The following is a 57,671-nucleotide window of genomic DNA, read 5'->3' on the forward strand; positions in this document are numbered from 1 at the left end:
ACGGTTGAAGTATCGGTTACCGATACAGCAGGTAATGAAACTACCGCAACAACAACAGGCGAAGTTGATACTGCCGCGCCAACAGTTATTATTGATCCAGTAGGTGATACTAACAACACCACCCCAACTATTTCAGGCACCGCGACGGGTGAGCCAGAGGGCACGGTTGTTACTATTACAGTTACGGATGAAGCAGGTAACCCACAAATCATTACCACTGAAGTACAAGCTGACGGCACTTTTAGTATTGATGTACCAAATGAATTAAGTGAAGGTGAATTTACTGTTGAAGTATCGGTTACCGATACTGCAGGTAATGAAACCACAGCAACTACGACTGGCGAAGTCGATATTGCCGCGCCAACAGTTATTATTGACCCAGTAGGTGATACTAACGACACCACCCCAACTATTTCAGGCACCGCCACGGGTGAGCCAGAGGGTACGGTTGTTACTATTACCGTAACTGATGAAGCTGGTAATCCACAAACTATTACCACAGAAGTACAAGCCGATGGCAGCTTTAGTGTGGATGTACCAAATGAATTAAGTGAAGGTGAGTTTACGGTTGAAGTATCGGTTACCGATACAGCAGGTAATGAAACTACCGCAACAACAACAGGCGAAGTTGATACTGCCGCTCCAACGGTTATTATTGACCCAGTAGGTGATACTAACAACACCACCCCAACTATTTCGGGCACCGCAGCGGGTGAGCCAGAGGGCACGGTTGTTACTATTACGGTAACTGATGAAGCAGGTAATCCACAAACTATTACCACTGAAGTACAAGCTGATGGCACCTTTAGTGTTGATGTACCTAACGAATTAAGTGAGGGTGAATTTACTGTTGAAGTATCGGTTACCGATACCGCAGGTAATGAAACCACAGCCACAACAACGGGAGAAGTTGATACTACAGCGCCAATAGTTACTATTAATGCACTAGGCGATACGAGTGATACAACACCGACCATTTCAGGCACGGTTAGCGGGGAGCCTGCTGGTTCAACCATAACTTTAACAGTGACCGATGCTAATGGTGCAGTACAAACAATTTCAGCAGAAGTAATTGCAGACGGAAGTTGGACAGTAGAAGTACCTGCGGCTTTAGCTGAAGGGACCTACTCTGTAGATGCAAGTATTAGTGATAGCGCTGGTAATGAAGGCACAGCAAGTGCTTCAGGCACAATTGATACAAGCGCATTGACTATTACCATTGATGTTATTGGCGAAACTAACGATCAAACACCTCAAATAAATGGTGATACTTTTAATGCACAAGTTGGCTCTCAAGTTGAAGTTCAGATCACTGACTCAGCGGGTGGAATAATTACTTTAACCACGGTTGTTGATGAAAACGGACTTTGGAGTGTTACTCCGCCAGCCGATTTGGCTGAAGGCACCATTTTAATTAGTGCGACAGTAACAGACATAGGTGGTGGAAGCGCAAATGCAGAGCTTGATGCTGTAATTGATATTACGCCTCCAACCATACAAGTAAATGAACTAGAAACAAGTAATGATACAACACCGGTTATTTCTGGTAACACAACTGACGTAGTTGCAGGCACAGTTATAAATTTAACGGTTACTGATTCTCAAGGGGTTGTTCGCACATTTAGCACAACAACAGATGCCGATGGTAATTGGAGTGTTGAACTTTCTCAAGAGTTGGCCTCGGGCGATTATTCTGTAGAAGCTGAAGTATCTGATGCTGCAGGAAATAGCGCTTCAGATACTGCTACAGGCATCATAGATACATCAGGGCCTAGCTTAACCGTTAACTTTGATACTGTAACTAACGACTCAACACCTACTATTTCAGGCACTAGTGATGCAGACGTTGGTACCAGCATCACGGTTGTTATTACAGATGAAAATGGAGTTGAACAAACACTTACCACCACAGTAGATACAAATGGTAACTGGGAAGTAACTCCACAAACAGATTTAAATGAAGGTGATAACACCATCGAAGTGAGTGTATCTGACGAAGCAGGAAATACGACAACAGTTACAGATACAATTACGTTAGACACGCAAGCGCCAACACTCACGATTCAAAACGTAGGCGATGTTAGTGATTTAACACCAGAGCTGCAGGGCACCAGTAATGAAATTGGTGGCACCGTTACACTCACCATCACCGACAGCACAGGCGCTGTGCAAACCATTGAGACCCTAGTTGGCAGCGATGGCCACTGGAACATTGAAGTGTCAACAGCCCTTGCACAAGGTGATTTTACTGTAAGCGCGAGTATTACCGATGCGGCAGGCAACGAGAGCACAGCAAACAGCAGTGGTAATGTGGATACTATTACGCCAATCGTCACCGTTGATGCACTGGGCTTGGGTAACGATAGCACCCCAGTTGTTAGTGGTACCTCAACAGAGCCTGAAGGCACGGTTGTAAACATTGTTATTACTGACAGCAACGGTGATGAACACCCAATCACCGCCACCGTGGATGCAAACGGTGACTGGCAAGCAACCAGCCCTGAATTACCGGATGGAAGCTACACCGTGCAAGCCAGTATCACCGATGATGCAGGCAACACCGGTGGTGCGACACAAACGGGCAACCTAGATACCTTAGCGCCAACACTGACGTTAGACACAGTCGGCGCAACCAACGACAGCACGCCGACAATCAGCGGAAGCAGCAATGCGCCAGCGGGCACAGTGATAAACATCAGTGTAAGCGACGGCACCACAACAGAAACGTTTACTGCAACAGTACAAGCCGATGGCAGCTGGTCAGCAGATGTACCGAACGCGTTAACTGATGGTCCACTCACTATTGAAGCAAGCGTTAGTGATAACGCCGGTAATACCACTACATTAAGTGAAACCGCAACACTCAACACCACGGCCCCAAGCATCAGTATTAATGCACTGGTTGACACCAACGACACCACCCCAACCATTAATGGTACAAGCGATGCGGCAGATAACACCACCATTAGCTTAACGTTTGAAGACAGTGCAGGGAATATTACGACTGTTGATACGACCGTAACGGGTGGAGTATGGAGTGTCGATGCACCAACTGACTTAGCCGAAGGCGAATATACTGTCACCGCACAGGTAGATGATGGTCTAGGTAATATCGGCAGCGCCACCGAGACAGGTCAGATAGACCTTACTGGCCCGAGCCTTGTTATTACAGACAACGGTGTAAGCAACGACACCACGCCAACGATTGCAGGTACCAGCGATGCACCGCAAGGCAGTGAAGTAACCATTGTTGTCACCGACAGCAGCGGCGCAGCGCAAACAATGAGCGCCACCGTACTAGCCAATGGCACGTGGTCAATCCCTGTACCGGTAGCACTTGCAGAAGGTACATACACTATTAGCGCGAGTGTTGAAGATACCGCAGGCAACGACACCACCGCCACAGGCGCAGGTGAAATAGATACCACTGCACCGACACTTGTACTTACCAGCCCAGGTTCAAGTAATGACATCACCCCGACACTCAGTGGCACAAGTGATGCCGTTGAAGGCACCGTTATTAACTTCACGGTAGTGGACGATCAAGGCAATACACAAACGTTTACCACCACTGTGGATGCCGATGGTAACTTCTCTGTAGAAGTACCGACTGCACTGGCAGAAGGGCCGTATAGCATCGAAGCAAGTATTAGCGATGTGGCAGGAAACAGCACCGATATTACCGGCAACGGCACCATTGATACCACAGCACCAAGTGTGAGTGTAGATGCGCCATTATTAACAAATGACAGCACGCCAACTATGACAGGCACCAGTGATGCACCTAACAGCACCATCACGGTGACGTTTACAGATGCAGCAAATGCTACTCAAAGCATTGATGTACAAACCGATGCCAATGGTAACTGGAGTGCGACACCAACGACTGATTTAGCTGAAGGTAATTACAGTGTTAGCGCCAGCATCACCGATGCAGCGGGCAACACAGGTACAGGTACAGACAGTGGCGAAGTGGATGTAACTCCACCGGCACTTGCCTTTACACCAACGTTTGAACTTGGTTTATTGGTTACCTTAAGTGGTACCTCTGACTTGCCAGCAGGCAGTGAAATTACCATTACCGAGCAACTGGTTGGCGGTGGCATTGGTGCCACCTACACCACCACAACTGATGCCGATGGTAATTGGTCATTAGTCGGATTAGATGTATCGTTACTTGATGTTGGCTCAGTGATCGCCACAGCGACCGATGCAGCAGGTAATACCCGTACAATTAGCTCAGATGACTTTGATAATACACCGCCGACACTCACTGTTGATGTTGCAGCACAAAGCGACAGCAACACGCCAATCATAAGCGGCACAAGTGATGCGGGCGAAGGTGCACAAGTGACGATAGTCATTACCGACAGCAACGGCAACCCACAAACCATCACCGCCCTTGTTGATGCGGATGGTAATTGGAGTGCCACTCCAACCACACCATTAAGTGAAGGTCAAAGCACCATCGAAGTAAGTGTACGCGACAGTGTTGGCAACGAAACTACAGTGAGTGATACCACCACTATCGACACGCAAGCGCCAATACTCACCATTCAAAACGTAGGCGATGTTAGCGACTTAACACCAGAGCTGCAGGGCACCAGTAATGAAATTGGTGGCACTGTTACACTCACCATCACCGACAGCGCAGGCGCTGTGCAAACCATTGAGACCCTAGTTGGCAGCGATGGCCACTGGAACATTGAGATTCCAGGTGCCCTTGCACAAGGTGACTTTACTGTAAGCGCGAGTATTACTGATGCGGCAGGCAACGAGAGCACCGCAAACAGCAGTGGTAATGTGGATACTATTACGCCAATCGTCACCGTTGATGCACTGGGCCTTGGCAACGATAGCACCCCAGTTGTTAGTGGTACTTCAACAGAGCCTGAAGGCACCGTTGTAAACATTGTTATTACTGACAGTAACGGTGATGAACACCCAATCACCGCCACCGTGGATGCAAACGGTGACTGGCAAGCAACCAGCCCTGAATTACCGGATGGAAGCTACACCGTGCAAGCCAGTATCACCGATGATGCAGGCAACACCGGTGGTGCAACACAAACAGGCAACTTAGATACCTTAGCGCCGACACTGACGTTAGACACAGTCGGTGCCACGAATAACAGCACGCCAACAATTAGCGGGACATCGAACGCGCCAGCAGGCACGGTTATAACGATTAACGTCACGGATGCAGATAATACAGAAACGTTTACTGCAACAGTACAAGCCGATGGCAGTTGGTCAGCAGATGTACCGAACGCGTTAACTGATGGTCCACTCACTATCGAAGCAAGCGTCAGTGACAGTGCAGGCAACACCACCACGTTAAGTGAAGGCGCAACATTGGATACCAATGCACCGAGTATTAATATTGATGCATTAATGGATACAAATGATACAACGCCGAATGTGAGCGGTACCAGCAGTGCAGCAAATGGCACTATTATCACCGTCAGTTTCACGGACAGTAATGACATAACAAACACGGTACAAACAACTGTTGCAGACGGTATCTGGAGTGTTGAAGCTCCTGTTGAATTGGCTGAAGGCAGTTATGAAGTTGAAGCGAGTGTTACAGATGGAAGCGGCAATACAAGTACAGCAACAGAAAATGGCGTAGTGGATACGACCATTCCTAATATTGCCGTAAATGATGTAACAGTGACTGATGACACAACACCTACGATCACCGGCACAGCGAATGCGCCACAAGGCAGCACCGTGAGCGTTGAAATCACCGACAGTAATAATATTACTCATACCGTAACGACCACATTAGGGGTTAATGGCACATGGAGCGTAGCTGCCACGCAAGTGCTGGCTGAAGGCACCTTTACAGTGAGCGCCAGTGTGAGCGATGCCGCAGGCAACGAAGCCACTGCCACAGGCACTGGTGAAGTAGACACGACTGCACCGACACTGCTCCTAACGAATCCTGGTTCAAGTAATGACATCACCCCGACACTCAGCGGCACAAGCGATGCCGTTGAGGGCACGGTTATTAACTTCACCGTAGTGGACGATCAAGGCAATACACAAACCTTTACGACCACGGTGGATGCCGATGGCAACTTCTCAGTGGAAGTACCGACTGCCTTGGCAGAAGGACCATATAGCATCGAAGCAAGTATTAGCGATGTGGCAGGCAACAGCACCGCTATTACCGGCAACGGCACCATTGATACCACAGCACCAAGTGTGAGTGTAGATGCGCCAGTACTCACCAACGACAGCACGCCCACAGTTACAGGCACTAGTGATGCACCTAACAGCACCATCACGGTGACGTTTACAGATGCAGCAAATGCCACTCAAAGCATTGATGTACAAACCGATGCCAATGGTAACTGGAGTGCGGCACCAACGACTGATTTAGCCGAAGGTAATTATAGCGTCAGCGCCAGCATCACCGATGCGGCAGGTAACACCGGCACAGGCACAGACAGTGGTGAAGTGGATATTACTCCACCGGCACTTGCCTTTACGCCGACCTTTGAGCTTGGCTTATTAGTCACATTAAGTGGTACGTCTGACTTGCCAGCAGGCAGTGAAATTACCATTACCGAGCAACTGGTAGGCGGTGGTATTGGTGCAACATACACCACTACAACAGATGCGGATGGCAACTGGTCATTAGTCGGATTAGATGTATCGTTACTTGATGTTGGCTCAGTGATCGCCACAGCGACCGATGCCGCAGGTAATACCCGTACAATTAGCTCAGATGACTTTGATAATACACCGCCAACACTCACGGTTGATGTTGCAGCACAAAGTAATAGCAACACGCCAATCATAAGCGGCACAAGTGATGCGGGCGAGGGTGCACAAGTGACCATAGTCGTTACCGACAGCAACGGCAACCCACAAACCATCACCGCCCTTGTTGATGCGGATGGTAATTGGAGTGCCACTCCAACCACACCATTAAGTGAAGGTCAAAGCACCATTGAAGTGAGTGTACGCGACAGTGTCGGCAATGAAACTACAGTGAGTGATACCAGTACCATCGACACGCAAGCGCCAACGCTCACCATTCAAAACGTAGGCGATGTTAGCGACTTAACACCAGAGCTTCAGGGCACCAGTAATGAAATTGGTGGCACTGTTACACTCACCATCACCGACAGCGCAGGCGCTGTGCAAACCATTGAGACCCTAGTTGGCAGCGATGGCCACTGGAACATTGAGATTCCAGGCGCCCTTGCACAAGGTGACTTTACTGTAAGCGCGAGTATTACTGATGCGGCAGGCAACGAGAGCACAGCAAACAGCAGTGGTAATGTGGATACTATTACGCCAACCGTCACCGTTGATGTACTGGGCCTTGGCAACGATAGCACCCCAGTTGTTAGTGGTACCTCAACAGAGCCTGAAGGCACGGTTGTAAACATTGTTATTACCGACAGTAACGGTGATGAACACCCCATCACCGCCACCGTGGATGCAAACGGTGACTGGCAAGCGACCAGCCCTGAATTACCTGATGGAAGCTACACCGTGCAAGCCAGTATCACCGATGATGCAGGCAACACCGGTGGTGCAACACAAACGGGCAACCTAGATACCTTAGCGCCAACACTGACGTTAGACACAGTCGGTGCCACGAATAACAGCACGCCAACAATTAGCGGGACATCGAACGCGCCAGCAGGCACGGTTATAACGATTAACGTCACGGATGCAGATAATACAGAAACGTTTACTGCAACAGTACAAGCCGATGGCAGCTGGTCAGCAGATGTACCGAACGCGTTAACTGATGGTCCACTCATTATTGAAGCAAGCGTTAGTGATAACGCCGGTAATACCACTACATTAAGTGAAACCGCAACACTCAACACCACGGCCCCAAGCATTAGTATTAATGCACTGGTTGACACCAACGACACCACCCCAACCATTAATGGTACAAGCGATGCGGCAGATAACACCACCATTAGCTTAACGTTTGAAGACAGTGCAGGGAATATTACGACTGTTGATACGACCGTAACGGGTGGGGTATGGAGTGTCGATGCACCAACTGATTTAGCCGAAGGCGAATATACTGTTACCGCACAGGTAGATGATGGACTGGGTAATATCGGCAGCGCCACCGAGACAGGTCAGATAGACCTTACTGGCCCGAGCCTTGTTATTACCGACAACGGTGTAGGCAACGACACCACGCCAACGATTGCAGGTACCAGCGATGCACCGCAAGGCAGTGAAGTAACCATTGTTGTCACCGACAGCAGCGGCGCAGCGCAAACAATGAGCGCCACTGTACTAGCCAATGGCACGTGGTCAATCCCTGTACCGATAGCACTCGCAGAAGGTGCATACACCATTAGCGCGAGTGTTGAAGATGTGGCAGGCAACGACACCATCGCCACAGGCGCGGGTGAAATAGATACCACTGCACCGACACTTGTACTTACCAGCCCAGGCTCAAGTAATGACATCACCCCGACACTCAGTGGCACAAGTGATGCGGTTGAAGGCACGGTTATTAACTTCACCGTAGTGGACGATCAAGGCAATACACAAACGTTCACCACCACTGTGGATGCTGATGGCAACTTCTCAGTTGAAGTACCGACTGCACTGGCTGAAGGACCATATAGCATCGAAGCAAGTATTAGCGATGTGGCAGGTAACAGCACCGATATTACCGGCAACGGCACCATTGATACCACAGCACCAAGTGTGAGTGTAGATGCGCCAGTACTCACCAACGACAGCACGCCAACTGTGACAGGCACCAGTGATGCACCTAACAGCACCATCACGGTGACGTTTACAGATGCAGCAAATGCAGTGCAAAGCATTGATGTACAAACCGATGCCAATGGTAACTGGAGTGCGACACCAACGACTGATTTAGCCGAAGGTAATTACAGCGTCAGCGCCAGCATCACTGATGCAGCGGGCAACACCGGCACAGGTACAGACACTGGCGAAGTGGATATAACCGCTCCGGATCTTGAAATTATTCCATCGTTTTTATTAGGTAATTTAGTTTCTCTTTCGGGGGATTCTGATTTACCGGGAGGCTCTGTAATCACTATTACAGAGTACCTAGTTGGGGGATTAGTTGGTGCAACTTATACAGCGACAACAAATCCTGATGGTACGTGGGGGCTTGCAAACATAACAGTACCATTACTAAACCTTGCCTATGTGACTGCCAGTGCAACGGATGCCGCCGGTAATGTAAGAACAATCAATACACTTGATTTTGATAACGTAGCGCCAGAACTAACCGTTAGTGTTGATGCTTTATCTAATGACAGTACGCCAGTAATTAGCGGAACCACCGATATGGGGCAAGGCACTGTAATTGATGTGACTGTCACCGATAGTGCAGGGCAAAGCCAAGAGTTTACTGCGATTGTTCAAGCCGATGGCAGTTGGTCAGCAGATGTACCAGCAGAGCTAGCGCAAGGTCAATACACTGTTGTTGCAGAGGTTAGAGACAGTGTTGGTAATTTAACAACGCAGCAGGCTCAAGGTGAAATAGATAGCGTTGCTCCTTCATTAATTGTGAACGAAGTTAACGCGACAATAGATACAACCCCTACAATTTCAGGCACGAGTAATGAGATTGGTGCTGATGTAACCATCCTTATCGGCGGTCAAACACTAACAGCAACAGTGGGTACTGATGGCAATTGGCAAGTAGATGTCCCCGTAGCACTTGTTGATGGTGATTATACGGCGCAAGTAAGTATTACCGATGACGCTAATAATACCAGCAGCACGACTATTGATTTAACAATTGATACCCAAGTACCTGTTATTGTACTTAATGACATAACTGTATTTAACACTGAGACACCAGTTATAAATGGTACTTCAACTGAACCACAGGATACGGTGGTCGATATAGTCATTACAGATAGCAACGGTGATATACATACTTTAACCGCAATAGTTGATGCTAACGGCGATTGGCAAGTTACAGCGCCAAGTTTGCCTGATGGTAATTATGATGTAGAGGTAAGTATTACCGATGATGCTGGCAATCAAGGAGTGGATACAGGCTCGAGCTTTATTGATACTCAAGCACCAAGTATTACTATAAACGCATTAGGTACAATTAATGACAGCACGCCAACTGTTTCAGGCACATCCAATGAACCTGAAAACACGAGTATTACAGTAACTGTGACCGATGGAGATAGTACCGAGACTTACACAACTGTTGTTGGTGCAGGTGGTGCTTGGACTGTAGATATTACAGATGCACTGACTGATGGTGAAGTTACAGTTTCTGCAAGTGTTACTGATGCCGCAGGGAATGAATCAGTTGCAAATAGTACCGCAATGTTAAATACCAATGCGCCTACAATTAATATTAATACAATTGTTGATACAAACGATCAAACACCAGCAATATCAGGTACAAGTAGTGCGGCAGATAATACAGAAATCACGGTTGTCATAACTGACGTTAATAACGTTTCACATACTGTAACTACAACTGTGGTAGGTGGGATCTGGAGTGTTGATGCGACAGATATTCTACCTGAAGGTGAATTTACTGTTTCGGCAAGTGTAACTGAAGGAGGCTTAACGAGTAATACAACAGGTAGCGGTGTTATCGATTTAACTCCACCAGCCCTTAATATTACACCGCTTACAATTTCAAATGATACAACGCCAACAATTTCAGGCACAACTACAGCTCCACAAGGCGCCATAGTCGCTATTTTAATTACAGATAGCTTAGGTGTCGAGCAAACGGTTAATGCTACTGTTGGTGCAAATGGCACATGGTCAGTCGCTGCAAGTACAGAGTTGAGCGAGGGCACTTACACGGTTTCAGCTTCAACAACAGATACTGCAGGTAATCCTGTAAACACAACTATTACAGGGGAAGTTGATATAACAGCACCTGTTGTGACTATTAACGATATTGTTGGAAGTACCGATCTAACTCCAAGTATTTCAGGGAGCGTGACAGGTGCCATGGTAGGTGATGCAGTTGCTGTGATATTTACCGATGCACTCGGGAATAAGCATACTGTAAATACAACAGTTCAAACGGGTGGTGTATGGTCTGTAGAGGCAACTAGCTCTCTATCACAAGGAGATTATTCAGTTGAAGTATTTGTTACTGACAGCGCGGGTAATACCGGGGATGCAACAAATACAGCAACCATTGATACAATTGCTCCCGAAATTAGTATTGATCAAAGTTCATTAATACTAACTCAAGATAGCACTCCATTGATTACAGGTACGTCTAACGAGGCAAATACAAACGTTATTGTTACCTTTACTGATTCTGCTGGAGTTTCTCATCAAATTACCGTGCAAACGGATGCTAATGGAGACTGGCAAGCCGCTGCAGACAACGAATTAGCAGAAGGTGTTTACAGTGTTTCGGCAACGATTACTGATAGCGCAGGAAATACCTCTGTTGATAGTAAAACGGGTGGCGAAGTAGATACAGTAGGGCCAGAGCTTACTATTGTGCCTTCGTTCCTATTAGGTCAGTTGGTTTCTTTATCTGGCACATCTGATTTGGGCGAAGGTAAAACCGTTACGGTTACTCTAGAGCTTGCAGGTGATTTACTCGATTTAACATACGATGTAACAACTGATGCCAATGGCGATTGGGTGTTATTAGGCCTAGCGGTTAATATTATTGGCTTATCGGTTGTTGAAGCCTCTGCAACTGATGAAGCGGGTAACACCACCACTATTACAACGGCTGATGTAGATGCTTCAACGCCATTACTTAATGCGGTAGTTGACTTTACTACTGGCCAGGGAGATTTGCCGATAATTAGCGGTACGACCGACCAAGCACCAGGCACTGAAGTGCTAGTTAGAGTGGTAGATAGCGATAACATAGCACAAGATTTGGTTGCCATAGTGCAGGCAGATAATTCATGGCTTGTACAAGTTCCTCAATCACTTGCTGAGGGCGTGTTTACTGTAACTGTAAATGTATTAAGTGAAGTAGGGATCACAGCTACAGAGCTGCTAAGCAGTGTAGTAGATACCATCTCGCCAACGCTTAATTTGCAAGTAATTGGTACAACGTCAGATTCTACTCCAATTATTCAAGGGACCAGTGATTTAATTAACGGTGTGGTAGAGATTCAGCTGGACGGAGGCTCAGTACTAACAACAACAGTGAATGCAGCAGGTCTATTTTCACTGGAAGTTGATGCGCTGACTGAAGGGCAGCATGTTGCCAACGTGAGTATCACTGATGATGCTGGTAATGTAGTAACACAAACGCTTGAGTTTGTTGTTGATACGTTAGTGCCTGTGGTAGATATTTTACCGTTGAGCATCAGCAATACTGACATTCTAACTATTTCTGGTACTTCTGAAGAAGCTCAAGGCACAGACATTGATGTAACTGTGATAGATAGTAACGGCAACGCAACAGTATTTGATGCCCTTGTTGGTAGCGATGGCACGTGGTCATTAGTAACCACTAGCCTACCTGATGGTATATATAGTGTATTCGCAAGTATTACTGATGCTGCGGGTAATGTAGGCCAGTCTGTTACTGAGCAAGTGACGATTGATACCATACCGCCATCGTTAGAAATAGACGCCTTTGGTGTACTTAATACATTAACGCCTACTATTACTGGCACCAGTGACGAAGAAACCGGTAGCTTAATCACAGTTAATATTACCGACTCTACAAACACACTTTATGAAGTTACTACAACAGTATTAGGAGATGGCACGTGGTTTGTTGTTACCCCTTTACTTGCTGAGGGCGATTTAACCATAGAAGCTATTAGTATTGATGATGCTGGAAATATAGCCACAGTAACGCAAACTGGCACTGTTAGTACCACTTTACCGAGCCTACTAATCAATCCAATAATAGATACAAGCGATACAACCCCTACTATTAGTGGTACTACCGACGTAATAAACGGTAATGTAGAAGTTGTTATTACAGATAGCAGTGGTAATGCAACAACCTATAACACTCAAGCACTTGGTGTTGTATGGACATTAATACCGAGCACGCCACTAGCTGAAGGTGCTTTTACAGTTGATGCGACAGTCGAAAACTTTGGCCTTACAAGCTCTACAAGCCTTGATGGCATAGTTGATTTAACACCGCCCACAATTGAAGTTAATGAACTTGCAGTTACGAATAACTCACTGCCAACAATTACAGGTACAAGTGATGCTCCAGCAGGTACAACCATAAGCGTAGTACTTACTGATGCTAATAGTGATTCGCAAACATTAACTGCGCAAGTGGCAGGTAACGGAACTTGGTCAGTCACAGCTGTTACGCCGCTTAGTGAAGGCGGTTTTACTGCTACTGCAACAGTTAGTGATGCTGCAGGAAACTCATCAAGCGATACCATGGTTTCAAGTACTGATTACACAGCACCTATTGTATTTATAGACTCTATTGCAGTAGGCCAAGATACCACACCGACTATTACAGGCTCGGTAACCGGAAGTTTTGCGGGAGCTGCAGTTATGGTGATGTTTACTGACGCACTAGGTGAAACACACAATGTTTCAACAACAGTAAACACAGACGGGTCGTGGATTGTTACAGCTTCGCAGCCTCTTAGTGAAGGGAATTACAGCGTTGATGTAAGCGTACTTGATAATGCAGGTAATATTGGCGAGCAATCAATAAGCAGCATAGTTGATTCAGGCATAGTAATTAACTCTGGTTTAGAATTAACAGCCGATAGCACACCTAAGATCACCGGTACCGCAGGAGCAAATGAAGATATTACCGTAAGCTTTATAGATGAAAGCGGTACTGTGGTAACCAAGGATACAACAGCAGGTGAGACAGGTGTATGGAGCGTATCACCAGACAATGACTTACTTGATGGAGTATACACTGTAACGGCTACCGCTACTGATGAATCTGGAAATGTTACTTCAAGTGGAAGCTTATCTGGGTTAGTGATTGACTCAACGCCGGTAGACTTCGAAGTGTCTAACTATTACTGGGGCTTACTAGGAATAGGTTTAACTGCAGAAGGCACAGTAGAAGAAGGAAATAGTGTATATGTTGTAGGAGCAAACCTACTTGGCCTTGAGGTGTTAAACCTAAACTTAAATGTGCTAGAAAGCGCTAGAGAAATTCAACCTGATGAGAATGGAAATTGGAGTTCATTATTATCAGTTCTTGATTTAGGTTCTTGGTCTGATTATCGCTTTATCACAGTTGATGAAGCCGGTAATTATTTAATTAAGGATATTAATGACAATATTATTGACCAAGGAAACGACCCACAACTTGCTAGCGCAGGAAGCAGTGCAAGCGCTGCTTCCGGCGACACAATCCCTGAATCATTTAGTGAGGAGTCGGCTTTAGGCGATACAACCCCTAATGAAGTTTCAAGCAATAACGTATTAAGCACTGAAACGATTGATTTAGGTAACTTGAGTGGTCTATCAGCACCTGAGCAAACTGTGCAAGTGAGTTCGGCTGAACCGCTTAATATTAATGACGTAATCATTGATGAAGATGCAGAGCAGCTTATAGCGCTAAATACACTGGTTGAGGATGAAGGCTCTGCAATTGCTTATACTCCAGCTCAAAGTGGAGGAAGCATTGATGCAGCAGCACCTGCGGTTGATGTACAAAATCAATCGGAAGAGATGATTAAACACTTAATTGAAAGTAGTAATAATCAAACGGATATTTAATATCAATAAAGCCCTCTTAATTATTTTTTAAGGGGGCTTACATTATTAAGCAAATTAATATTATTTATAACGAAATTTAAGAACAAAGGACATTAAAAAAGCCTTATTGATAAATCAATAAGGCTTTTTTAATGTAAAATTTTGGGCTTACGCTTTTAAATTACGAACCAGTTTACTCTCGGTATTTACAGATTTACCGGCTTGGTCGTAGGTCATTGACGTTGGTGCGCCAATTAATATCTCTTTTAATTGTTTAACACTAAGCTGCGCTTGACGGGCAGCATGAGCATTAACATTATTTTGTTTTTGGCATTGCGCAAGTTGAGTTTTAACTTGGCTTATTAGCTCAGATATTTCAGGATTTTGTGTATCGTTACTGGCAATTAGCTTACTTAGCTCTTTATCTAGAGTGCTTAGCTTAGTTAAAAAAGACATTTTTTGTTGGGCAATTTCTTTTAGACCAGCACCACGTCGTGAGGCAATAGCAGTAAGCTCATCGTTTAATAGCGTGTGTAAAGAGTCTAAACAACTTACTTGTTGGTTTAGCTTTACGCTAATTAAACTATTATGATCAGCCATACACGTTAAACTCAAAATCAGCTAAGTTTTTAGCAAGCTTTTCACTGTCCACTTGGTATTTACCTTCAGTTATTGCTTTTTTTAGCTCAGCAACTTTATCGCTGTCAAAGCCAGGCGATTGCTGTGCTTTATCTTGAAGCGTTTTTAATTGCTGCGCTTGCGGCGTTAAACTTACAGAATCACTTGCAGCTTTAGGCGAAGGGGCCTGAGCAGCTTGTGTATTTGCGTTATCTTTTTTTAAATCAACTTGTTGCTGCTTTGCATTTGTTAACGCATTAGCTTGTTGATTACTGCCATTAACTTGATTAACCATAATAATAAACCCGTATATTACCCAACTTATGCCATGTTATCGGCATATACGTAGGATACTTTAGTATAAATCTAAATTAAATATTCACCTGAACAGACTCTACACCATCTACTCGCGCATTTAAAACTTTACCTGATTTTTTGTTTTTTATTTGTATCTGTTCGCCCAAAGTACCGTCTTCTAAAGCAATACCTGTGGTTTTAATTCTAAGACCCCTCAGGTTTGCGTAAATATTAACAGAGTCACCTTTACACACCATGCAAATTTGGTTTAGTAATACTGGCATACCACTTCTAATATTTCGTTTACTTCTACTACCTATTAGCATTGTGGGATCATCTAAGTACTGTATTCGTACAAAGTGAGTTGGTTTCATTTCAATACTTAAATGCGATTTAGTTATTACTTCACCGCGGGTTAAATTAGCAGTGGCAACAACAACTGGAGCCATTTCAACAACTCTTACATGAACGTATTGAGCCCACGTTTGCGCATCATTGCACTTAGCTTGTAAGGTTACTTGGCGGTTAAATGGTGGCTCATCGGATGTTGATAATTCAAGCTCTGTATTACAGACACGATCAGGAATGCGACTGTCTAAAGGCAGAGCACTTAATTCAGTATTAGTATTTTGTAATGTACCAATTTGCTTAGCTATGTAAGCAACGGCCATGTCTTGTAATAAATCTTTACTAAACACTTTAGCTTGCAAAGGGAATACAAAGCACAAGCTAGTAACAAAATAAAAAACACTGTATCTTCTGATTTTTTTTAACAAACTCATAATGTTTCGACTATGCTTATGGTTTCAAACAGGGTATAAATATTTTGCGTCAAAAAGTAGACGCACCCGCGATGTTATGTAGCTTTATAAATAGAAAGCAATTATCGTTCCGTATTATTTGTTTTCTTTAGGAGATTTGAATGGCAGGCATTTTAGACTCAGTAAACCAACGCACACAGTTGGTTGGGCAGAACCGCCTAGAATTACTTTTATTTAAGCTCAGAGGGCGTCAGCGTTTTGGTATTAATGTATTTAAAGTGAGAGAAGTGCTGCAATGCCCTCCACTAACAAGCATGCCAAAATCTAATCCGTATATTCGTGGTGTTGCACATATTCGTGGTCAAACCATTTCGGTTATTGATTTATCAATGGCTGTAGGTGGGCGCCCAATCGACAACATTAAAGACAGCTTTATAATCATTGCTGAATACAATCGCTCTGTGCAAGGGTTTTTAGTGGGCGGAGTTGAACGTATTGTAAATATGAATTGGGAAAAAATAATGCCACCGCCATCAGGCGCCGGACGTTATTCATATTTAACAGCAGTGACCGAAATCGAAAATGAATTAGTCGAGATTCTCGATGTAGAAAAAATTCTCAACGAAATTTGCCCAGTAAACACAGAAGTAAGTGCTGAAGTTGCACAAAGTGGCGATATTCAAAGAGATTTAGGCGAACGTATCGTATTTATTGCAGATGACTCTGCTGTTGCGCGTAATCAAGTTAAACGTGCCTTAGAGCCGCTAGGTGTTCAAACAGAGCTTGCTAAAAATGGTAAGGAAGCTTTAATTAGGCTTAAAGAAATAGCAGAGCTTGATTGTAAAAATGATATTACAGAGCGAGTAGCATTACTTATCTCAGACGTTGAAATGCCAGAAATGGACGGCTATACCTTAACAGCTGAAATAAAAGCAGATCCCAAACTTGCACCTTTGCATGTTATTTTGCATACCTCTTTGAGTGGTGTTTTTAACCAAGCGATGATTGAAAAAGTAGGGGCAGATGACTTTATTGCTAAATTTAACCCAGATGAATTAGCAACAGCGGTTAAAAAGTGGGTTCATTGTGATTAACAAAAATAGGTGCTACTAACTTGAATAATAAAGATTTGCAGCAAAGTGAATACGACCAGTTTCGTTCGTTTTTAGAGCAGCAATGCGGCATTGTTTTAGGTGAAAATAAACAGTATTTAGTTAAAAGCCGACTTGCTCCGTTAATGACTCGATTTAATGTGGGATCTTTATCGGAATTGGTTAGTAAAACTCTCGGGCCTCATGAGCGGCAATTAAGAGCCGCTGTGGTTGATGCAATGACCACCAACGAAACTTTGTGGTTTAGAGATCAATACCCATTTGAGTTACTCCAAAACAAGCTTTTCCCTGAATTTAAAGATTTAAGAAGACCTTTAAAAATTTGGTCTGCTGCCAGCTCGTCAGGCCAAGAACCTTACTCAATAGCTATGTCGGTTGCTGAATTTAATGCTAAGCAACCAGGTGTGCTTCGTATGGGGGCACAAATTATCGGTACCGACATATCTAATACCATGCTTGATATGTGTAAAAATGCAGAGTATGACGCGCTGGCACTCGCCAGAGGGTTATCTGCAGAGCGTCGTAAAAAGTTTTTTAAAGACAGCGGCAACGGTATGGCACAAGTAAACGATACAATAAAAAAACAAGTTAGTTTTAGGCATTTAAATCTGCTTGATTCTTACGCGTTAATGGGCAAGTTTGATATTATTTTTTGCCGAAATGTACTAATTTATTTTGCGCCTGAAATAAAAGCTAAAATTATTAACCAGTTTGCACAAGCGTTAAATCCAAACGGTTACCTATTTTTAGGCGCGTCAGAGTCCCTAACTGGCCTAAGTACTGAATTTGATATGGTTAGGTGCAACCCTGGTATTATTTACCAAAAGAAGTAATTAAGCTAACTCCCTTCCCTAAAACGACGCACCTAGCGTCGTTTTTCTATTTAGATACATAGCCTTATAAAAATATAGCATGCCCTAATATTAATGGCTTATTTTTTGCTTTATTAATGGGTAAGTCAATTTTTTGGAGAAGGTTATGGCTATCAGTTTTGATAAAGCATTAGGTGTGCATCCGCAAGCCATGTTGATCCGTTCACAGCGAGCAGAATTAATTGCAACTAATATAGCTAACGCTGATACGCCTGGCTATAAAGCAAAAGATATTGATTTTGCCTCTGCTTTAAAAGCGGCAAGGTCAACCCAGCAAAGCGGCAATACTATGGTAAGAACTAATGATAAACACATTGGTGGAGGTACTCATAGTATGGGCAGTTCAGAATCATTTCGTTTGCCAAATCAATCAGATACTGGTGATGGTAACTCGGTTGATATACAAGTGGAACGAAACTTGTATACACAGAATGCTATGGAGTATCAGGCCAGCTTGCAATTTTTAAGCGGCAAATTTAAAGGCCTGAATAAAGCTCTCGGTAGTCAAGGATAAAAATTATGAGTTTATATAATGTTTTCGATATTGCAGGTTCGGGTATGAGCGCACAAAACGTTCGCTTAAATACTACAGCTAGTAATATTTCTAATGCTAACACCATTAGTTCATCTCAAGACAAAACGTACCGAGCGCGCCAACCTGTATTTGCGGCTGAGCTAACAAAGGCTTCAGCATCAGTAAGTAACCAGCAGGGCTCCGCAGTTGGTGTTAAAGTTTTGGGCATTGTTGAAAGCGATGCACCATTACAAATTGAATATAACCCAAACCATCCAAGTGCGGATGAAAATGGCTATATCTATAAACCCAACGTTAATGTTGTAGAGGAGATGGCAAATATGATTTCTGCCTCTCGTTCTTACCAAACAAACGTGCAAGTTGCTGATGCAGCTAAGCAAATGCTAAGTAAAACACTGTTGCTAGGGCAGCGGTAACCGAGGGTAGGTTATGAGTAACGATATTAGTACATCTTCATCCTATTTAGACTCTATACGCTGGCAAGAGCAACAAGTTGCTACCAGTGATAATGAGAGTGATGCGTTAACACAAGAAGACTTTTTCTCTTTGTTAACTCAGCAATTATCGTATCAGGATCCCAGTAACCCTGCGGATAATGACCAAATGATTGCTCAAATGACGAGCTTTACGATGGCGCAAGGGATTACAGATTTAAATACTAACTTTGAATCTTTAGCCTCTTCAATGACATCTAATTCAGCACTGCAAGCATCTACACTTGTAGGCAAACAAGCTTTACTAGAGTCAAACACCCTGGATTTAAATGAAACAGGTGATGCCAGAGGCTCTGCAGTGGCAGAAGAAGCCGTTGATAACTTAAAAATTAAAGTTACTGATGCATCAGGTCAGCTAGTAAGAACTATTGATATGGGTTCTCAGCCAGCAGGTGCGGTACGTTTTGCGTGGGATGGCAAAAATGAAGCTGGTGAGCGTTTACCTGAAGGTGAATACTCAGTAACCGCCGAAGGAAGTACTGACGGTGAATTTTCAAGCTTACCCATTGCTACGTTCAAGAACATTGAAAGCGTTAATATTAATGGCTCAAGTGGCATTATTATTAACACTAAAGAAGGTGCGGTTAGGCTGACAGACGTCGCAGAAATCGCGTAATAAATTTTAATTATACTTCGCCTGTCAGCAGGCTAAATATTAACAGGTTAGAGGTGAATTATGAGCTTCAATATTGCATTAACTGGCTTAGCTGCCGCACAAAAAGATTTAGACGTAACTGCAAATAATATTGCAAACGTTAATACTACAGGTTTTAAAGAGTCACGCGCTGAGTTTGCCGATGTTTACGCATCGTCAGTATTTAGCTCTGGTAAGACTAAAAATGGTGACGGTGTGCAAACAACCATGGTTGCGCAGCAGTTTCATCAAGGCTCACTACAATTTACAAATAACTCACTTGATTTAGCAATCACTGGTGAAGGTTATTTTGCGATGACAGACGATTTATCTTCGCAAGATTTAACATATACACGTGCGGGTGCATTTAAGCTTAACCAAGATAACTTTATGGTTGACGCAAAAGGTAACTTTTTACAAGCATTCCCTGTTGACTCATCTACAGGTGATACAACGTCGGTAAGTTTGAGCACAACTGATCCAATTCAAATCCCTGATTCGTCTGGTTCACCTCGCGCAACAGAAAATGTATTTTTGTCGTTTAACTTAGATGCAACAGCAGATGCTCCGGGTATTGCTTTTGACCCAACATCTAGTGGTACTTATAACTCATCTACGTCAACAACGGTATATGATTCACTAGGTGAACCACACATTTTACAATACTTTTTTGCTAAAGAAGATGATGCCGCAGCAGGTGGTACAGATAACAGTTGGGAAGTATACGCAACACTCGATGGCAAAGTAGTTGATGCCACAACTGGTGGAGAACAAACAACGACACCTTATACACCACTGACCACCCTAGGTTTTAACTCAAGTGGTTTACCATCAACAACAGGCGGTGTAGCAAATACAAATACAACTACTTTTGATGAAATACTACTACCAGCGGGTTCTGGTACTGGCTTATCAACATTACTAGACAATGGTGCAACTTTCCCAGGTACTGGTATTGAGCTTAACTGGCGCGATGAAAACAACACAGCTGGACGTATCCCAACTCAGTATTCAAGTGGTTTTGAAGTAAAAGCACTCGATCAAGATGGCTCAACAGTAGGTCGTTTAGCCGGAATTGATATAGGAACAGACGGTAAAATTGTCGCTTCTTACAGTAATGGTGACTCAACATTCCTAGGCCAAGTGGCTATGGTACGTTTTCCAAATTCACAAGGGTTATCACAAGTGGGTGATACAAGCTGGAAGCAAAGTATTGATTCAGGTGAACCTGTAGCGGGTGAAGCCGGTTCGGGTACGTTTGGTGGAATTAACTCATCAGCGCTTGAGCAATCAAATACTAATCTTACAAACGAGCTTGTAGACTTAATTACTGCACAGCGTAATTACCAAGCAAACTCACGTGCGCTTGAAGTTAACTCAACTATTCAGCAAAGTATTTTGCAGATTCGATAAGCTAAACCCCATTAAATATATTAGGCTGCATTTTTGCAGCCTTTTTTATAAGTCCTCTTTGTAAGCCCTTCTAAATACCTCTCAATGTTGCGTCAAATTTAATCTGGCACCTATTTTGCATTTATAAGTTCAGAGATTTTTTATGTGAGTCGATACTATGGACAAAATGGTCTACATTGCGGCCTCTGGCGCTAAGCAAAGCCTACAAGGGCTTGCGCTTAAAGCCAATAATTTGGCGAATGCAAATACAACAGGATTTAAAGCTGACTTTGCCCAGGCGCGTTCTATGCAAGCGTTTGGCGAAGGTTTGCCTACACGTGTATTTTCAATGCAAGAGCGTCCGGGTTCAAACATGGTATCGGGTGGCATTGTTCAAACCGGGCGAGACTTAGATATCGCAATGAGCGATAACGCATGGCTTGCTGTGCAAGATGCCTCCGGTAATGAAGCTTACACAAAAGTGGGTACGTTAAACATTACAGCTCAAGGTATGCTCGTAACCAGCCATGGTCGTCAAGTTATTGGCGAAGGGGGACCTGTTATTTTACCCGTCCCAGTCGAAAAAATAGGGTTTAGCCAAGATGGCGCTATTCAAGTTCGACCACAAGGCGCTCCTGCTAACTTTTTAGAAGAAATCGACACGCTTAGAGTTGTTGAAGCAAATAGCTCACAGCTCGAAAAAGGTAACGACGGTTTATTTAGACCAAAAGCAAATGTAACAGTAGATACCTCTGCCAATGTAAAAGTTTTAAGTGGTTCGCTTGAAATGTCGAATGTGAATCCGGTTCACGAAATGGTCGACATGATAAGCCACCAGCGCCAATTTGAATTACAAGTGAAATTAATGAAAACAGCTGAAGAAATTGACGAGCGTCAAGATCAGTTATTACGCATAGTTTAACTTTAAAGTGAGGACACGATTATGAATCCAGCATTGTGGATCAGTAAAACGGGGCTAGACGCTCAACAAACCGATATATCGGTTATCTCAAATAATTTAGCGAATGCCAGTACCGTAGGTTACAAAAAAAGCCGCGCTATATTTGAAGATTTACTTTATCAAAATATTAATCAACCGGGTGGTCGTTCATCGCAAGATACCGAAATGCCGTCGGGCTTAATGTTAGGTGCGGGTGCTAAAGTTGTAGCTAACCAAAAAGAGTTTACGCAAGGCAACATGTTGACCACCGAAAACTCACTAGATTGGATGATTTCTGGCGAAGGTTTTTTTGAAGTACTGCAACCAGATGGCAATATTGCTTACTCGCGCAATGGTCAGTTTACTACTGATGGCGATGGACGAATTGTAACATCGGGCGCAGGTTACGTTATTCAGCCAGAAATGAATGTACCAGATGACGCGCAATCAATTACGGTTTCCCAAGACGGCGAAGTATCTGTACGTGTTGCAGGCCAAGCAGATAACGTTGTAATTGGTCAGCTGACTATTAGTGACTTTATTAATCCATCGGGTCTTGAGCCAATTGGTCAAAACCTTTATACCGAAACGGCTGTAAGTGGTGCGCCTGTACAAGGTAATCCTGGTGTTGAAGGGTTAGGTAGTATTATTCAAGGCTCACTCGAAACTTCAAACGTAAATGTGACTGAAGAGCTGGTAAACCTAATCGAAACTCAGCGTATTTACGAAATGAACTCAAAAGTAATTTCGGCCGTTGACGAAATGATGAGTTATATCAATCAACAGCTTTAATAGAATAGGGGGAATTATGCGTAATATTATTTTATTTGCAGCGGGCACATTATTTTTAAGTGGCTGTATGTCTACGCAAAATAGTGAGGTAGTGCAGGACGACCCTTACTACGCACCTATGTACCCCGAGCCCATTTTAGAGCCGCTGGTAGCCACAGGTTCATTGTTTAATACTCATACATCAAACGACTTATATTCCGATAAAAAAGCGCTACGTACTGGCGATATAATTACGGTTAAATTGCAAGAGTCTACTCAAGCAACAAAGGCCGCTAAAACAGAAACAGACAAAGAAACTGACGCAAGCTTAGACCCAGTGATTGGCTTAGGTGGTCTACCTGTAAATATAGGTGGCGATAGTATCCAGTTTGGTATTGGTAGTGATTCGTCGTTTACGGGTGATTCAAAATCAAACCAGTCAAACAGCTTAGTGGGCGATATTTCGGTTAATGTAATGCGCGTTTTACCTAACGGTAATTTAGTTATACGCGGCGAAAAATGGCTAACGCTTAATACCGGCGAAGAGTTTATTCGTTTAGAAGGGCTAGTACGCCCTCAAGACGTAAGCGCCGATAATACGGTTGAATCAAATCGTATTGCTAATGCACGTATTCAATACTCAGGTAAAGGGCAAACGCAAGAGGCGCAAAGTCCTGGTTGGCTTACACGTTTCTTTAGCAGTTCGCTGTTTCCATTTTAGAGGGTAACAACATGAATAGCCTTAAAGCTTTATGTTTAGTTGTGTTATTAGGTTGGCAGTTTACTGCCAGTGCTGAGCGCATAAAAGATGTGTCTATGGTTGAAGGCGTACGCTCTAACCAATTAGTCGGTTATGGCTTAGTAGTTGGTTTGCCAGGCACTGGCGAGCAAAACTCATATACACAACAAAGTTTTAGAGGCATGTTGAACAGCTTTGGTATTACGCTACCTTCAACTCAAAGTCCTAAAATTAAAAATGTTGCCGCTGTGGCGGTGCATGCAGAATTACCCGCATTTAGAAAACCCGGACAAACAATAGATATTACGGTTTCTTCTATTGGTAGTGCAGGCAGCTTGCGTGGTGGTACTTTACTACAAACTTTTTTAAAAGGTGTAGACGGTAACGTGTACGCAATTGCACAAGGTAGTTTAATTGTCGGTGGCTTAGGTGCACAAGGTCTTGATGGCAGTAAGGTTGTAATTAACACGCCTACAGTTGGTCGTATACCAAATGGCGCAACAGTTGAACGCACCGTAGAAAGCCCATTTATGCAAGGCGATTACATTACCTTCAACCTAAACCGCCCAGACTTTACGACGGCAAAACGCCTAGAAAAAACAATTAATGACTTAGTTGGCCCAAATAGCGCACAAGCAATAGATTCTGTTTCTATTCGTGTTATAGCACCACGCGATGCATCCCAGCGTGTATCGTACTTATCAACACTCGAAAACTTAGAATTTAAACCAGCTGACATGGCCGCTAAAATTATAGTTAACTCGCGCACCGGTACAATTGTCATTGGCAAAAACGTTAAGCTTCAGCCTGCGGCTATAACTCATGGTGGCTTAACAGTAACAATTGCAGAACAACAAAACGTGTCACAACCAAATCCGCTAGCAAACGGTGATACAGTTGTCACGCAGCAGAGCATTATTGATGTAAACCAAGACGACTCGCGCGCCTTTGTATTTAATCCAGGTGTAAGCCTTGACGATTTAGTTCGCGCAATTAACGAAGTAGGCGCAGCGCCTGGTGATCTAATGGCTATTTTAGAAGCACTAAAAGAAGCCGGCGCAATTAACGGACAGTTAGTTGTTATATAAATAACTCAAGCCAATAAATAACGTATTACTTAAGCCCTATAGTTTTGAAACAAGATATAGGGCTTTTTATTTACAGCAACTTAAGTTTATTATTTTTATCTTCCTTGTTTTATCTGTAGTGGCTCAATTTTTGCATTTTTAACTGCATTATTCATTTTGTGTCAAAAAGCCGATGGAAACTAATCACCTCGATAAACAAAACTTTTTTGATTTAGGCAACTTAGATTCACTTCGTAAAGAAGCCTTAACCAGTGGCGATGCATCAACTGATGCCTCTAAAGCTGCGCTCAAAAAAGCGGCCGCACAATTTGAAGCTATTTTTACGCAAATGTTGCTCAAAGGAATGCGCAAAGCTAACGAAGCATTTGAAGACAAAGACAGCCCATTTAATTCAAGTGGCGTAAAGTTTTTTGAAGAAATGCACGATCAGCAACTTTCAACAGAGCTTTCATCAAATGGCTCGTTAGGCCTTGCCGATCTAATAGTTCAGCAGTTATCGCCTGAGTCTAAAAACTTTATGCCAGGCTCGGTGCTTAGAACAACCAACGATATTTTTAGCGATACGCAAGTCGGTTCCGCTCTTCCTCATGAGCAAAAAAATAAGCAACCCGATCTTATCGTTAAGAGTACTAAAGCCGATATTGCTGAGCCTAAAGTCGATACTGCAGAGTCTAAAACCGATAGCCCAACATTTAAAAATGCAGAAGAGTTTGTAAGTTCAGTGTGGGAACACGCTAAAACGGCAGCGCAAAAAATTGGTTTAAATCCTGCGGTAATGGTTGCACAAGCGGCACTTGAAACCGGTTGGGGTAAACACATTATTAATAAAAGTGACGGTGGCAGCTCAAATAACTTGTTTAATATTAAGTCAGATAAAAGCTGGGAAGGTGATAAAGCAAGCAAAATAACGCTTGAGTTTGAGCAAGGTACACCCGTTAAAAAACAAGCCAGCTTTAGAGCCTACGATTCAATTAAAGACAGCGTGAACGACTTCGTTGATTTTTTAACGCAAAACCCACGCTACAAAGAAGCATTACAAAATACAGCTAAACCAAACGACTTTTTAGATTCATTACAAAAAGCAGGTTATGCAACCGATCCAAATTATGCCAGCAAAATAAAAAAAGTGCTCAATAGCAGTCAGCTAAAAGACATTGCGGCAAACGTGATCCGCCAAGGAGTAGAGTAACATGTCGTTTAATTTATTGAACATTGCCAGTTCTGGGGTTAGAGCAAGCTCGGAGCTACTGCAAACGACAAGTAAAAATATCGCCAATGTAAATACCGAAGGCTATGTGCGTGAGCGTACAGAGTTTACTACTATGGTTGACAACCAAGTAGGGCGAGGCGAAACATACCGATTACTAAATGAGTTTGCTCAGTCACAGCTAAATCGTGACACCTCTAATAAATCGTTTTTCGATCAGTTTATTACTGAGGCTAATCGAGTTGATACTATTTTTTCTGAAGAGTCGAATAATCTTTCGACTGGTATTAACTCTTTATTTAATAACGTGCAAGAAGCGCTAAATCAGCCCTCGTCTACTGTTGCTCGCTCATTAGTGATGACAGATGCGCAAAGCTTAATTGATCAAATGGATAGGCTTTCGGGCATCGTGCTTGATCAAAAAAGTATAGTAAACGAGCAACTCGAAATATTTTCAGATGAAGCAAACTCACTCATTCAAAGTATTAGCACGCTAAATCAAAATATTGCAGCAGTTAATGGCACTAATAACGCCGCAGATGCCAGCTCTACCTACAACGAACGCGATAAAGCAATACGCGACTTATCAGAGCTAATAGACATAGAAACGCTTGATGGTCCAAATGGCGAAAAACTCGTTTTTATGGGCACAGGCGAAGCGGTTGTTATGCAAAATGGCGCATTTAACTTATTTTCGATGACAGGGGATCCTGATCCTAACTTTAAAGAATTCACGCTTGACGTTAATGGTGGCAAAGCTGTGCCGCTTGAAGTTGATGTAAGCAAGCTTAAAGGCAAAATTGGCGGTTTACTTGCTTTTAGAGATGACATATTAGTCCCTGCGCAAAACCAAATTGGTCAAATGGGCTTAGCTATTGCTGATGCATTTAACGAACAAAACAAATTGGGTATGGATGCAACAGGTCAGCTAGGGGGTAATATTTTTAATATACCTACCGTTGGCGCTTATGCGTATCAAGCTAACACAGGTACTGCCGGTATGACTGCAACAGTAGAGCCAGGTAAGGGCAGTGAACTTCCTGCCAGTGACTTTATTATTACTTATACAGCTAATGCTAATGAAGTAAGTATTCAGCCTATAGATAACAAAGGCGATCCGTTAGGGCAGCCTTCACTTGCTGATATATCGACAGGTGTTATTGATTCATCGACTATTACCTCAGGCGAATCATTTGGTCTTCAAGTAAATGTATCTGGGGCTGGTGTTGAGGGGGATCAATTTCAAATAAAGCTTAATTCAGATGCCGCTTCAAGTATTACACTTGCAACAGGGCGCGCAGAAGATTTAGCACTAGCATCGCCAATCCGTACTGCTAACGATTTAAATAATATAGGTACCGCTACTATTTCAGCGGGAGAAGTAACAAGTGTTACCTCCGGTGGTTTTACTACAGCACCAGGCTTAACAAACGGTGAAATAACGCTTGTTAAAACAGGTAATGCTAACGAATATCAAATTACTGATAATAGCGGAACGAGTACTTTTACTATTACGCCTCCTGCAAAAGGAATGTTATCGCAAGCGGGCGCTCCATTTGATACCTACGGATTCGATTTTGATATAGAAGGTACACCAGCAACAGGCGACACCTTTACACTTGAGTTTAACGAAGGCGGCTTTGATGATAACCGTAATGGCTTAAAATTAGCTGATTTACAAAATGGTGAGTTAGTACGCTTAAACGTAGAAACAACAGCAACGGCCGACAACCATAAAACGTTCAACCAAGCTTATTCAGGATTAGTGAGTGATATAGGTGTTATAACCGGCCAAGCAATCACAAGTGGGGCTGCATTTGATGCTCTAGCACAGCAATCTGAGGCATGGTACGAGTCGTTATCTGGAGTAAACCTAGATGAAGAGGCCGCAAATTTACTGCGTTTTCAACAATCATATTCAGCATCAGCACAAGTTTTAGCAGCAGCTCAAGAAATTTTTGACACCTTATTAAATGCGGCGAGGTAATTATGCGTTTATCAAATAATTTAATGTACCAAAACAACATAAATAAAATACTCGACAACCAACAAGGTGTTGCAAATGCTCAAGAGCGAGTAACAACAGGTGAAAAGTATTTAACCACCTCAGAAGCGCCAGCTGCTATTTCGCAAGCTATGCTGTATTCAAATAAAATACAAACGAATGAGCAATACACTAAAAATATCGATCAGCTAAATGGCCGCCTAGAAACAGAAGAAAGCGTATTACAAAGTATAAATAGTAATATTCAACAAGCGCAAGAGCTCACTATTCAGGCTGGTAATGGTGTTTATACTAAGGACGATTTAAAGACGTTTGCATCAGAACTTAGTGGCATTCAACAAACGCTAGTTAACTTAATGAACACCCGATCAGAAGACGGAAAATTCATATTTTCAGGATACCAAGACAGTACGCAGCCGTATCAGTTTGATTCTGCGGCGGGTATGTACACCTATAATGGCGACCAAGGCCAGCACCAAATAACTATAGCTGAAGGTGTATCAATTAAGGCAAGTGATAACGGCTTTGATACGTTTGAAAAAACTAACGCGCGATTAAATGTAGAATCTAACACGGCAAGTGTTTCAGGCTCTATTACAGCGGCAAGTGTATATGTTGACGGCCAAGCTGAGTTTGATAAGTTTCATCAAGCAAATTACAACGCAGACCCAACAGCTCTAGCAACTGCAAATACATATAGTGTATTAGTAAGCCCTGGTGCTACAGCAACAGATCCACAAACCTACGAAATATACCGAGACGGCGCAGCATTAACCCCCGCAGTAACAGGTGAAGTTACTGATGAGCCTATCGATTTTGCAGGTATGAAAATTGAATTTGAAGGCACAGCACCAGGTCAACTCGATTTTAGCCTTGAAAAACCAGGCAAAGAAAACGTACTTAATACGTTGCAAGCACTTATTACCGGCCTTAACGATGGCACACTTGAAGGTGATGACTTTCAGCAAGTACTTGCTGATGGCTTAGTGCAATTACAAAACGCCAGTGAGCAAGTCGTGTTTACCCAAGCAAGTTTAGGCGGGCGTATGAACGCGCTTGAAAGAGTAAGTGATTCAAACTTAGCACTCGATATTCAAAATAAAAGTAATCGCTCTAACTTAGTTGAAGTTGATATGGCAGAAGCTATTAGCGAACTGACTAAGCAAGAAACGGCACTGCAAGCATCGCAAGCAACTTTTGGCCGTTTAACTAACCTTTCATTATTCGATTACTTATAAGCAAGTTATAAGCAGATTATAAGCAGAATTACCTTGCCGCTTTACCTACTTTAAAGCGGCAATACTTTGCGGCAAAAAAATGTCACGCCCTTCTAAATAACTTCACTAATTATTTACAATCCCCAAGAATTTATTAATTTGCATTTAAAAACAGGTACTTAAAAACAAATTAAAGTTGGCACAGTAAATGCTTTTCTTATTATAAGAAATTATCGAACAGTGGTTCCTGTTAAATCGTGTTGAACCACACTCTGTTTAAACCTAGGAGATGGTAAAATGGCATTAACAGTAAATACTAATGTGTCGTCACTAAACGCACAACGTAACTTAACTAAATCTGGCGAAGGCTTAGCAACCTCAATGGAGCGCCTAGCTTCTGGTATGCGTATCAATAGCGCAAAAGATGATGCCGCAGGCCTACAAATTTCAAATAGATTAACGTCCCAAATAAATGGCCTAGCTGTTGCTCAACGAAATGCTAATGATGGTATTTCAATGGCGCAAACAGCCGAAGGTGCTATGCAGGCATCTACTAATATTTTACAAAGAATGCGAGAGCTTTCCTTGCAGTCTGCAAATGGTTCAAACTCAGATAAAGATCGTGATGCTCTTCAAAAAGAAGTCGTTCAACTCAAGTCAGAACTTACAAGGATCGCAGAAACAACCCAATTTGGTGGTCAGCAATTATTAAATGGCGATTTCGGCACGAAATCTTTTCAAGTCGGAGCTAATGCAAACGAAATTATAGGGCTAACACTTAAAAATGTTTCTGCAGATAGTATAGGATCATTTGATAAAGTGTTAGTTGGTACAGCTGGTTTGGGTAGGGCTAGTGCGGCGGCTAACGATGGTGCAGCATCTAACAATGGATTTGTTGGTACTGGTGCTTTAACAGTCAATGGAACTCAATTAGCAGCGAACCCTGCTGCTGGTAGTGAAGCAAGCGCAATTGCAGAAACAATAAACGAGTTATCAGGGACCACAGGTGTTACAGCCGATGCTAGGACACAAGCTGAAATTAAGCTAACAGCTGGCGACTCTGTCAGCTTTACGCTCAACTCTGTTCAAATATCAGCTTCTGTTTCGGGTACCGATGATTTAACTGATTTAGCAACAGCAATTAATGAAGAGACAAGTAATACAGGTGTAACCGCAGAAAGTAAAGATGGCAGATTAATACTGACAGACGAAAGCGGTAAAGATATCGAAATTGCAGACTTTACAGCAGCTACGGCTGACATGACTGTCGCTGGAATAGCCCAAGATGGAACAACGCAGGCCGCTCCAATTTCACTTGACGGTCAGGGGACTGCAGCAGATAGTACAACTATAGCTGGTAGTATTAAACTTTCATCTGATAATAGCTTTAGTGTTGTTGCTGCCACAGCGGCGGACTTTGGCGCTGGTGGTGTTTCTGCTTTAACAAAAGTTTCTGATATTGATATTAAAACCCAAGACGGCTCGCAAAGCGCTTTAGCTGTTATAGATGGCGCGCTATCACAAATAGATTCGCAACGAGCAAATTTAGGTGCGGTACAAAATCGCTTCAGCCAGACAATTAGTAATTTAGCCAATGTTCAAGAAAATGTGTCGGCATCGCGTAGTCGTATTCAAGATACAGATTTTGCAACTGAAACCGCACAAATGACTAAAAACCAAATATTACAACAAGCGGGCACTTCAATACTCTCGCAAGCAAACCAAATACCGCAAGCGGCAATTAGCTTATTAGGCGGTTAATTATTAGTTCAACTAGTGACTAAATATATAAACGCACTTTATTAAGTGCGTTTTTTATTTTTGGGTTGTTAAAATCAACTAAAAGCATAATATGTAAATTGTATTTTAAACTCATTTAAAATAACTAACCTTTTAAAACAGTCGGTTAGCTTTTTTTTAACGAATAAACCAGTTTATTTCTAAAATACTTCTAAAGATAATTTACCTCCTGCCGTTAACTTAATCAGTACGGAGCTGAACATGTATTTATGGCAGCTCTTGGTTAAATCAAAACAGCAATATTACGAAAGTAATCAGGAGTCTTATCATGGCTATATCAGTAAATACAAATGTATCTTCATTAAACGCTCAACGTAACCTTTCAGCTTCAGGTTCAAATTTAGCTACCTCAATGGAGCGTTTATCATCGGGTATGCGTATTAATAGCGCAAAAGATGATGCAGCAGGCCTGCAAATATCAAACCGTTTAACATCTCAAATTAATGGTTTGGGTGTTGCACAGCGTAACGCTAATGATGGTATTTCAATGGCGCAAACTGCAGAAGGTGCTATGCAAGCTTCTACCGACATCTTACAAAGAATGCGTGAATTAGCACTGCAATCTGCTAATGGCTCTAACTCAGACAAAGACCGCGATGCTTTACAAAAAGAAGTAGTGCAGCTAAATACAGAACTAACACGTATTGCAGAAACAACGTCTTTCGGTGGTCAGCAGTTACTAGATGGTTCATTCGGGACTAAGTCTTTCCAAGTTGGTTCTAATGCAAATGAAACAATCGGTGTTACTTTAAAAGATATCTCAGCTAATAGTATAGGCTCTTTCGATAAAGTACTAGCAGGTGCCGCTGGTAGTGCCTTAGGTCTTGGTAGAGCGAGCACTGCAGCAGATACAGCAACGGCATCAACTAATGGGGTAGCCGGTGGAGCTTTAAGTATCGATGGCACAGCGCTTACTACAGCACCTAGTGCTGGTAATTCAGCGGAAACAATTGCTGCAGGTATTAATGAGCTGTCAGGTACAACAGGCGTTACAGCTGACGCTAGAACGCAAGCTGAAATTAAGTTAACAGCAGGCGACTCAGTAAGTTTTAGCCTTAACTCTGTTCAAATATCAGCTTCTGTTTCGGGCACCGATGATTTAACTGATTTAGCAACAGCTATCAATGAAGAGACAAGTAACACAGGTGTAACCGCAGAGAGTAAAGATGGTCGATTAATACTGACAGACGAAAGCGGTAAAGATATTGAAATTGCAGACTTTACAGCAGCGACTGCGGATATGACCGTAGCAGGTATTGCTCAAGACGGAACGACGCAGGGTACTCCAATTTCACTTGATGGTCAGTTAGCTGCTGCGGATAGCACAACTGTTGCGGGAAGCATTAAACTTTCATCTGATAGTAACTTTAATGTTGTTGCGGCTACGCCTGCTGATGCTGGTGCTGGTGGTGTAGCAGCACTATCTAAAGTTTCAGATGTAGATATTAAAACTCAAGATGGTTCGCAAAATGCTTTAGCTGTAATTGATGGTGCACTATCGCAAATAGATTCACAACGAGCTAACTTAGGTGCGGTACAAAACCGCTTTAGCCAAACAATTAGTAATTTAGCAAATGTTCAAGAAAATGTATCTGCATCACGTGGTCGCATTCAAGATACTGATTTTGCGGCAGAAACAGCGCAAATGACGAAAAATCAAATATTGCAACAGGCTGGAACATCAATCCTGGCGCAAGCAAACCAGTTACCACAAGCAGCACTTAGCTTAATAGGTTAAAGGCAATAGCTTAATGGTTAGCTAACTAATGCATAAAGTCAGTATTAGTATTAAAAAAGGAGGTGGCTTTAGCTACCTCCTTTTGTGGTTTAAGAATATAAACTAAGCTATTGTTGGTTTAATTAAGTACAAATAGGAATCTGTTATGAATACAATTACTTCAAACGCAGAAATTACAACATTACCGACTCCCATTGCTGGTGATGATAAGCAAACAGGACAAGCTGCTCGTTCTTTAACTGAGCGAGCAGTTGATGATGTAAAGCAAACGGAAGTGCTCAATCAACAAAAGCTACAGCAAAACCAATACAAAAATAACAATCAAGATGAAAAAGATCAGCCCTTAGAGCGCGAACAGCTAGAACAAATGGCGCAACAATTGCAGGACTTTATGGGTGAAATGAATCGCAGCTTACAATTTAAAGTTGATGAAGATTCAGGCCGCGATGTCATTAAAGTGCTCGATAAAAACAGTGGTGAAGTAATTAAGCAATATCCTTCTGAGGAAGTATTAAGTTTGGTGTCTAAATTGTCTGAATCTGCTGGTATTTTAATCGACCAAACAGTTTAGTCGGTAGTTTGCATTACCAATATCAAGTTAGTGTATTTTTAAGTATTTAAAGAGGTGAAGTATGTCTATATCGTTCAATGGCTTAGGCTCTGGTTTAGCTGTGTCAGATATTGTTGATGCACTCGTTAATGCTGAAAAAGCTCCTGCGGAATCTCGTTTAAATACTCGAGAAGGTAATTTAACTACAGATATTTCAGCTGTTGGTGCACTCAAGTCAGCGCTTGAAAAAGTACAAACTTCAATGCAAATATTAGGTGATAGCGATAAGTTCCAACAGCGGAGCACATCAGGCAGCGATGATTTTATATCGATAAGTGCTGATGGAGAAGCCCAACCTGGAGGATACTCAGTAAAGGTAAATAACTTAGCTTCGGAACATAAAATTTTATCAAAAGCTTTTGATTCTGAAGCTGCTGTAGGTGAGGGAACTATTACCTTGGCCTCTGGCGATAACAGCTTTGAGATACTTGTGTCTGACACAGCAACTCTTAGCGAAATTCGTGATGCGATAAATGATAGCAACGATAACGACAGTATTAACGCAACTATTATTACTGACGATGATGGACAGCATTTGGTTTTTTCAGCTAAAAATAGTGGTGTTGATAACATCATTAATATTGAAGTTGCTGATATTGACGGAGACAACACCGATTTAAATGGACTTTCGCGATTAGCTTTTGATTTAAATGGTGTTAAGAATATTGATGAAATAATAGAGGCAACAGATGCATCTATTACCATTGATGGTTCACTTACAGTGAGTAGCTCATCTAATGAATTTGCCGGAGTAATTGACGGTATTACAATAACAGCTAAAAAGTCACACGACACAGATGACGATTTGAGTGATATATCGGTTAAAGAGAATAATAATAATATCAAAGCTGGTTTAAATAGCTTTATCGAAAGTTATAATGAGCTATTAGAACTAAGCAAGAACCTAGGTGCATCAAGCGAAGATGGCGTTGGGGTTATGGCTGGGGATTCATTACTTCGAGGCGTTATGTCAAAGCTTCGTAGCGAAATAACAAATCCTATTGATTTAGGTGACGGGAACTCGTTATCACTTTCGCAGTTAGGTGTTGAAACAGACCGCTACGGTGTTTTAACACTAAATAGTGAAACATTGGATGACAAAATAGATGCAGATGTTGATTTAGTACAGCAGTTTTTCGTGGGTAATGAAGGCGATGATAATGGTGGGTTTGCAAAGTCCTTTGATGAAAAGTTGAGCTTTTATACGGATTCCGATGGTATTATCCAAAACCGAATAGACAGTAAAACGAACCAACTTGATGATTTAGATGATCAGCGCGTGAGCCTTGCTAGTAAAATGGAGTCGTTATCTTCTCGGTTATACGCTCAATATAATGCGATGGATTTATTAGTAGCGAGCCTTAATAACACCAGCAGTTATGTTCAAGCTCAATTAGAGAATATGCCAGGCGTAGTACGAGATAACTCTTAGTAGATAAATATAATATTAAATTAATAACTAAATTAAGAAAGCACAAAAAAACCGTTATTTAAAACGGTTTTTTTGTGCTTTCTATTTAAGTAGATTTTAGCGACTTGCTTTATAAGCTTTAATCGCCTTACCTGATTTTTTATGTTTAATAATAGCTTTTGATGATTCGTTTTTTGCACTATTCGCTTTTACTAAAATAGTATTTATACGAAGCTGAATTAATTCTAATTGTTTTGCGCTTGGGCCGTCGCTGCTTTCGCACCATTGCTTTAGTTTAACATTTAAAGTGTCTAAAAGAGGCCGAGCTTCGTCTGCGTTATCATCATTTACTAACACTTCAATATTACTAAGCAACGTTTGTATGAGCTCAGAGTAGTTAGTTAATGGCTCTGAAAATGTTGGCGAGTCCATAATTGAAATTAAACCGCAGGGCTTCGTTGATCTAGCGGAATATTATCCCAGCCTTCTTTAATTTCTTTAACAATACTTGATACTTCCACAATTGCTTCAATATCGTTGTTTATGTTCGCTTGCGTTAAACGGCGCTGGCAGTAATCGTAAAGCGCCAATAAATTATTAGAAATACTAGGGTCTTGTTCTACTTCTAAATTAAGTGCATCTTGCAGTGCACCAAATAGCAAAATACATGCTGAAATGTTTTCCCCTTTTTTTGCTATTTCTTTGCGCTCAATAAACCCTTTTGTTGCTGCTAAGCGACCGATGATATTACTGAATATAAGGTTTATTTGTTCGTAAGGGGCCATTTCGGCAATACTACTGGCACGAACTTGACTGTATTTTTTTACTGAGACATGAGCCATGGGAAAATCCTAAAATTTAAAACGATAAAATTATGTGAAAGCTAATACAAAAAATTAATTAAGCTTTTATAAGAACAAAGCAATATTAATGCCAAGCATTTTCACTTATTTATGTATCGGCATTTGTAACTTCAACTTAAATTTATAATTGAGTTTATTTACTAACAATAGCATTTTTATTGCAGAGTAAATTAATTTTTAGGGCTAAGTTATAGTTAGGTAATAGTTAGGTAATAGTTAAGTAATGGCTAAGTTAAAACTATAACCCATACTTAATGATTAACTATTAAGTATGATTGACTTAACTAGCCCGCCTGTTTTTTGGCGTTTATGTCAAAAAACTGCCGCTATCACTTGCATCCATGCTGAACTGGCTTACAATTTAACTAATTATACAAATTAGTGAAAGTACGGCTCGCTAAATATGATCTTGATTTTAGATAATAATAACAACCGCGCAATAGGATTAAATGCTTCACTTGGCTTTATTGGTGAAGCTGTTCAACTATTAAGCGAAGACTGCTTTGAACAAGAATGCAAAAAATATCAGCAGCAAGAATGCATGATCATTTTAGGAGCGTTGCAATCACTTGACCACGAAAGCTTAATTAAACGCTATCCAACATTACCCTTTTTGTTAATTGGCGAAACGCTAAAACCACTATTAAGTATAGCTAATGTAGTGGGGCTTATTTGCGAGCCGTTTAATCACGAAGTAACAACTCAGTTACTTCACGACTGCCAGCAGTATCAGCGTATGCTGCCTAATGAGCATAAGCATTCTAAACCACATAAAACTTTTGATGGGTTAGTTGGTGAAACAGAGGCCGTAAAAGATGTTCGCTTTTTAATTGAACAAGTGGCAAAAACTGATGCTAATGTTTTAATTTTAGGCGAATCAGGCACAGGTAAAGAAGTGGTTGCCCGTAATGTACACTTGCTTTCAAAGCGTATTAATGGACCATTTGTACCAGTTAACTGTGGTGCTATACCGGCTGAGCTGCTCGAAAGTGAACTATTTGGCCACGAAAAAGGCGCGTTCACTGGTGCTATATCGGCTCGTAAAGGGCGCTTTGAACTAGCTCAAGGTGGAACGCTATTTTTAGATGAAATAGGCGATATGCCACTGCAAATGCAAGTTAAGTTGCTGCGAGTATTGCAAGAGCGAAGTTACGAACGTGTTGGTGGTACAAAGGCTATCCAAGCTGATGTACGCGTTATTGCGGCCACGCATCGTAATCTTGAAACAATGATTGAAGAGGGAAGTTTTAGGGAGGATTTATATTACCGATTAAATGTATTCCCTATCGAAAACCCATCGCTGAGTGAGCGAGCTGATGATATTCCGCTGCTTTTAAAAGAGTTAATGCGCCGAGTTAACGACCAGACTGGTTCTACCGCTAAGTTTACAGAGCGCGCAGTTGAGAGCTTAAAAGAACATGCTTGGCCTGGTAATATTCGTGAGCTTGCTAATTTGGTGGAGCGTATGGTTATTATGTTCCCTGACAAAGTGGTTGATATTCCTGATTTACCTAACAAATATCGTTACATTGAAGTTGAAGCCTACGAGCCAGAATACCCTGAAGAGTTAATGGAAAAAGACGCCTTTAACGACATATTTAGCACAGGCTTTAGTGATTACGAAAGTGAGCCAGACGCTGAGTTTAGCCAAACGGGTAGTGGGCTATTACCTGATGATGGTATTGAACTTAAAGATTATTTAGCCGAACTTGAAATAAGCTTAATTACCCAAGCGTTAGAGCGCTATGATTACGTTGTAGCTCGCGCTGCAGAGATATTAGGGGTTCGCAGAACAACACTCGTTGAGAAAATGAAAAAGTATAATCTTTCACGAGATTAGAAGTACGAAAATGGTGAAATACTTTTCGTTATTTATTATTCATTTGTGATCAATCACTTTACGGGCTTTGCCCGTCACGCAAGCAAGCTTGGCGTCTACAAGATAACCCAAACTTAAACCTTGGCGGTAGACGCTGAGCTTGCTCGCGTGAAAAGCGTAGCTTTTAATCATTTAAATAAAACGTTATTTCACAAAGAGAAAAACGAAGGTAAATGAGAAACCATAGTCAACTTACGCTTTACTTCTCTAAAGCGCAGCGTCTCTTAACCTCTTTGTGAACTAATCACTTTTATGGTTATAAATCACTTACTCACTAAAAGTCTTAATAATTTCTTCTTTCCTAAAACAATCATTACTGTGATCGTTAACCATACCGCAGGCCTGCATATGCGCATATACCGTTGTTGGGCCTAAAAACTTAAAACCCCGTTTTTTTAAATCTTTAGCAAATGCAGTTGATGCCTCTGTAATTGCTGGGTAGTCCTCAGCGTTATTTAAATTACTTATAATCGGTTTATTATCGACAAACTGCCATTGGTAGTTACTAAAACTTCCAAATTCTTTTTGTATTTCTATAAAGCACTTTGCGTTGTTAACAGTTGCCGCAATTTTTAAGCGATTGCGCACAATACCCTCATCAAGCATTAATCTCTCAATGTCATCTTGTGTGAATTGTGCCACTTTATCTACATCAAAATTAGCAAATGCTTTTTTATAACCGCTGCGCTTTTTTAAAATTGTGTACCAGCTTAAGCCGGCTTGCGCTGATTCAAGAGTGATAAATTCAAACAGCTTTGTATCATCATAAAGAGGGACGCCCCATTCTTCATCATGGTAAATAACGTAGTCGGGTTTAGTGGTGTCGAGCCACGGGCAACGGCACTTTTTTTGCTCACTCATTATTATTCCTTTTTGTGTGCGTCATTTTTATGTCGCTCAAATTATTGATGTAACTTAATGATAAGTATGTAAATAAATTTTGGTATAAATCGTGCATTTAGACATATATCTACATCAATTCGAGATTTGATTATGGCCCTTGCTAGCGTGCTAAAACCACAGTTTTTTTCTGCAAATCAGTATAACCCATGTTTACTTCAAGAGGAGTACATTGGTGAATTAAGCGATCTGCGCAAGCAAGCAAGTTGGCTTTCGCATTTGGTTGATACCATGCCAGCAGGCGTGGTTGTACTTGATGGCAAAGGGTTGATTGCAAAAGCGAATCAAATAGCGATTGATATGCTTGGCGAGCCACTTGAAGGCGAACGCTGGTTTAATGTTATTCAGCGCTCTTTTAGGCCACATCAAGATGATGGCCATGAAGTGTCTTTAAAAGACGGACGCCTAATAAAGCTTGATATTACTGCTTTAGCACCAGAGCCTGGGCAACTTATTTTAATGACGGATTTAACCGAAACTCGCCGCTTACAAAAACGTGTTGCACATATGCAGCGATTAAGCGCGCTGGGGAAAATGGTTGCATCGTTAGCGCATCAAGTCCGTACGCCGCTCTCAGCCGCTATGCTGTACGCTGCTAATTTAGGATCAAAGCGCTTACCCGAAGCATCTCGCGATAACTTTCAAACAAAGTTAATGTCGCGTTTAAAAGATTTAGAAACTCAAGTAAACGACATGCTGTTATTTGCTAAAAGTGGCGATCAGCAAGTTGTTGAGCAAGTTTCAATGCAGCAGCTTTTAACCGAAGTTAAAGCAGGTGCCGATGCGATGGTCGCACTTAATGAAAGTGAACTGGATGTAAGCTTACCAGAACCCGATATACAAATAGTTGGTAATAAAACGGCATTGGCCAGTGCTATTCAAAATCTAGTGCACAATAGTATTCAAGTTATTGGCGGCGGCGCAAAAGTAAAAATTAGCGCACAAAGAGATTTAAAAGATTTAGATATGGTTCGTATTAGTGTGAGCGACAATGGCCCAGGTGTTGATTTAAGCCAAAGCGATAAAATTTTTGAACCATTTTTTACTACAAAAAGTCAGGGCACAGGTTTAGGGCTTGCTGTAGTGAGTTCGGTGGCTAGTGCGCACCAAGGCCGTGTTGATGTGACTAATAATACGCAGGGTGGTGCCTGCTTTAGCTTGTTACTGCCTATTAAGGCAACATCTAAATTAGAGGGGTCATTATGAGTAACACTATTTTAGTTGTCGAAGATGACGCAGGGCTTCGTGAAGCCTTAATAGATACCCTTGAAATGTCGGGTATTGAATGTGTTGCAGCGAGCAGTGCTGAGCAAGCAATGTTACTGCTTAAAAAAGATCAATTTTCGCTTGTTGTAAGCGACGTGCAAATGGGCGCAATGAGTGGACTTGATTTACTACGCAGTATTAAATTAAACCACCCTGATTTACCTGTATTGATGATGACGGCGTATGCCACAATTGACGATGCGGTAGAGGCCATGCGCCTAGGTGCAATTGACTACATGGCAAAACCATTTGCACCTGAAGTGCTGTTAAATATGGTGAGCCGTTATTTGCCTGAAAAAGCAAAAGAAACCGACGGCCCCGTTGTTGCTGATCCAACTAGTATTCAATTATTGGAGCTTGCAAGTAAAGTAGCACGCTCTGATGCAAGTGTAATGGTACTTGGCCCAAGTGGTTCGGGTAAGGAAGTACTTGCGCGTTATATTCATGATAAGTCGAGCCGATGTAATGAGCCATTTGTAGCGATTAACTGCGCGGCTATTCCTGAAAATATGCTCGAAGCCACGTTATTTGGTTACGAAAAAGGGGCTTTTACGGGGGCGATTCAAGCATGTCCGGGTAAGTTTGAGCAAGCACAAGGCGGTACTATTTTACTTGATGAAATTACTGAAATGGACTTAGGACTACAAGCTAAACTTTTACGCGTACTGCAAGAACGTGAAGTAGAGCGTTTAGGGGGGCGTAAAACAATTCAGCTCGATGTACGTATTTTGGCAACCAGTAATCGTGATTTAAAAGAAGCCGTGTCTGAAAATCAGTTTAGAGAAGATTTATATTACAGGCTTAATGTTTTTCCACTTATGTGGCGTCCATTGTGCCAACGCCCTGGCGATATTATTGTATTGGCTAAGCATTTAATTGAGCGCCATATAAGTAAAAGCAAGGAGCCTATGGCGTATTTAGATAAAGCTGCCGAGCAAAAGTTACTGGCTCACGCGTGGCCTGGTAATGTGCGCGAGCTTGATAATGTTATACAGCGTGCGCTTATACTGCGCACGGGTAACACAATAAACGAGCATGCTATTTTTATCGAAAACTTAGTATCTAATAACTTTGTTATGGAGCCTTCATTGGCACCGGCGCAAACTGTATCGCCAACAGAATTAGCTCACGCAGATAAAGGTGTTGATAAAAGCACGTTAAGCTCTGCATATTATGATGAAAAATCGCATGCAGAGGATGAGCCTAAACAAGGTTTGCTAGCGGCAGATACCGGTAGCTATAAAGATGAGCTTAAAGACAAAGAGCATCGCATTATTTTAGAAACCCTTGCACGTTGCCAAGGTAAGCGTAAAGACGTTGCCGAAACGTTGGGCATAAGCCCACGAACTTTACGTTATAAACTAGCGCAAATGCGCGATTTAGGTATTTCACTTCCTGCATAACCTCCTATAAACCCTAAGTTTGCGCTGCGAGCTTAGGGTTGTCAAAACTCTGACTAATACAAATTAAAGGTAACCCATTGTATTTTAATGCTTAATTATTTGGCATGCTTTGTGCTTTATTACTTGTAAGAGTTCACTGCGTGTCAGAGATAAATTATGAAAATTCAAAACAGTGCTGTATTTCAAGAAATGCAATCAATGGCTTTAGAAGCCGGCCGTAATAATCAAACTAATAAACTGCCAACTCAGGTGCAGTCTACTTCTACAGCACAATTTGGCGACATGCTAAGTGATGCAATAAATTCAGTGCACGGATTACAACAAGATGCCGCGCAAAAAGTAACAGCGGTTGAGATGGGGGATCGAAGTGTATCCCTTGCTGAGGCGATGATTGCTTCTCAAAAATCGTCAGTTGCTTTTGAGGCTACAGTACAGGTTCGTAATAAACTTGTTGAAGCTTATAAAGAAATCATGAACATGCCTGTTTAATTAGGTAGTGGAGAATTATTGTGGCGCAATCTAACCAATCTACAGACCTAGCACTTGCTGGTGGCGGTATTGACCAAAGTGGTGGTGATGATCAACAAGAACAAAAGTCAGGCTACTTAAGTGCTTTAAATGGTGTTGATGTATTGCGCCAAGTAACATTGGTTATAGCATTGGCTATTTGTTTAGCTATCGCGATTTTTATTATTATTTGGGCTCGTCAGCCAGATATGCGCCCGTTAGGCAAAATGCAAACAGAAGAACTTATTCAAACATTAGACTTTTTAGATGCGCAAAAAATTGAATACCAACTAGATGGCAATGTTGTATCGGTTGATGAAAGCGAATACCAAAACATTAAATTGCTAATGACCCGCGAAGGGTTAGAGCAAGGCCCTGCATCTGGCTCTGACATAATTATGCAAGATATGGGCTTTGGTGTAAGCCAACGCTTGGAGCGTGAACGTTTAAAACATGGTCGTGAACAGCAATTAGCACGCACCATTGAAGAGCTAAATAACATTACTCGCGCCAAAGTATTGTTAGCCATCCCTAAAGAAAACGTATTTGCCCGCAGAGAGAAAAAACCATCCGCTACTGTTGTATTAACACTTAAGCGTGGCCGCTCACTTGACCGTGAAGAAGTAGACTCTGTTGTTGATATGATTGCTTCTGCAGTACAAGGCTTAGAGCCTGCACGTGTTACAGTCACTGACCAAAATGGTCGATTATTAAATTCAGGTTCGCAAAGCTCATTAGCAGCACGCTCTCGTAAAGAATACGATTTAGAACGTAAGCGCGAACAAGAGTATCTTGAAAAAATAGACAGTATTTTAATACCGGTTGTTGGGCTTGCAAACTATACAGCTCAAGTTGATTTGAGCATGGACTTTAGCTCAGTTGAGGAAACTCAAAAGCGTTATAACCCAGACCTACCAGCGGTTAGAAGCGAAACCACATTTGAAGAAAATAACATTGGTGGTTTAGCTGTTGGTATTCCTGGTGCGCTTACAAATCAACCACCGCTAAACTCAAACATCCCTGAAGTTGCAGGACAAGGCGGCGCAGGCACAGCTACGTCACCAACACGTAGCCACAAAGAAGCAACACGTAATTATGAACTCGATACAACTATTTCTCACAAGCGCCAGCAAAGTGGTGTAATACGCAGAATAAGTGTGTCAGTTGCTGTTGACTACGTCCCTAAAGTGGGAGAAAACGGCGAAACAACTATGGCCCCGCGCTCGGTAGAGGCATTGTCAAATATTCGTCGCTTATTACAAGGTGGTGTAGGTTTTGATATGCAACGTGGTGATGCACTTGAAGTAGTAACAGTGCCGTTTGTACGTGAAGCAACAAATTTAGCAATAGAAGTGCCACTGTGGGAACAAGACTGGTTTATGAAAATAGCCCGCCTTGTACTAGGCGCCTTAGTTATCATTGTATTGATAATGGCAGTAGTAAAACCAATGCTTAAGCGCTTAATTTACCCAGACGATACACTAGAAGAATACGACGAAGATGCATTAAGTTCAGGCGTAGATATTGGCGACAATACACTTGATATGCTAAATAAAGACTTTGATTCTGCTTCGGTTGGTTTCTCAAGTGATGGTACACTGCAGTTACCGGATTTACATGGCGACGAAGATTTACTTAAAGCAATTCGTGCCCTTGTAGCTAACGAACCAGAACTATCATCACAAGTAGTGAAAGCGTGGTTAACAGAAGATGACTGATCAAGAACAAAAACAACTCCCGCCAGCCTTTGATGTTGATAAGCTAGATGGGGTAGATAAAGCCGCTATATTACTTTTGAGTTTATCAGAAGAAGATGCCGCGCAAATCCTTAAACACTTAGAACCTAAACAGGTGCAAAAAGTGGGTATGGCGATGGCTGGGCTACAGGATTTATCTCAAGCTAAAATTAGCGCTGTACACAACTTGTTTATAGAACAAATTCAAAGCTTTAGTACCATTGGTTTTCAGTCAGAAGACTTTATTAAAAAAGCGCTTACAGCAGCACTTGGTGAAGACAAAGCCGCTAGCCTTATTGACCAAATTGTTATGGGCTCAGGCGCTAAAGGCTTGGATTCATTAAAATGGATGGACTCTAAGCAGGTAGCAAACATTATTCGTAATGAGCATCCGCAAATTCAAACCATTGTATTATCGTATTTAGAGCCAGAACAGTCAGCTGAGATTATTGCTCAGTTCCCTGAAAAAGTGCGTTTAGATTTAACAATGCGTATTGCAAACCTTGAAGAAGTTCAGCCAGCAGCACTGCAAGAGCTAAACGAAATTATGGAAAAACAATTTGCCGGCCAAGCAGGTGCACAAGCCGCTAAAATGGGTGGCTTAAAAGCAGCTGCAGATATAATGAACTACCTAGATACCAATGTAGAAGGGCAGTTAATGGACTCTATTCGTGAGCATGACGAAGAGATGTCGCAGCAAATTCAAGACTTAATGTTTGTGTTTGAAAACTTAATGGATGTTGAAGACCGTGGTATTCAAGCAATCCTTCGAGAAGTACAACAAGACGTATTAATGAAAGCAATTAAAGGCACCGACGATGCCCTTAAAGATAAAATACTGGGCAATATGTCTAAGCGTGCAGCCGAAATGCTTGCTGATGATTTAGAAGCTATGGCACCTGTTCGTATAAGTGAAGTAGAAGCGGCGCAAAAAGAGATTTTATCAACAGCGCGTCGTTTATCTGACTCAGGTGAAATTCAGCTGGGCGGCGGCGGTGGCGAGGAGTTCTTGTAAACCATGAGCAAACTCAAAGGGCGCACACTTCGGGCTGATGAAGCAGATGAATTATTAAAAAACTGGGCTATTCCAGATGTAGCACCAGATGAGAGCAGCTTTGGCAATCGCTCTACAGCTTACGGTACACCGCTTAGTGAACTGTATAAAAAAGAATTAGCTGAAGAAATGCCAATTGATGAGCCACAAGAACCAGAATTGCCTGCGCTTACTATGGTTGAGCTTGAACGCATTAGGCAAGACGCCTACGAAGAAGGCCTCAAGCAAGGTCATGAGCAAGGCTACATAGACGGTTTTGAAAAAGGCGTTGGCGAAGGCAAAGAGGCTGGCTACAAAGAAGGCTTAGAGCAAGGTAAAACCAAAGGCCTTGATGACGTAAAACCATTAATTGAAGAGCAGTTAACAAGTTTAAAAACTATTTTAGAGGGACTTACTGCACCGCTAGATAAAGTCGATGAACAAGCTGAAAAGCAATTAGTACAACTTGCTAGTATGTTAGCGGAAGCTGTTATTTATCAAGAAGTAAAAACATCGCCAGATGTGATCTTACATACGTTAAAGCAAAGTATAGATTCTCTTAATGCCGAGCAAGAAAAAGTACGAATTCATTTAAACCCCGAAGATTTAGAGCTCATAAAAGAGAGTTACGGTGAACAAACCATTATTGATAATAACTGGCAATTAATGGCAGAGCCCACTCTTGAACGCGGTGGCTGTGAAGTTAAAACAGCGCAATCGTCACTCGATATGACTCTAAAAACACGTGTCAAAGAAACGTTGGATAGTTTTTTGCATAATAGTGGTATCTAACTATTTTATTGGCGTGTTATGTCAACTCAACGTGCACCTTTAAGCGAACGCTTATCTCAATATCAACAACATATTAAAACCCCAGCGCCTGCTGTTGCAGGTATTTTAACGCGTGTTGTTGGCCTTACCCTTGAGGCTAGAGGTTTACGTGCACCCGTTGGTAGCCAATGTAAAATAGAAACCATGAACGGCTTTGTAGACGCCGAAATAGTCGGTTTTAACGACCAAACTTTGTACTTAATGCCTAACGATCATATTTCTGGTGTACTACCTGGTGCGCGTGTTATTCCTCAAGTTAATAACTTAGGTTTACCTGTAGGGATGAGTTTACTAGGGCGCGTGGTTGATGGCTTAGGGCGACCGCTAGATGGCCTTGGTAAAATTAATGCTGAGCATCATTTAAAGTTTGCACAAAATACTATAAACCCGCTTTCAAGAAGACCAATCACTAAGCCTATGGATGTAGGTGTGCGTGCTATTAACTCGGTTATTACAGTAGGGCAAGGCCAGCGCATGGGCTTGTTTGCAGGCTCTGGTGTGGGTAAATCAGTACTTCTCGGTATGATGACCCGAGGTAGCGAAGCCGATGTAATTGTTGTTGGCTTAGTGGGGGAGCGTGGTCGCGAAGTAAAAGAATTTATTGAAGAAATACTCGGTGTAGAGGGGCGCAAACGTTCAGTTGTTGTCGCAGCGCCCGCTGATTCATCACCGCTTATGCGTTTAAAAGGCTGTGAGAGCGCTGTAACTATTGCAGAGTATTTTAGAGATCAGGGTTTAAACGTATTATTGTTACTCGATTCGGTAACGCGTTATGCAATGGCGCAACGTGAAATTGCACTTGCTGTAGGCGAGCCGCCTGCGACAAAGGGTTATCCGCCTTCGGTGTTTGCTAAATTACCTGCGCTGGTGGAACGTGCTGGTAATGGCGGTGAAGGGCAAGGTTCAATTACCGCCTTTTTTACTGTGTTGAGTGAAGGCGATGATATGCAAGACCCTATTGCTGATGCAGCGCGAGCTATTTTAGATGGCCACATTGTATTATCGCGTGATTTAGCCGACAGCGGGCACTATCCCGCTATAGATATAGAAAAATCGATTTCGCGTGTTATGCCTCAAGTCGTTTCTGAACCACACATGCAACAAGCCCGTGTACTTAAGCAAGTTTATTCAATGTATCAACAAAACAAAGATATGATTACTTTAGGTGCTTATCAAAAAGGGACCGATCAAATGCTCGACCAAGCCATAAATATGATGCCAAGAGTAAATGCATTTTTACAACAAGGTATGCGAGATGTCATTAGTTACGATGATGGTCTGCAAGGTCTTGCTCAGTTACTAGGACAAGCATAATGGCTAAAAATAAACTCGATTTATTGCTCAAAATTGAAAATGATAAAGAAGAAAATTTGCGCATGAGCTACTTACAAGCCAATCAAAATTTGCAAGCAAATCAACAAAAGCTGCAAGGCTTAAATAACTTTAGACTTGAATACTCTCAGCAGTTACACCTAAAAGGTAAGTCGGGTTTATCTAGTGCAGGGTTTGGTCAGTACCATGCTTTTATAGCTAAAATTGAAGAGGCAATTCGCCAACAAGCAAGTACAGTAAATACCGCTAAGCAAGTTGTTACTCAACGTAAAACGCTATGGCTTAAGCAGCAAATTAAAGCTAAAGCAGTTGCTAAATTAATCGAGAATCAAAAACTCAAAGCAAATGCATTAATGGCTAAAAACGAGCAAAAAATGTTAGATGAGTTTTCAGCTAATCAATTTTTTCAACGTCGGAAAGCTTTGTAATTCAGGCACGTTAATTGCTTTGTTACTTAGTGGTATTTAACTTTTGGCGGTATGCGGTGGCATATTGCCGTAATGGTATTAGGTGATTTATGGCGATGAATAACATTTCGTTTTTAGTTTCTTCTGAAAAAGATTCACTGTTAGCTTTTAAAGACAATAGCTTAGCTAATGGCGAAGGAAATTTAGGCGAGGAATTTTTAAGCCAGCTAAACGAAGCGCATAACGCTATGGGGCCTTTGCTTAAGGGCAATAAAAATCCCGATGCCGAAAACTCGATTGCCATACCGAAGCATAAACAGCCAGAAGAAAATGAAAATCTGAGCGTAAAGCTAGATGAAATAACAACAGACGAAGTTACTTTTTTATCTGTTGAGATGCTTGATCAAATTAATTCAGCACAAGCAATGAGCACCTCGATTAATAAGCCGTTCGATGCAACTAAAAGTATAGAATCAGAAGATGCAGAGTTAGAAACCACCTCAGTAATTTTATCTGCTAATACAAGTGATGAAGTAACGACTGAAGAAGCGAATACAGCGAGTGTAGTGCAAAATCCAATTGCCACTAATGTAGACTCTAAAACGGTTAAATTAATTGATTCAAAAAGCGATAACTTAAGCTCACTACCTTTGAACTCTTTACCATTAAATGAAGGCAAGCATCGGAAAAGTGGTGTTGCTGAAGCTATTGAAGGGCCATTAAATTCTATAAATAAAAAGCCCGATGACAGCCCTGGCTCTACATTAGAAAAACCTGAATTTGCATCAATGGGTTCTAAAGAGCAGCTAGGACAAAATAAGTCTGCTGATAAAAATAATATAGTTTTGCCAACACCCGCCGACAAAGCGGGTGTTACTCAGTCTCCTTTAGCCACAACTGAAGCTGATAATAATGCAGCAATAGATACGTTAATGACTAAAGATGCGAGCTTAATTAAAGCTAATAGTGTTATTGCTAGTTTAACGCCTGAGCAGCGCTCACAACTTAACGCGCAAGTTAAGGTATTAGAGAACGCTGATTCAACAAATAGCGCAACTAGTAACACTTCAAATCTTAAGCAAATGCTAGCACAATTTATTACTGATAACGAAAAAGCGCAAAGCACGGTAACAAAACACTCTTTTAGCGCAGAAATAAATTCACTTAATACAACTGAAAAACAAAGTTTATTAACGCAATTAAACGCATATATTAAAACAGAGCAGCCTAAAGGCGAGCAGTTGTCAGTGCTTAAGCAAACAGTTAATGAGTTAAAAGCTTCTATTGAAATTGGGCTTGCTGATACCGCTAAATCAGACTCAAAAACGTTTGTGGCCTCAGAGACTCCTAATACAGTATATGATCCACAAAAGTTAAGCTTAAAGGCATCTACAAACGAAGGCGCGGATATTAATAAAGCTGTAGCAACCTCAGCTAAGCGTGATGATTTATTAAAATCATTTGAAGAGTTACAAAAAGATGGGCTTAGAAAAATAACGGCAGAACAAACTCCTGGACGCGTAGCACAAGTATTTACGCAAATTACAGCCGCTTTAAATACTCAGCAAACGAGCACATTAAGCCAATACGACTCATTAAGTTACGAGCAGAGCTTACTTGATACCCAAATAATTCAAACTCAACAATTACAAAGTACATCACAAGTTAAGCAAGTAAGTATTGATCCAGGTGTAATGCAGGCAATTAATATTGTTAAAAGTGATGCAGCTAAATTACTGCAAGAGCGCGTTAGCTCAATGTTGAGCATTAATAATAAAGAAGCAGAAATTCGCCTCGATCCTCCAGAAATGGGCAGCATGCAAATACGTATTCGTAGCGATGCAGAGCAAGCACATATAAACTTTGTTGTACAAAACCAGCAAGCCAAAGAAGCGCTTGAACAATCAATGCCGCGCTTACGTGAAATGTTAGCGCAACAAGGGCTAGAGCTTGGTGAAAGCACTATTTCTTATGGGCAATCAGGTGGTGAAACAGCTGAGCAAAGTGAGAGTGGAGCCCAAGGTAATTTGGCTAATAATAAATCAGTTAATGATGAAAATGACGAGCAAGCAAATAACACTGCACAAAGTTCTCGACAACAAACTTCATCATCAATAGATTACTATGCCTAAGTACTGCTATTATAATAGTTAAAACAAGCAAGTACCTTTGCGATTAAAGGAATCATGATGGCTGAAGAAGCAAGTTTAGAAATCGAAGAAACCGGTAAAAGTAAAAAGAAACTAATAATAATCATAGTAGCTGTACTACTTATTGCAGGTGGTGCTGCGGGTTACTTTTTTATGTCAGGTTCGGATGCGCCAGTTGAAACCTTAGATGAAGAGACTGCGATGTCGACTGATGCTGCTCCTGCAGCTTCTGGTTCATCAGCAGAAGTTGGTAGTGCTTTATATGTTGCTATGCCACGCCCATTTGTATTTAACGTGCCTGGCTCAAGTCGCGATAGAATTGTACAAATTAAAGTACAATTATTAGTACGTGGCGAAGTAAATGAAGAAACAGCCAAAAAACATATTCCACTAATAGAAGGGACGCTATTAAGCGTGTTTTCTACTACAACAGCTGATGAATTAAGTACGAGCTCTGGTAAAGAAACACTTCGTTTTTCTGCACTTGAAAAGGTACAAAAAGCCTTAATGGATGTTGAAGGCAGTAAAGTAATTGAGCGGGTATTGTTTACCGGCTTTGTGATGCAATAAGGGGTTAGCGTGAGCGATTTATTATCCCAAGACGAAATTGATGCGCTATTACATGGCGTTGATGACGTTGAAGAGGAAGATATACACGAAGGTGAAGATGGCGGGGGAAGTACGCTTCAGTACGATTTTTCTTCGCAAGATCGGATCGTACGTGGTCGTATGCCGACGCTGGAAATTGTTAACGAACGCTTTGCTCGTCATATGCGAATTAGCCTATTTAATATGATGCGTCGCACCGCAGAGGTGTCTATTAACGGCGTGCAAATGATTAAGTTTGGCGAATATATTCATACTTTATTTGTTCCAACCAGTTTAAATATGGTCCGTTTTAGGCCTTTAAAAGGCACTGGCCTGATTACCATGGAAGCACGACTTGTGTTTATTTTGGTAGATAACTTTTTTGGTGGTGACGGGCGTTATCATGCAAAGATAGAGGGCCGAGAATTTACCCCAACAGAGCGCCGGATTGTACAAATGCTCCTTAAAATAATCTTTGAAGATTATAAAGAAGCATGGGCACCGGTTATGGATGTATCGTTTGAATATCTCGATTCAGAAGTAAACCCAGCTATGGCGAATATTGTAAGTCCAACAGAGGTTGTGGTTATTAGCTCTTTTCATATTGAGCTTGATGGCGGTGGCGGCGATTTTCATATTGCACTTCCGTATTCGATGCTTGAGCCAATCCGAGAGCTTTTAGATGCGGGTGTTCAATCTGATACAGAGGATACCGACTTACGTTGGAGCAAAGCACTTCGCGATGAAATAATGGATGTTGAGGTTGATATGTCGACTCAGTTACTTGAAGTTGATTTGACCTTAAAGCAAATTATGGAATTAAAAGCAGGTGATATTATTCCGGTTGAAATGCCTGAGCATATAACCGTATTTGTTGAGGAACTCCCTACATTTAGAGCCAAGATGGGTCGCTCTCGCGATAATGTTGCGCTTCAAATTAGTGAAAAAATTAAACGACCTGATTCAGTTAAATCTGAGCTGCATGTGTTTACCAAAGGCGGCAAGAAAATTGACTCAGATGCAGAATTAGCAGAACTAGAAGATGATTTACACCTCTCTGACGGTGTAGACTTAGACTGGTAATTGATTAAAAGGTTAAAAGTATGAGCGATGATCAAGACACAATGGATGAATGGGCAGCAGCATTAGCAGAAGCCGAAGGCCCAGATGATAGTGGCGAAGCACATGTTGCAGAGCTTGATGAGTTAAGTGATTCAAAACATGAAATGAGTGGTGATGAAAAACGAAAACTCGACACTATTTTAGATATCCCCGTTACTATTTCAATGGAAGTAGGGCGCTCTAAAATCAATATTCGTAACTTACTGCAACTTAATCAAGGCTCTGTTGTTGAGCTTGACCGTGTTGCGGGTGAGCCGCTAGACGTGCTAGTTAATGGTACTTTAATCGCTCATGGCGAAGTAGTTGTAGTAAACGACAAATTTGGTATTCGCTTAACTGACGTGATAAGCCAAGTAGAGCGGATCAAAAAATTACGATGAGCTTATTAGTTGCTTTAACGACTACCGTTTTTTCAAAAGCAGATGTGGCAACACCCACTGGGGATATACTCTCTATGGTGCTGTCGCTTGTAATGGTGCTAGTACTGATTATTGTACTGGCATTTTTTGTTAAAAAGCTTAACCCTAATTTAGCAAATAGTGATGAGTTTAAAGTAGTTAGAAGTCTACCTTTAGGTTCTCGCGAGCGTTTAATGGTTGTTGAGATAGATAATGCTCAGCATTTACTTGGTGTAACTCCCCACAGTATTAATTATTTACACAAGTTAGAAACCCCATTAAGTGAAAAAGAACTGCCTGAACTCGCTAAACGATTTGGTAAACTTTTAAACCCGCAATCAAACCAAAATAAAAAGAATTAAACCTATGACAAAGTGGCTGCTTATTATTTTTGCCATGGTGTTTGTACCAAATGTAAGTGCAGAAGGAATTGATGCCCTTACCATTACAACAAACGCTGATGGCACACAAGATTACTCAGTAACGTTACAAGTTTTAGCAATTATGACGGCGCTGAGTTTTATACCGGCCGCCATAATTATGATGACCTCTTTTACACGAATTATTGTTGTACTCGCCATTTTGCGCCAAGCAATTGGCTTACAGCAAACACCGTCAAACCAAGTGTTATTAGGTATGTCACTTTTTTTAAGTATTTTTATAATGGCGCCTATTTATCAGCAGGTAAACGAGCGAGCTATAGAGCCTTACTTAAATGAGCAGGTTACATCAGTAGAGGCTTTAGAGCTTGCTAAAGAGCCAATGAAAGCATTTATGCTTTCACAGGTGCGTTTAAAAGATTTAGAAACGTTCGCTAAAATTGCTGGTTACGATCAGCTAAATTCGCCACAAGATACGCCATTAATAGTGTTAATACCGGCATTTGTAACCAGCGAACTGCAAACGGCATTTATAATTGGGTTTATGTTTTTTATCCCATTTTTAATTGTTGATTTAGTGGTCGCTTCGGTATTAATGGCGATGGGTATGATGATGCTTTCCCCCATGATAGTGTCCTTACCGTTTAAAATTATGCTGTTTGTACTTGTTGATGGTTGGAGCTTAGTGATGGGGACTCTAGCTAAAAGCTTTGGTTTAGGGACTTAGTATGCAAAGCATTAACATGACCCAACAATAGGAGTACAACATGGAACCGGAAATTTTTGTTGATATTCTAAGTGACGCGCTGTTTTTAGTTATTAAATTGGTGTCTGCAATCGTTGTCCCAGGCCTAATTATTGGTTTAGTGGTTGCTGTGTTTCAGGCGGCAACATCAATCAATGAACAAACGTTGAGCTTTTTACCTCGTTTATTAATTACCATTAGTGCGCTTATTGTAGGTGGGCACTGGCTTACTCAAGAACTGATGGATTTTTTTACTCGCCTAGTATTACTTATTCCTGAAATTGCAGGTTAAACGTGGAATACCCCTTTGCTGTCGTTATTCAATGGTTGAGCGATTTTTTGCTGCCCCTGGTACGCATTAGCTCAATGATTATGATTATGGCTGGTTTAGGGGCTAAAAATGTACCTACACGGATAAAAATGGGGTTATCAGTTGTTGTAACTTTTCTTGTTGTTCCTGTTCTGCCGCCCGCTACATTCACTAATTTATTTTCGTTTGAGATGATTTTAGTCGTTATTCAACAAATGCTGATTGGTGTTGCTATTGGTTTTGCATCTATACTTTTATTAAATACTTTTGTGTTAGCAGGGCAAATACTTGCGATGCAAACCGGTTTGGGTTTTGCTTCGGTTATTGACCCCTCTAATGGCGCAAGCGTTCCAGCGGTTGGTCAGTTTTTCCTTATTTTGGCCACTTTGTTATTTTTTGCTTTTAACGGTCATTTAATGATGATTCAAATGGTGGTGCATAGCTTTCAAGTGCTACCCATTGATGGCACATGGTGGTCTGTAGATCATTACTGGGACATAGTGACTTGGGGCGGCTGGATGTTTACTACAGCACTGGTACTCTCACTTGCACCGCTTACCGCAATGCTCGTTATTAATATGTCGTTTGGGATTATGACGCGTGCAGCGCCGCAATTAAATATTTTCTCTATTGGTTTTCCGTTTACCTTGGTAGCGGGACTTATTATTATTTGGGCGACACTAGGTAACTTTGTTACTCAGTTTGAGTTTCAATGGTTAAAAATGGTTGAGCTAATGTGTACTTTAGTTGGTTGCTCACCTTAGGAGAAAGTCATGTCTGAAGACTCAGGACAAGAAAAAACAGAAGAACCCACATCCAAAAAGCTTGAAGAATCTAAAAAGAAAGGCCAAATAGCACGCTCAAAAGAGTTAGGTACCATGTTTGTACTTATTTTTTCGGCTATATCGCTTTTGATGTATGGTCCTGAAATTGGTAAAGGTTTATACAATGTAATGGGCCGAACCCTTAGCTTAAACCGCAACGAAGCCTTTGATACCACTAAAATGTTTGCCGTGTGGGGAGAGGTTGCAGACGCGTTGATGTTTCCTATGGCTATGTTTGTGTTAATTATCGTTTTGGCTGCATTTATTGGTAATACGTTACTCGGTGGTTTTAATTTTAGCTGGGAAGCTGCTGCACCTAAAGCAAGTAAAATGTCGCCAATGAAGGGCTTTAAGCGGATGTTTGGCCCACAAGCGGCTATTGAGCTTGTAAAGTCACTTTTAAAATTTGGTTTAGTAGCAAGTTTTGCAGTGTTTTTAATTAATACTTATTTTGATGAAATACTGCATTTAAGTTTAGAAAGTGCGCCGGGTAATATTATTCATGCCTTAGAGATTTTAGGGTGGATGTTTTTAGGCCTTTCGTGCACTTTAATTGTTATTGCCGCCATTGATGCACCATTTCAAAGTTACAACCATAACAAACAACTTAAAATGACAATGCAAGAAATTAAAGATGAGTATAAAAACTCTGAAGGTGACCCACAAATAAAAGCGCGCATTAGGCAAACACAAAGGCAAATGTCGCAAAACCGCATGATGCAAGATGTTCCTGACGCTGATGTTATTGTTACGAACCCAACTCACTACTCTGTAGCATTAAAATACGACACGGAGCGCGCAGGTGCGCCTATAGTGCTTGCTAAAGGCATTGATGAAATGGCGATGCAAATTCGAAAAGTAGCAATAGGAAATGAAGTACCTATATTAGAATCCCCCATGTTGACCCGAGCGCTTTATCATACGGCTGAAGTAGGAGAGCAAATACCCGATCAGCTATTTACCGCAGTAGCGCAAGTTTTAGCGTATGTATTTCAGCTTAAGCGCTTTAATAAAGGGCGCGGTAAACGTCCAACTAAGCTCAATAAAAAGCTGCCAATCCCCGATGCCTACAAGTATTAAACCGTTAACTGAGTAACTTGGAATAGTTATTGCAAATTCTACGTAGTGTCAATTTTTTGAAATTGTAGAATTATGAGTTTTAAAGCGGTATTACAACAACTTAACAGAGACAAAAAAGACTATGCCAAAGGGGTAGGTACACCTTTGCTTGTGCTTGCTGCCTTGGGAATGGTGATTTTACCACTACCGCCATTTTTACTCGATATCCTTTTCTCGTTTAATATTGCTCTCGCGTTAGTGGTTTTACTTGTAACTGTTTACACGATGAAGCCAGTTGAATTTGGTATTTTCCCCTCTGTATTACTAATCGCTACAATTATGCGCTTAGCACTTAACGTTGCCAGTACTCGAGTTGTGTTACTTGAAGGCCACAATGGTGGTGACTCTGCCGGTAAAGTAATTGAAGCGTTTGGCTCAGTTGTTATTGGTGGTAACTACGCTGTTGGTTTGGTTGTGTTTTTAATCCTGATCATTATTAACTTTGTAGTAATTACTAAAGGTGCTGGTCGTATTTCTGAGGTATCTGCGCGTTTCACCCTTGATGCAATGCCGGGTAAACAAATGGCAATTGACGCCGATTTGAACGCAGGCTTTATCAGCGCAGAACAAGCGCGTGACCGCCGCGAGGAAGTAACTCGCGAAGCTGATTTTTACGGCTCAATGGATGGTGCGAGTAAATTTGTAAAAGGTGATGCGATTGCAGGTATTGTTATACTAATCATCAATATTGTTGGTGGTTTATTTGTCGGTATGATCCAGCACAATTTGAGTTTTGGCAATGCAATGGAAGTATATACATTACTTACCATTGGCGATGGCTTAGTTGCTCAACTCCCTTCTTTACTGCTTTCAATTGGTACCGCGATTGTTGTAACACGCCAAAATGAGTCGCTCAATATGGGGGACCAATTTAAGAAACAACTAGGCAACGAAAAGTCACTCTTTATTGCATCTGGTATTTTGATCATCATGGGCTTAGTGCCTGGTATGCCGCATATTGCTTTTTTAAGTTTAGGTGCGTTACTGGGTTACTTAGCTTACTACACACAGCAAAGTAAATTAAAAGCTGCTGCGGCAGAAGCTGAAGAGGCCGCTAATGGCGGAAGCGTTGCAACGGGTGTTGCTAATAAACAAGAACAAAAAGAACTAGGCTGGGATGACGTTCAGCAGGTTGATGTAATTGGCTTAGAAGTCGGTTATAGATTAATTCCGTTAGTGGACCAATCACAAGGTGGTGAGCTACTTAATCGTATTAAGGGGGTGCGTAAAAAGCTTTCTCAAGAGCTTGGTTTTTTAGTGCCGCCGGTACATATACGCGACAACTTAGAGCTTGACCCTAACGCTTACAGAATAACACTAATGGGGGTTTCAACCGGTGAAAGCGAGCTTAAGCATGGCGACGAGCTAGCGATTAACCCAGGACAAGTATTTGGTCCAATTAAAGGGGTTGAAACAAAAGATCCTGCGTTTGGCCTTGATGCCGTATGGATCAAGCCTGATCAAAAAGATGAAGCACAATCACTAGGTTATACCGTTGTAGATTCAGCCACGGTAGTTGCCACTCATATTAGCCAGTTATTAACTAACAGTGCAGCGTTATTACTAGGGCATGAAGAAGTTCAAAACCTACTTGATATGCTTGCTAAAAGCCATCCTCGCTTAGTGGAAGGACTAGTACCTGATGTATTGCCATTAACTGCTATTGTAAAAGTACTACAAAATTTATTAAATGAAGGCGTGGCTATTCGCGATATGCGCTCAATTGTTCAAACCCTTGTTGAGTATGGCCCACGTAGTCAAGACCCTGATGTATTAACGGCTGCAGTGCGTATTTCACTGCGTAGATTAATTGTTCAAGATGCGGTGGGAATGTCATCAGAAATCCCTGTCATAACCTTGGCGCCTGAGTTGGAACAAATGTTGCATCAGTCATTACAAAATGCAGGCGATGAAGGTGCCGGTATTGAGCCAGGACTTGCAGAGCGACTTCAAGTGTCATTGACACAAGCGCATCAAAATCAAGAAATGGCCGGCGAACCTTCTATATTGCTAACGTCAGGAATGTTACGCACTGTGTTATCTCGTTTTGTTAAGTACACCATTCCAGGATTGAGAGTGATGTCTTATCAAGAGGTACCAGACGAAAGACAGATCAAAATTGTAAGCTCGGTAGGCCAACAATAAGATTTTAACAGGGGTTGAATCATGAAAATTAAACGTTTTTTTGCTAAAGATATGCGCACAGCACTTAAAGAAGTTAAAGATGAGTTAGGTGTTGATGCGGTTATTATGTCAAATAAAAAACTGGCTAACGGTGTAGAAATTGTAGCGGCAGTTGATTATGACAAAGCAGCCCCTAAAGTAGCAGCGCAACCACAATGCCCTGCAGAGCCGCGTACTCAGGCGCCACAACAAAGCATGCATAATTTTGTAAAACCAGAGCCACAGCGTGCCAAGCCTGAGCCTCAAGCAAAAGTTGCTGACAGCCTACAAGCATTATTAGAGCGTCAATCACCGCGTCCTCGTTCTCCTGAGCTTGCATCAATGTTTTCACAATCGGGTATTGATACTACTGATAACTATCAAGAACCAGATATGGGGCAGCGTACTAAAAATATGTTTGCTCCTGAAGCTGCTGCGCCAGTTCGTCCACAAACTCAAGCGGATAGCTTAGGTTTTGATGATTTAGACCGCGACTTTGATGATTTAGATAGCCCCGTAACCACTCGCCAACAAGCACCTAATAATGAAAGCGAAGAAATGACAACAATGCGTGAAGAAATGAACGCAATTCGTCAATTACTTGAGCACCAAGTATCAGGCTTGATGCAGCAAGATATGGCGCGTCGCGATCCAACACGCGCTTGTATGGTTGACCGTTTAGTCGGTATGGGTATCGATAAAGAAGTAGCACAGCAAATGGCATGTTTTGTACCTGATGATGTGTCTCGTAAGCAAGGTTGGAAAGCATTGTTAACTATGGTCGAAGATCAAATGCAAACAACCAATAATGAAATACTTCGCCAA

At 41.8% G+C, this 57,671-nt stretch carries 44 protein-coding genes (1 of these 44 cut by a window edge); 38 read left to right on the forward strand and 6 right to left on the reverse strand.

The window, feature by feature from the left end:
* A partial coding sequence (locus QMA08_RS04950; protein ID WP_290173824.1) for an Ig-like domain-containing protein occupies window positions 1-14,670 on the forward strand: 14,670 nt, incomplete at its 5' end.
* Between the two features lie 147 nt (window positions 14,671-14,817).
* Here the strand turns inward: QMA08_RS04950 and QMA08_RS04955 are convergent.
* The 3 genes from QMA08_RS04955 to flgA form a co-directional block, all read right to left on the reverse strand.
* Window positions 14,818-15,249: a flagellar protein FlgN gene (locus QMA08_RS04955; RefSeq protein ID WP_182672290.1), complete on the reverse strand. Its 432-nt coding sequence runs from the start codon at window positions 15,247-15,249 to the stop codon at window positions 14,818-14,820.
* On the reverse strand, window positions 15,242-15,562 hold the full coding sequence (gene flgM, locus QMA08_RS04960) for a flagellar biosynthesis anti-sigma factor FlgM (protein ID WP_002959436.1): 321 nt from the start codon (window positions 15,560-15,562) through the stop codon (window positions 15,242-15,244). The genes QMA08_RS04955 and flgM overlap by 8 nt, the downstream gene beginning before the upstream one ends.
* A 76-nt stretch (window positions 15,563-15,638) precedes the next feature.
* Window positions 15,639-16,346 carry a flagellar basal body P-ring formation chaperone FlgA gene (gene flgA, locus QMA08_RS04965; protein WP_290173825.1) on the reverse strand — a complete coding sequence of 236 codons (708 nt, stop codon included), beginning with the start codon at window positions 16,344-16,346 and terminating at the stop codon, window positions 15,639-15,641.
* Window positions 16,347-16,486: 140 nt separating this feature from the next.
* Here flgA and QMA08_RS04970 point away from each other — a divergent pair, with 140 nt between their 5' ends.
* The 17 genes from QMA08_RS04970 to fliD all read left to right on the forward strand — a co-directional run bounded on the left by QMA08_RS04970 (window position 16,487) and on the right by fliD (window position 34,911).
* On the forward strand, window positions 16,487-17,419 hold the full coding sequence (locus tag QMA08_RS04970) for a chemotaxis protein CheV (protein WP_002959434.1): 933 nt from the start codon (window positions 16,487-16,489) through the stop codon (window positions 17,417-17,419).
* 20 nt (window positions 17,420-17,439) lie between these two features.
* Window positions 17,440-18,270: a protein-glutamate O-methyltransferase CheR gene (locus QMA08_RS04975; RefSeq protein ID WP_138488696.1), complete on the forward strand. Its 831-nt coding sequence runs from the start codon at window positions 17,440-17,442 to the stop codon at window positions 18,268-18,270.
* Window positions 18,271-18,415: 145 nt separating this feature from the next.
* On the forward strand, window positions 18,416-18,823 hold the full coding sequence (gene flgB, locus QMA08_RS04980) for a flagellar basal body rod protein FlgB (protein ID WP_002959431.1): 408 nt from the start codon (window positions 18,416-18,418) through the stop codon (window positions 18,821-18,823).
* Window positions 18,824-18,828: 5 nt separating this feature from the next.
* Window positions 18,829-19,260: a flagellar basal body rod protein FlgC gene (gene flgC, locus QMA08_RS04985; protein ID WP_002959429.1), complete on the forward strand. Its 432-nt coding sequence runs from the start codon at window positions 18,829-18,831 to the stop codon at window positions 19,258-19,260.
* A 13-nt stretch (window positions 19,261-19,273) separates the two neighbouring features.
* Window positions 19,274-19,954: a flagellar hook assembly protein FlgD gene (locus tag QMA08_RS04990; RefSeq protein WP_002959427.1), complete on the forward strand. Its 681-nt coding sequence runs from the start codon at window positions 19,274-19,276 to the stop codon at window positions 19,952-19,954.
* 60 nt (window positions 19,955-20,014) lie between these two features.
* A complete protein-coding gene (gene flgE / locus QMA08_RS04995; protein ID WP_182724506.1) occupies window positions 20,015-21,385 on the forward strand; it encodes a flagellar hook protein FlgE in 1,371 nt (456 codons plus the stop codon).
* A gap of 157 nt (window positions 21,386-21,542) precedes the next feature.
* Window positions 21,543-22,286, forward strand: a complete 744-nt coding sequence (locus QMA08_RS05000) for a flagellar basal body rod protein FlgF (RefSeq protein ID WP_024589964.1) — start codon at window positions 21,543-21,545, stop codon at window positions 22,284-22,286.
* 21 nt (window positions 22,287-22,307) lie between these two features.
* Window positions 22,308-23,096: a flagellar basal-body rod protein FlgG gene (gene flgG, locus QMA08_RS05005; RefSeq protein WP_002959420.1), complete on the forward strand. Its 789-nt coding sequence runs from the start codon at window positions 22,308-22,310 to the stop codon at window positions 23,094-23,096.
* A gap of 16 nt (window positions 23,097-23,112) precedes the next feature.
* Entirely contained in the window at window positions 23,113-23,796 is a 684-nt protein-coding gene (flgH, locus tag QMA08_RS05010; RefSeq protein WP_002959418.1) for a flagellar basal body L-ring protein FlgH, read from the forward strand.
* A gap of 11 nt (window positions 23,797-23,807) precedes the next feature.
* Window positions 23,808-24,902 (forward strand): flagellar basal body P-ring protein FlgI, encoded by a 1,095-nt coding sequence (locus QMA08_RS05015; protein WP_024592771.1) that lies wholly within the window; start codon window positions 23,808-23,810, stop codon window positions 24,900-24,902.
* Window positions 24,903-25,074: 172 nt separating this feature from the next.
* Window positions 25,075-26,091, forward strand: coding sequence for a flagellar assembly peptidoglycan hydrolase FlgJ (flgJ, locus tag QMA08_RS05020; RefSeq protein WP_182712644.1), 1,017 nt, complete (start codon window positions 25,075-25,077; stop codon window positions 26,089-26,091).
* A 1-nt stretch (window position 26,092) separates the two neighbouring features.
* A complete protein-coding gene (flgK, locus tag QMA08_RS05025) occupies window positions 26,093-28,096 on the forward strand; it encodes a flagellar hook-associated protein FlgK (protein WP_290173826.1) in 2,004 nt (667 codons plus the stop codon).
* A gap of 2 nt (window positions 28,097-28,098) precedes the next feature.
* Complete coding sequence (flgL, locus tag QMA08_RS05030) at window positions 28,099-29,352, forward strand: flagellar hook-associated protein FlgL (RefSeq protein ID WP_290173827.1); 1,254 nt, start codon at window positions 28,099-28,101, stop codon at window positions 29,350-29,352.
* 276 nt (window positions 29,353-29,628) lie between these two features.
* Window positions 29,629-31,092, forward strand: coding sequence for a flagellin (locus tag QMA08_RS05035; RefSeq protein ID WP_290173828.1), 1,464 nt, complete (start codon window positions 29,629-29,631; stop codon window positions 31,090-31,092).
* Between the two features lie 307 nt (window positions 31,093-31,399).
* On the forward strand, window positions 31,400-32,869 hold the full coding sequence (locus QMA08_RS05040) for a flagellin (RefSeq protein WP_182737096.1): 1,470 nt from the start codon (window positions 31,400-31,402) through the stop codon (window positions 32,867-32,869).
* Between the two features lie 145 nt (window positions 32,870-33,014).
* On the forward strand, window positions 33,015-33,440 hold the full coding sequence (locus QMA08_RS05045; RefSeq protein WP_182737097.1) for a flagellar protein FlaG: 426 nt from the start codon (window positions 33,015-33,017) through the stop codon (window positions 33,438-33,440).
* Between the two features lie 61 nt (window positions 33,441-33,501).
* Window positions 33,502-34,911: a flagellar filament capping protein FliD gene (gene fliD / locus QMA08_RS05050; RefSeq protein WP_290173829.1), complete on the forward strand. Its 1,410-nt coding sequence runs from the start codon at window positions 33,502-33,504 to the stop codon at window positions 34,909-34,911.
* A gap of 96 nt (window positions 34,912-35,007) precedes the next feature.
* Here the strand turns inward: fliD and QMA08_RS05055 are convergent, their stop codons facing one another.
* Window positions 35,008-35,322, reverse strand: a complete 315-nt coding sequence (locus tag QMA08_RS05055) for a hypothetical protein (RefSeq protein WP_290173830.1) — start codon at window positions 35,320-35,322, stop codon at window positions 35,008-35,010.
* A gap of 8 nt (window positions 35,323-35,330) precedes the next feature.
* Window positions 35,331-35,732: a flagellar export chaperone FliS gene (gene fliS / locus QMA08_RS05060; protein ID WP_182737100.1), complete on the reverse strand. Its 402-nt coding sequence runs from the start codon at window positions 35,730-35,732 to the stop codon at window positions 35,331-35,333.
* A 424-nt stretch (window positions 35,733-36,156) separates the two neighbouring features.
* Between fliS and QMA08_RS05065 the strand changes: the two genes are divergently transcribed.
* On the forward strand, window positions 36,157-37,593 hold the full coding sequence (locus tag QMA08_RS05065; RefSeq protein ID WP_182682706.1) for a sigma-54-dependent Fis family transcriptional regulator: 1,437 nt from the start codon (window positions 36,157-36,159) through the stop codon (window positions 37,591-37,593).
* Between the two features lie 306 nt (window positions 37,594-37,899).
* Here QMA08_RS05065 and QMA08_RS05070 read toward each other — a convergent pair whose 3' ends face one another.
* Window positions 37,900-38,493 carry a DNA-3-methyladenine glycosylase I gene (locus QMA08_RS05070; protein WP_182752713.1) on the reverse strand — a complete coding sequence of 198 codons (594 nt, stop codon included), beginning with the start codon at window positions 38,491-38,493 and terminating at the stop codon, window positions 37,900-37,902.
* A 132-nt stretch (window positions 38,494-38,625) separates the two neighbouring features.
* Between QMA08_RS05070 and QMA08_RS05075 the strand changes: the two genes are divergently transcribed.
* The 19 genes from QMA08_RS05075 to flhF all read left to right on the forward strand — a co-directional run.
* Entirely contained in the window at window positions 38,626-39,738 is a 1,113-nt protein-coding gene (locus QMA08_RS05075) for an ATP-binding protein (protein ID WP_007581877.1), read from the forward strand.
* Window positions 39,735-41,201 carry a sigma-54 dependent transcriptional regulator gene (locus tag QMA08_RS05080; protein ID WP_272451682.1) on the forward strand — a complete coding sequence of 489 codons (1,467 nt, stop codon included), beginning with the start codon at window positions 39,735-39,737 and terminating at the stop codon, window positions 41,199-41,201. The genes QMA08_RS05075 and QMA08_RS05080 overlap by 4 nt, the downstream gene beginning before the upstream one ends.
* A gap of 156 nt (window positions 41,202-41,357) precedes the next feature.
* Window positions 41,358-41,690, forward strand: coding sequence for a flagellar hook-basal body complex protein FliE (fliE, locus tag QMA08_RS05085; RefSeq protein ID WP_039484631.1), 333 nt, complete (start codon window positions 41,358-41,360; stop codon window positions 41,688-41,690).
* Between the two features lie 20 nt (window positions 41,691-41,710).
* On the forward strand, window positions 41,711-43,426 hold the full coding sequence (gene fliF, locus QMA08_RS05090) for a flagellar basal-body MS-ring/collar protein FliF (RefSeq protein WP_039484629.1): 1,716 nt from the start codon (window positions 41,711-41,713) through the stop codon (window positions 43,424-43,426).
* Entirely contained in the window at window positions 43,419-44,459 is a 1,041-nt protein-coding gene (fliG, locus tag QMA08_RS05095) for a flagellar motor switch protein FliG (protein WP_007581881.1), read from the forward strand. The genes fliF and fliG overlap by 8 nt, the downstream gene beginning before the upstream one ends.
* Window positions 44,460-44,462: 3 nt before the next feature.
* Entirely contained in the window at window positions 44,463-45,269 is an 807-nt protein-coding gene (fliH, locus tag QMA08_RS05100) for a flagellar assembly protein FliH (RefSeq protein WP_182737101.1), read from the forward strand.
* An 18-nt stretch (window positions 45,270-45,287) separates the two neighbouring features.
* Entirely contained in the window at window positions 45,288-46,622 is a 1,335-nt protein-coding gene (gene fliI / locus QMA08_RS05105; protein ID WP_002959338.1) for a flagellar protein export ATPase FliI, read from the forward strand.
* Window positions 46,622-47,068 carry a flagellar export protein FliJ gene (fliJ, locus tag QMA08_RS05110; protein WP_002959337.1) on the forward strand — a complete coding sequence of 149 codons (447 nt, stop codon included), beginning with the start codon at window positions 46,622-46,624 and terminating at the stop codon, window positions 47,066-47,068. Before fliI ends, fliJ begins: the two co-directional genes overlap by 1 nt.
* Window positions 47,069-47,157: 89 nt before the next feature.
* Entirely contained in the window at window positions 47,158-49,179 is a 2,022-nt protein-coding gene (locus QMA08_RS05115; RefSeq protein ID WP_290173831.1) for a flagellar hook-length control protein FliK, read from the forward strand.
* A gap of 57 nt (window positions 49,180-49,236) precedes the next feature.
* Window positions 49,237-49,767 carry a flagellar basal body-associated protein FliL gene (fliL, locus tag QMA08_RS05120; protein WP_002959335.1) on the forward strand — a complete coding sequence of 177 codons (531 nt, stop codon included), beginning with the start codon at window positions 49,237-49,239 and terminating at the stop codon, window positions 49,765-49,767.
* Window positions 49,768-49,776: 9 nt separating this feature from the next.
* Window positions 49,777-50,868 (forward strand): flagellar motor switch protein FliM, encoded by a 1,092-nt coding sequence (gene fliM, locus QMA08_RS05125; RefSeq protein ID WP_002959334.1) that lies wholly within the window; start codon window positions 49,777-49,779, stop codon window positions 50,866-50,868.
* A 20-nt stretch (window positions 50,869-50,888) separates the two neighbouring features.
* A complete protein-coding gene (gene fliN / locus QMA08_RS05130; protein ID WP_002959332.1) occupies window positions 50,889-51,287 on the forward strand; it encodes a flagellar motor switch protein FliN in 399 nt (132 codons plus the stop codon).
* A complete protein-coding gene (fliO, locus tag QMA08_RS05135; RefSeq protein WP_002959331.1) occupies window positions 51,284-51,667 on the forward strand; it encodes a flagellar biosynthetic protein FliO in 384 nt (127 codons plus the stop codon). Before fliN ends, fliO begins: the two co-directional genes overlap by 4 nt.
* A gap of 4 nt (window positions 51,668-51,671) precedes the next feature.
* Window positions 51,672-52,412, forward strand: a complete 741-nt coding sequence (gene fliP / locus QMA08_RS05140; RefSeq protein ID WP_002959327.1) for a flagellar type III secretion system pore protein FliP — start codon at window positions 51,672-51,674, stop codon at window positions 52,410-52,412.
* A 40-nt stretch (window positions 52,413-52,452) separates the two neighbouring features.
* Complete coding sequence (gene fliQ / locus QMA08_RS05145) at window positions 52,453-52,722, forward strand: flagellar biosynthesis protein FliQ (RefSeq protein WP_002959325.1); 270 nt, start codon at window positions 52,453-52,455, stop codon at window positions 52,720-52,722.
* A gap of 2 nt (window positions 52,723-52,724) precedes the next feature.
* The gene (gene fliR, locus QMA08_RS05150; protein WP_024596364.1) at window positions 52,725-53,504 is read left to right on the forward strand and encodes a flagellar biosynthetic protein FliR; all 780 of its coding nucleotides are present in this window, start codon (window positions 52,725-52,727) and stop codon (window positions 53,502-53,504) included.
* Window positions 53,505-53,513: 9 nt separating this feature from the next.
* On the forward strand, window positions 53,514-54,644 hold the full coding sequence (gene flhB / locus QMA08_RS05155) for a flagellar biosynthesis protein FlhB (RefSeq protein ID WP_024596365.1): 1,131 nt from the start codon (window positions 53,514-53,516) through the stop codon (window positions 54,642-54,644).
* A gap of 72 nt (window positions 54,645-54,716) precedes the next feature.
* Window positions 54,717-56,828: a flagellar biosynthesis protein FlhA gene (flhA, locus tag QMA08_RS05160; RefSeq protein ID WP_039484610.1), complete on the forward strand. Its 2,112-nt coding sequence runs from the start codon at window positions 54,717-54,719 to the stop codon at window positions 56,826-56,828.
* A 21-nt stretch (window positions 56,829-56,849) separates the two neighbouring features.
* Window positions 56,850-57,671, forward strand: partial view of a flagellar biosynthesis protein FlhF gene (gene flhF / locus QMA08_RS05165; protein WP_290173832.1) — the 5' portion only. The gene runs 660 nt beyond the window's last position; 822 of the gene's 1,482 nt are visible here — the first part of the coding sequence; its start codon is at window positions 56,850-56,852; the stop codon falls past the right edge of the window.

This window comes from Pseudoalteromonas sp. APC 3355 (genome assembly GCF_030407615.1).
GTDB lineage: Bacteria > Pseudomonadota > Gammaproteobacteria > Enterobacterales > Alteromonadaceae > Pseudoalteromonas > Pseudoalteromonas distincta.

Coding starts and splice junctions, on each gene's coding strand:
- QMA08_RS04955 (WP_182672290.1), bottom strand. CDS start 15,249: ATGGCTGATCATAATAGTTTAATTAGCGTAAAGCTAAACCAACAAGTA.
- flgM (WP_002959436.1), bottom strand. CDS start 15,562: ATGGTTAATCAAGTTAATGGCAGTAATCAACAAGCTAATGCGTTAACA.
- flgA (WP_290173825.1), bottom strand. CDS start 16,346: ATGAGTTTGTTAAAAAAAATCAGAAGATACAGTGTTTTTTATTTTGTT.
- QMA08_RS04970 (WP_002959434.1), top strand. CDS start 16,487: ATGGCAGGCATTTTAGACTCAGTAAACCAACGCACACAGTTGGTTGGG.
- flgB (WP_002959431.1), top strand. CDS start 18,416: ATGGCTATCAGTTTTGATAAAGCATTAGGTGTGCATCCGCAAGCCATG.
- flgC (WP_002959429.1), top strand. CDS start 18,829: ATGAGTTTATATAATGTTTTCGATATTGCAGGTTCGGGTATGAGCGCA.
- QMA08_RS04990 (WP_002959427.1), top strand. CDS start 19,274: ATGAGTAACGATATTAGTACATCTTCATCCTATTTAGACTCTATACGC.
- flgE (WP_182724506.1), top strand. CDS start 20,015: ATGAGCTTCAATATTGCATTAACTGGCTTAGCTGCCGCACAAAAAGAT.
- QMA08_RS05000 (WP_024589964.1), top strand. CDS start 21,543: ATGGACAAAATGGTCTACATTGCGGCCTCTGGCGCTAAGCAAAGCCTA.
- flgG (WP_002959420.1), top strand. CDS start 22,308: ATGAATCCAGCATTGTGGATCAGTAAAACGGGGCTAGACGCTCAACAA.
- flgH (WP_002959418.1), top strand. CDS start 23,113: ATGCGTAATATTATTTTATTTGCAGCGGGCACATTATTTTTAAGTGGC.
- QMA08_RS05015 (WP_024592771.1), top strand. CDS start 23,808: ATGAATAGCCTTAAAGCTTTATGTTTAGTTGTGTTATTAGGTTGGCAG.
- flgJ (WP_182712644.1), top strand. CDS start 25,075: ATGGAAACTAATCACCTCGATAAACAAAACTTTTTTGATTTAGGCAAC.
- flgK (WP_290173826.1), top strand. CDS start 26,093: ATGTCGTTTAATTTATTGAACATTGCCAGTTCTGGGGTTAGAGCAAGC.
- flgL (WP_290173827.1), top strand. CDS start 28,099: ATGCGTTTATCAAATAATTTAATGTACCAAAACAACATAAATAAAATA.
- QMA08_RS05035 (WP_290173828.1), top strand. CDS start 29,629: ATGGCATTAACAGTAAATACTAATGTGTCGTCACTAAACGCACAACGT.
- QMA08_RS05040 (WP_182737096.1), top strand. CDS start 31,400: ATGGCTATATCAGTAAATACAAATGTATCTTCATTAAACGCTCAACGT.
- QMA08_RS05045 (WP_182737097.1), top strand. CDS start 33,015: ATGAATACAATTACTTCAAACGCAGAAATTACAACATTACCGACTCCC.
- fliD (WP_290173829.1), top strand. CDS start 33,502: ATGTCTATATCGTTCAATGGCTTAGGCTCTGGTTTAGCTGTGTCAGAT.
- QMA08_RS05055 (WP_290173830.1), bottom strand. CDS start 35,322: ATGGACTCGCCAACATTTTCAGAGCCATTAACTAACTACTCTGAGCTC.
- fliS (WP_182737100.1), bottom strand. CDS start 35,732: ATGGCTCATGTCTCAGTAAAAAAATACAGTCAAGTTCGTGCCAGTAGT.
- QMA08_RS05065 (WP_182682706.1), top strand. CDS start 36,157: ATGATCTTGATTTTAGATAATAATAACAACCGCGCAATAGGATTAAAT.
- QMA08_RS05070 (WP_182752713.1), bottom strand. CDS start 38,493: ATGAGTGAGCAAAAAAAGTGCCGTTGCCCGTGGCTCGACACCACTAAA.
- QMA08_RS05075 (WP_007581877.1), top strand. CDS start 38,626: ATGGCCCTTGCTAGCGTGCTAAAACCACAGTTTTTTTCTGCAAATCAG.
- QMA08_RS05080 (WP_272451682.1), top strand. CDS start 39,735: ATGAGTAACACTATTTTAGTTGTCGAAGATGACGCAGGGCTTCGTGAA.
- fliE (WP_039484631.1), top strand. CDS start 41,358: ATGAAAATTCAAAACAGTGCTGTATTTCAAGAAATGCAATCAATGGCT.
- fliG (WP_007581881.1), top strand. CDS start 43,419: ATGACTGATCAAGAACAAAAACAACTCCCGCCAGCCTTTGATGTTGAT.
- fliH (WP_182737101.1), top strand. CDS start 44,463: ATGAGCAAACTCAAAGGGCGCACACTTCGGGCTGATGAAGCAGATGAA.
- fliI (WP_002959338.1), top strand. CDS start 45,288: ATGTCAACTCAACGTGCACCTTTAAGCGAACGCTTATCTCAATATCAA.
- fliJ (WP_002959337.1), top strand. CDS start 46,622: ATGGCTAAAAATAAACTCGATTTATTGCTCAAAATTGAAAATGATAAA.
- QMA08_RS05115 (WP_290173831.1), top strand. CDS start 47,158: ATGGCGATGAATAACATTTCGTTTTTAGTTTCTTCTGAAAAAGATTCA.
- fliL (WP_002959335.1), top strand. CDS start 49,237: ATGGCTGAAGAAGCAAGTTTAGAAATCGAAGAAACCGGTAAAAGTAAA.
- fliN (WP_002959332.1), top strand. CDS start 50,889: ATGAGCGATGATCAAGACACAATGGATGAATGGGCAGCAGCATTAGCA.
- fliO (WP_002959331.1), top strand. CDS start 51,284: ATGAGCTTATTAGTTGCTTTAACGACTACCGTTTTTTCAAAAGCAGAT.
- fliP (WP_002959327.1), top strand. CDS start 51,672: ATGACAAAGTGGCTGCTTATTATTTTTGCCATGGTGTTTGTACCAAAT.
- fliQ (WP_002959325.1), top strand. CDS start 52,453: ATGGAACCGGAAATTTTTGTTGATATTCTAAGTGACGCGCTGTTTTTA.
- flhB (WP_024596365.1), top strand. CDS start 53,514: ATGTCTGAAGACTCAGGACAAGAAAAAACAGAAGAACCCACATCCAAA.
- flhA (WP_039484610.1), top strand. CDS start 54,717: ATGAGTTTTAAAGCGGTATTACAACAACTTAACAGAGACAAAAAAGAC.